The organism is Methylobacterium sp. WL12, from assembly GCF_008039475.1.
Lineage (GTDB): Bacteria > Pseudomonadota > Alphaproteobacteria > Rhizobiales > Beijerinckiaceae > Methylobacterium > Methylobacterium cerastii.
The window spans coordinates 1-43,981 of sequence record NZ_VRUW01000038.1 but is presented as its reverse complement, the minus strand read 5'-3'; the positions used below and the strand labels follow the sequence as shown (position 1 = coordinate 43,981).

The following is a 43,981-nucleotide window of genomic DNA, read 5'->3' as shown; positions in this document are numbered from 1 at the left end:
TCGCCAGTTCGATCCGGCCCGTCTCGGTCGTGACCGTCTTGCGGCCGTAGCCGTTACGGCTGTTGCCGGCGTCCTCGCCCGCCAGATGATGGTCCATCTCGGCGTTGAGCGCCCGCTCGGCCAGGGCTTTCTTCAGCCGATCAAGCAGGCCGTCAGCTTCAAACGCCGCCTTCGGATCGGCACCGGCCAGCAGCTGGTCCAGGATCGCGTCAGGGATGTGGGGTGCTTTGCGTCGTGCCATCGGAAACCTCCTTCGGGTCCACTATGGCCGCCTCCACACGAAATTCCTGACAGTCCCGGTCGGGCAGGTCCTTCCAGCGCCCACCGGCCCGGGTCATCCACAGGACGGCATCCATAAACAGCCGGTTGTCCGTGCGCGGACCACGCTTGCCCTTGCAGCCGCCAGGCATCAGCGGCGCCAACCGTGCCCACTGCGCGTCGCTCAGGACATCGGGATCAGGCGCGACAGTCAAAGGCGGCTCTCCAAAAGCAGCCTTGAATCACATCAACGCCCGTGCCGAAATCCCCAATCGTTGAATCCTCACCACACCCTAGAGCATCTTCTGTGATCTAGCGATCACAGAAGATGCTCTAGGGCTTCGGCGCCTGCGGGAAGCTGCGCTCGGCGGCGTCGCCGGCGGCCGCGAGCAGCGTCCGCGCAAAGGCGCGCGCCTCGGACCGGCTGAGGGCGAGGATGGCGGTGATGGGCTTGCCTCCGACGTCGGGCAGCCCGAGTTCTAGGCGCACCCCATCGCCGGCTGGCGCCGCCGACAGGCTCCAGCCGCGCTCGCTGGCCGGCCCCCGGCCCGGTCCTTGGTCCGGATCGCTCATCGTCGTTCATTCCCGTTCGGTCGCCCCCTGCATGACCGATCGCGCCTGCGGAGGCCAGGGCCGCCGTCCGCCTTTGTCGTCCGGACCAACGGTTGACGAAGGCGGCCGGGGATGATGTCTGCGCGGCCGACCGCGCCGTTTCCTGGGCGCCGCTTCCGAGGCCGAGAGACATGTCCGAGATCTGGTTCCGCACGGGCGAGGCGACCGTGCTCGCCGCCGAGGGGCAATACACCGACGCGATGCCCGAGGTTCTGATCGGCTCGACGCGCGGCCCCGTCGGCCAAGCCTTCGCCGGCATGATGGGCCAGGTGCAGGGCCACACGCGGATGTTCGTGGTGCGCGACCTCAATCAGCTCGTGCGCCCGGCCACGATGATGACCACCAAGGTCACGATCCACACGGCCGAGTATGCCGAGCTTCTCGGTGGCGTGGTTCAGGCGGCCACCGGGGACGCCATCGTGGATTGCATCATCGAAGGCATCCTGCCCAAGGACGGCCTCGACGAGCTGTGCATGATCATCATGATCTGGCTCGACGTCCGGTGCTCGGAGGACGAGAACCTCGACCGCAAGGACCTCTACCGCACCAACTACGAGGCGACGAAGCTTGCCATCGGCCGCGCGCTGCGCGGCGAGCCGACGGTCGAGGAGCTGATCGCCAACCGCAAGACGGTGAAGCACTACGCGCTGGAAGACATCATCGAGTACTGAGCAAAACGGGCGGTTCCGGCTCGCAGGGGGCGCCTCACCCCGGCGGGATGCGGCCGATCGAGCAGAGGGTGCGGATCGAGCCGGTGCTGTCGGTGTAGCAGCTCGCCGACCATCCGTTCTGCTGGATGAACGACTTGCGCCGCTCGGAGAGTGCGGTGGCGTGCGCCTTGGCGATGACGGCCTCGACCGTGCCGGCCGGCTCGCCGACGAGCAGTTCCGAGGCGATGGCGAGGTCGCGGAAGAAGGTCGCGGACGGCGTCGTCTCGCCGGAACTCGCCTGGACGATCGGCTCGGCCCGGCAGGTCAGGTCGAGCTTGATCGAGCCCGGCACCCTGATGTCGATGCTGGGGCCGGCGCGGCGCCCGACCTTGCCGCCGGTGGTGGCGGCGATCCTCTGAGCGAGGCCGTCGCATTCGTCCGCGCGGGCGGCGACGGGAATCAGCAGGAGGCAGGCGAGGGCGAAGCGGAGCATGGCCGCACCATACAAGTGGCCGATCCGCTGTCGAGGCTCGTGGCTGTCCAAGCTCCTGACTTTACAGGTTCGGCGTCCTGCTCAATGGAAGTCCCGGCTGCGATAGGTCCGGCGATCGACGGGGGCGCCGAAGTCGTTGGTCTCGGGCGGCAAGCGGACGCCGCCTTCGCGCAGCGCGCGCAGCTCCTCCGTCAGGTCGCGGAACCGCTCGGCGACGAGGTGGACGACGCCCTCGGCCCGCTGCACCCGGCCCTGCACCGCCAGGAAGCGTGCGTTCATCGCGGCGCGACGGTTGGCCTCGAACACCGTCTTCCAGACGATGACGTTGGCGATGCCGGTCTCGTCCTCGAGCGTCAGGAACACGACGCCCTTGGCGGTTCCGGGACGCTGGCGGGTCAGCACCAGCCCGGCCACGGTGACGCGGCCGTTCTGGGGAAAGCTCGGATCGTGGTGCTCGCGCGCCGGGATCGCGCCGATCCGGGCGAGTCGAGCCCGGAAGAACGCGACCGGATGGCCTTTGAGCGAGAGCCCGGTGGCGGAATAATCCTCCGCTACCTGCTCGGAGGCCGGCATGGCCGGCAGCGCCACGGCCGGCTCGTTGCGGAAGAGCCCGTCGTCGGCGTGGAAGGCGAAGAGCGGCAGCGGCGCCTCGAGCAGGTGCGCGCGCCGGCCCAGGCCCGCGTCCGGCGCGGCCTTGGCGAGGCGTCCGCCCTCCAGCGTCCGCACCATCCACAGGGCCGCCCGCCGGTCGAGGTCGAGGGAGCGGAAGGCGTCGGCCTCAGCCAGCCGTTCCAGGGCGTTTCGGGGTAGCGCCAGGGCCGCCTGCAAGCCCTCGATGCTGGCGTAGCCGTTGGCCCGCAACGCCACGAGCCGGCGCATCGCACCTTGCGGCAGCCCGGTGATCTGCCGCAGGCCGATCCGCACCGCGAGCCGCTTCGGCACCCCGGGAGGGGGCGCTTCCGAGGCCGGCTCCAGGGTGCAGTCCCAGTCGCTGGCGTTGACATCGGGTCCGCGCACCTCGACGCCGTGGGCGCGGGCGTCGCGCACGAGCTGCGCCGGCTGGTAGAAGCCCATCGGCTGCGCGTTGAGGATCGCGGCCAGGAACACGTCCGGGTGCCGGCATTTCAGCCAGGCCGAGGCGTAGACCAGGAGCGCGAAGCTCGCCGCGTGGCTCTCCGGGAAGCCGTAGGTCGAGAACCCGCGGATCTGCTTGAAGCAGCGCTCGGCGAAGTCCTGCGGATACCCCCGCCGCGTCATCCCGCCGATGAACTTCTCCTCGAACCCGCCGATCGTGCCGACATGCCGGAAGGTCGCCATGGCGCGCCGCAGGCCGTCGGCCTCGGCCGGGGTGAAGCCGGCCGCGGTGATCGCGATCTGCATGGCGTGCTCCTGGAACAGGGGCACGCCGAAGGTTCGCTTCAGCACGCCTTCGAGCTCGTCCCGGGGGCCGTGCGCCGGGTCGGGGGAGGGGTACTCCACCGGCTCGTTCCCGGAACGCCGCCGCAGGTAGGGGTGCACCATGTCCCCCTGGATCGGGCCGGGGCGGACGATCGCGACCTGCACTACGAGGTCGTAGAACGCCTTCGGCTTCAGCCGCGGCAGCATCGACATCTGCGCCCGGCTCTCGACTTGGAACACGCCGACGGAATCGGCCTTCGAGAGCATCGCGTAGACCTCCGGTTCCTCTTGCGGCAGGTCGGCGAGGGTCGGGTAGTCGTGGCCGTAGTCGCGGGCGAGGAATTCGAGGCCCCGGCGGATGCAGGTGAGCATGCCGAGCGCCAGCACGTCGACCTTCATCAGGCCGACCACATCGATGTCGTCCTTGTCCCATTCGATGAAGGTGCGGTCGGGCATCGCGGCGTTGCCGACCGGCACGGTCTCGTCGAGGCGCCCGCGGGTGAGCACGAAGCCGCCGACATGCTGCGACAGGTGCCGCGGGAAGCCGACCAGCGAGACCGCGAGGTCCACCGCCTGGCGGATCGCCGGGTTCTCCGGGTCGAGCCCCGCTTGAGCCACATGCTTGTCGGGTAGGTCCTTGCCCCAGGACCCCCACACGGTCTCGCCGAGCGCGGCGGTGAGGTCCTCGGTCAGCCCCAGCACCTTGCCGACCTCGCGGATCGCCGAGCGCGGGCGGTAGTGGATCACCGTCGAGCAGATCGCGGCGCGCTCGCGGCCGTACTTGCCGTAGAGGTATTGGATCACCTCCTCGCGGCGCTCGTGCTCGAAGTCGACGTCGATGTCGGGCGGCTCGTCGCGGTTCTCGGAGATGAAGCGGGCGAACAGCAGGCGGATCTGGGTCGGGTCGACCGCGGTGATGCCGAGGCAGTAGCAGACCACGGAGTTGGCGGCCGAGCCGCGCCCCTGGCACAGGATGCCGCGGTCGCGGGCGAATTCTACGATGTCGAACAGGGTGAGGAAGTAGCGCGCGTAATCCATCTTCCGGATGAGGTTCAGCTCGTCGTCGAGCGTCTTCGCGACCGCATCGGGAATGCCGTCAGGGAAACGCCAGCGGGCCCGGTCCCAGGCTTTCTCGGTCAGGTGCGCCTGCGCCGTCTTCCCCGGCGGAACCGGCTCGTCCGGGTATTCGTAGACCAGCTCGCCCAGCGAGAACGTGCAGGCCTCCACGATCTCGCGCGTCGCGGCCAGCGCCTCCGGGTGGTCGGCGAACAGCCGCGCCATCTCGGAGGGCGGCTTGAGGTGGCGTTCGGCGTTGGCTTCCAGGCGGTAGCCAGCCTCCACGAGGGTGCAGCCCTCGTGGATGCAGGCGATCACGTCCTGCAGAGGGCGCCGGTCGGGATGGTGGTAGAGCGCGTCGGACACCGCGACCATCGGTGCGCCGAGGCGGTCGCCGAGCTCGGCCAGGAGCCCGAGCCGGCGGCGTTCGTCGCCGCGGTGATGGTGGCTCGCGCCGAGCCAGACCCGGCCGGGGGCGGCGGCCGCCAGCGCCTCGACCCGGGCGGAGAAGCTTGCCGGCGGCACTGGCCGCCGGCCGGGGGGCATCGCGATGAAGACCTGGCCCTCGGCCGCATCCAGCATCTCGGCGAAGGAGAACCGGCACTCGCCCTTGCGCACCCGACGGTTGCCCGTGGACAGGAGCCGGCACAGGCGGCCGTAGCCGGCCCGGTCCATCGGGTAGGTCACCGCCTCGAACCCCTCCTCGGTGACGAGCCGCACGCCCGGCAGGAACGGGATATTCCAAATGTCCTCGGCGCCCGGGCGCGCCGGCTTCACCCGCGCCGCCGCGTAGGCGCGCACCACGCCGGCGAAGGTGTTGCGGTCGGCGATGCCGATGGCGTCGAGGCCGTAGGCGATCGCCTGCTCGACGTATTCCTGCGGATGCGAGGCGCCGCGCAGGAACGAGAAGTTCGTGGAGACGGCCAGTTCCGCGTAAGTCCCCCCCGTCACGCGAACAGCCCGTGCACGAACCATGCGGCCGGCCGCTCGGGAAGGTTCGGGCCGTCGCGGTAGAGCCAGAGCCGGCGGCCGGATTCGCACTCGACGACGTAGTAGTCGCGGGGGATGCCGGCCTCGCGCCACCATTCGGGTGCGATCCGCTCCGGCCCCTCGGCGTGGGCGATCCTGTGGAGGCGGGAGCGCCAGCGGAAGCGGCGGGGCGGCCCCTCCGGCACCAGGGCGATCACGTCCTCGGCAGCCTCGCCTCGGTCGAACAGCACCAGCGGGCGTGGCCCGATCCCGGCATCGGGATCGGGCCAGTGCAGGACGACGCGCTCGACACGCCAAGGTTCGGGGCGACAAGATTCCGTGCGCCAGGGCGCGATGCGGTCGGCGCGCTCGGGCACGTGGCTCGCGCGCGGCAACAGGCGGATCACCGGGCGGCCGAAGCGCTGGCGCAGGGCGTCGGCGAGGCCGGCGATGCGCGCGCCGGGGGGCACGGGTCCGGTGTCGAGGGCGGCCTGGCGGCCGGGCATCGGACCGGTGGCGGCCACGTCGAGGCGGACGGTCTCGAAGCCGAAGCCGGCATCGAGGCCCGAGCCGAGCCGTTCGAGCCGGAGCTGCAGCAGGCGGGCCACGTGGTCCGGGCAGCGGCTCGGCTCTGACAGGCCGAGGTCGAGGGCGCGCACCACGTCGTCGACCCGGTGCAGCGACAGGCGCACGCCGCGGGCGCCGAGGCCGTCCGCCTCCAGGCGCGGCGCGATCTCGGCCATCAGCCGCCGCGCCGTCGCGACGACGATCTCCTGGCTCCCGACCGGATCGAGGAAGCCGCGGGCGGCGCCGTAACGCACGGGTTCGGAGATTGGGCTAAGGGGCTCGGGGCGGCGGCCCGTCGCCTGGTCCAGGCGCAGGAGCAGGGCTTCGCCGAAACGGCGCGCCAGGGGCGGGCGGGGCGCGTCGAGGAGGGCGCCGATGCGGCGAAGCCCGAGCCGCTTCAGGGCGACGGCAACGGCGGGCTCGCAGCGCAGGGCTTCGACCGGAAGCGGCCTCAGGATCTGCTCGGTCTCGTCCGAGGGGACGCATGCCATCTCCTCGCGCCCGTGGCGAGCCAGGGCGAAGGCCGCGCCGGGGGTCTCCGCCACGGCGATCCGTGCCGGTATGCCGGCGCGGGCCAAGCGGGCGGCGAGGTCTGCGACCAGCTTGTCCGCGCCGCCCATGAGGTGGTCCGCCCCCGTGACGTCGAGGTAGAGGCCGTCGCAGGCCTCGGCCGGGCCGAAGGGCACGACGCTCGGCGTGTAGCGCTGCGCCCAGAGGCAGAGCCTGGCGAACGCCGCCGCGTCGGCCGCCGGGTCGGCCGGGTGGACGTGAAGCGGGGTGGAGAGGCGTGCGCGCACGCGGCCCAGCGGCTCGCCGCGCCGCAGGCCGAGCGCGGCGGCGGCCGGGTTCACGGCGGTGAGCCGCAGGCCGCCGGCTCCGGCGGCGGCGATCACCAGGGGCAGGCCGTCATCCGGCGTAGCCCCCGCACGCATCAGGCGCGCGACGGGCCAGTCCGTCAGGCAGATCGAAACGATGCGCGGCATGATCCCACTCCAGGAGCCAGTCGCCCGGCCGGCCGTTGCGGCAGCGGTCGAGCCGTGCGCGCCAACGGGGACGCAGGGTGCAGCCGAACCGGTCGCGCGCCGCGCCGCCGGCCGCGATCCGCCAGCGCGTCGCTGCGCCGTTCGGCAGGGCGGCCCGGAAAGGCCGCAGGATCAGCAGAAGGGGCGGCGAGGTGCCGAAGGAACCGGCGGCCAGTTGCAGGCGACGGCCCGGCTTCAGCGGAAGCCCATCCGCGACGAGCCCCGCCACCGCCGCGAGCTGCCCGGCCCGCAGCGTGTCCTCGAGGGCGCCGAACACGACGGCGTCCGCCTCGGCCTCGAGCAGCAGCAGGCGCCCTGGATCGAGCCCGAGGCCGACGAGGCCGTGGCCGTAGGGAATCGGATGGCCGGGGGCGACGACGAGGAGGGCATCCCCGGCCGCGCGCGCGAGATGGCGGGCGACCAGCGCCAGGACGAAGCCCAGGGCGGAGGCCTCGTCGCCCGAGCCCTCGGGGGCGACCTCGTGGAGGAGGCCGAGGCCGAGCCCACCCCCGGGAAGCCGCGCGTCGAGGTCGGCGACGCCGAAGGGGAGCACGCCGCCCGCATCGGACCGGCGCTCCGCGTCCAGGCGCACCCGCAACGCGGCGATCCGTTCCGCCGGGGAGGGCGCCCGTTCCTCCGGTTCGTCACGCGAGGGCTCCATCCCGATCCAGCTCCGACATGACGCCAGATAGGAACAAAACAAGAACATTTTCAAACGGTTTCGTAGCTCCACGAAATAGTCTCGCTTGCGCAGCGACTTGGCCTGTGGACGGTTGTGTACGAGGCGACGACCGCCGTCCCGAAACCCAGGGTTGACCCCGGCGGCGGCCAAGCGGCAATGTCCCGCCGCCGCGCGATCCGGCGGTAGGAATCGTCCGACCATGACCCTTCGTCTCGTGCGCGCCGCCACGTTGCTCGTCGGCTGTCTCGTCCTCGCCGGGGCCGCCGAGGCCCAGCAGCCGGCGGCGGTTCCGGGCGCCGAGACGAAGCCCGCGCCGGCCCCCCGCCCGCGGGCGCGGCGGCCTCAGGCGCCGTCACAGCCGATCATGGTCTACGACGCCCGCATCGAGGCCGGCGACCTGCGGATCTCGGGCTCGGTCCGCAAGGGCGGCGCCGTCGTGGTGATGGACGAGGACGTGTCGGTGATGGCCGATTCTCGCGGCCGCTTCCTCTTCCGTCTGCCCTACCGCCCGGGCAGCTGCGTCGTGTCCCTCAAGAGCGACGAGGACGAGCGCGAGGCGGTGATCGCCAACTGCGCCCCCGAGGGCCAGGCCGGCGCCAAGGGAGAGACCGGTGTGCGCGGCGAGCCTGGCCCGCAGGGCGTGGCGGGACTTCCCGGGCCGGCCGGCCCGGCAGGCGAGGCCGGGTCCAAGGGGGAGCCGGGTCTCAAGGGTGAAGCGGGTCCCAAAGGCGAGGCTGGCGCCAAAGGCGAAGCCGGTCCGAAGGGGGAACCTGGTTCGAAAGGGGAGGCCGGTCCGGCGGGGCCTGCCGCAGCCGCGCTGCCCGCCGCGGCTCCCGCGACACCGTTCCGGGCGGTGCGCAGCGAGACCTGCCCGGCCTCCGGCTGCGCGATCGCCTGCGCGAGCGGCGAGGTCTTCGTCTCGGCCTACTGCCTCAAGGCCGGCGCCCCGGTCTTCTCGCAAGGCGCCGACGGCACGGCGACCGCCTCTTGCCCGTCCGAGTCTACCGGCATGGTCGGATTCTGCGCCCGGATGTGACGATCGCCTGAGAAGGCGGCGGATCGTAGCTGTCGAATCCAAATGGTCGATCGCGTCTCCCCCATCCTCGTCATTCCGGGGTGCCGAAGGCGAGCCCGGAATCCAGAGCCGCAGGTCGCGCTCGATCCCGGCACCGTCGGCGGCTCTGGATCCCGGGGTCTGCTGCGCAGCCCCGGGATGACGGAGAGGGGCCAGAAACGGGAGTCGCTAGTCAGCCGCGGCCGGAGCGCACCCCGAGCCAGATCACATGGCGGGCGCCGCCCTTTCGACCGTTGGCGCGGGTGGAGACCTCTTCGACGCTCAGGCCGGCATCGTGCAGGCGGCGGCTGAAGCTGCGGTCGGGCCCTGCCGACCAGACCGAGAGGATGCCGCCCGGGCGCAGGGCGGCGCGGGCGGCGCCGAGGCCTGCCGCGTCGTAGAGCCTGTCGTTGGAGGCCCGTGTCAGGCCGTCCGGCCCGTTGTCGACGTCGAGCAGGATGGCGTCCCATGCAGCGGGCCGCTCGGCGATCGCGCGCGCCACGTCGATCTCTCGCAGGGACACGCGGGGATCGTCGAGGATGCCGGAAAACACGCCTGCGAGCGGCCCCCGCGCCCAGGCGGCCACCGCCGGCACGAGCTCGGCGACGGTCACCGCCGCCCCCGGAGGCAGCGTGCCCAGCGCCGCGCGCAGGGTGAAGCCCATGCCGAGCCCGCCGATCAGCACCTGCGGCGCCTTTCGCGATGCGATCCTGCCGCAGGCCAGCGTCGCCAGCGCCTCCTCGGAGCCGCTGAGGCGGCTGTTCATCAGCTCGTTCTGGCCAAGCATGATCGAGAACTCGGTGCCCCGCCGCCGCAGCCGCAGGGTGCCGCCGTCGCCGGGGATCGAGGCGGTATCGAGGTTCTCCCAGGGGATCATGCGGCGCTCGTGCCCCGATCTTCGGCGAGCCAGGCCGCCATCCCGGCCGCCGCCGCCCGGCCGCTGCTGATCGCGCCCTGGAGCAGGTAGCCGCCGGTGGGCGCCTCCCAGTCGAGCATTTCGCCCGCCACGAACAGGCCGGGCCGCTTGCGGACCATGAAGCCCGCGTCGAGCCCACTGAGGCCGACCCCGCCGGCGGTGGAGATCGCGCGCTCCATTGAGGCCATGGCGTGCAGGCGCAACGGCGCGGCCTTGATCAGCCCGGCGAGCGCATCCGGATCGGCCGGCAATGCGACGCCCGCCGACTCGCGCAAGACCCCCGCCGCGACTGGCGACAGGCCGGCCCCCTTGCGCAGGCGGGTGGCCATCGATTCGCCGGGCCGCGGGTCGGACAGCCGGTCGGCCAGCGCCCTCAACGTCAGGTCGGGGCGCAGGTCGAGCACGAGGCGGGCCGCGCCTTTACGCTCGATCATCGCGCGCAAGGCCCGCGACACCGCGTAGATCGCGCCGCCCTCGATCCCGTCTTCGGTGACCACCGCCTCGCCGCGCACGATCACGCCGTCGGCGGCAAGCCCGATCCGCTTCAGCGGCTGCCCGGCGAACCGCTCGCGGAAGTGCTCGGACCACGCCACCGCGAAGCCCGCGTTGGCCGGCCGCAGGGGCGCGACGGCCACGCCGAGGTTCTCCAGCATCGGCACCCAGGCCCCGTCCGAGCCGAGCCGGGGCCAGCTCGCGCCGCCCAGCGCCAGCAGCACCGCCTTCGGCCGCGTCCAGCTCTTCCCCTCCGGCGTCTCGAACACCAGGGTGCCGTCCTCGAACGCCGCGAGCCGGTGCCTTGTGTGGATGCGGACGCCAGAAGCCTCGAGACGGCGCAGCCACGCCCGCAGCAGCGGCGAGGCCTTGAACGCCTTCGGGAAGACCCGCCCGCTCGATCCGACGAAGGTCGGCTCGCCCAGATCCTCGCACCAGGCGCGCAGGGCATCGGGTGGGAACGCCTCGATCGCGCGGCCCAAGCTGCCCGACGGATGGTATCGGCGCAGGAAGTCCGGCGCGGGCTCGCTGTGGGTGAGGTTCAGCCCGCCGCGGCCGGCGAGCAGGAACTTGCGGCCGACCGACGGCATCCGCTCGTAGACCCCCACCGCGTGCCCGGCGGCCGACAGCACCTCGGCTGCCGCCAGCCCGGCAGGGCCGCCGCCAACGATCGCCACTGTCTCTTGGAGGGCGTCTTCTCGCGCCACGTCGTCCTCTCGAATGTCCATGGCAGCGGAAGGCGTCGGTTCGCCCGCGCTGTCAAGGCATGGCAGCGGCGCCCGAACCCGGTTTGGGCCGCCCTTGATTCGCCGCGTTCGCGTCTCTAACTGCGGCTCATCGGCTGCGGGCCCCTCTGGCGGGATGCTCTCTCAAGATGCTTCCGTGATGTCGGAGCCGATGCTTTCCTTGCAAAAGAAGCATCACGGTCCCGCGAATGGTCGATTTCCTATACGTCGAGTGGCTCGGCAAGCCGATCTGGATGTGGCTCGGGTTCCACGCCCTGGTCGCGGCCCTCCTCGCCTTCGACCTCGGCCTGCTCCACCGCGACAAGGAGCACGAGATCGGCGTGAAGGAGAGCCTGCTCCTCACCGCCTTCTACTTCAGCCTCGGCCTCGCCTTCGGCGGCTGGATCTGGTGGTATCTCGGCGCCCAGCCCGCCCAGGAATACGTCACCGGCCTCGTGGTCGAGAAGTCGCTGTCGATGGACAACGTCTTCGTCATCGCGGTCATCCTTTCGGCCCTCGGCATCCCGCTCGCCGCCCAGCACCGTGTGCTGGTCTGGGGCATCCTCGCCGCGGTGCTGCTGCGCGGGTTGATGATCGGGCTTGGCGCCGCGCTGGTGCACCAGGCTGCCTGGGTCCTGTCGCTGTTTGCCGCCTTCCTGATCTATGCCGGCCTGAAGATGCTGTTCTCCAAGGAGGAGGATGCCGGCGACCTTCAGGATCATGCCGCCGTGCGCTGGCTGCGGGCGAAGCTGCGCATCACGCCCGAGCTTCACGGCCAGCACTTCATGGTTCGCAAGGCTGATCCGCGGACAGGCAAGACCGCGCTTTGGCTCACCCCGCTGGCGCTCGCCCTGGTTCTGGTCAACGGCGCCGACGTGATCTTCGCGGTCGACAGCGTGCCGGCGATCTTCGCGATCACCACGGACACCTTCGTGGTCTACACGTCCAACATCTTCGCGATCCTGGGCCTGCGGGCGCTCTACTTCGCGCTCGCCGCGATGGTCGATCGCTTCGCCTACCTCAAGACCGCGCTCGCCTTTATCCTGATCTTCATCGGCACGAAGATCGTGGTCGCCGACACCTTCGGCCTGGTTGACGTGCCGCCGTGGGTGTCGCTCGCGGTCACGGTGGTGCTGCTCACCGTCGGCATCCTCTACAGCCTGTGGCGTACCCGCGGCGAGGTGCATGCCGACACGGCCACGGACGGGCGCGAGGCGGAGCTGCACGGCCGGGCTTGAGCCCCGCCAGCTAGCCGCCCCGGCGGTAGACCCCACTGAACGTGACGTTCATGCCGCCGTAGGCCCCGTTGCTCTCCGCGACGAGGTCCGGCGGCATCAGCCGCATCCGGACGCTGCAACGGCTCACCTCGTCCGGGCGGAAGCCGGGGATCACGGCCTTGTCGCCGTCGGTCCAGGCGATGTCCTGGCCGTCGGGAGCGAGTTCGGCCTCGAACGAACCCATGTTGATCGCCCCGCGCTTCACCCGTTCCGGGTCCTGGGTCCCGTAGGATGCCGTCCCCGATAGCACGAGGCGTTCGCCCTTGCGCCGTATCGTAACGGTCTGCTCCGGCCCGCTCATCCACGTGCCGATCCAGTCGTCGAGGCCGACCGTCGCGGGCGCGTCGTCGGCCAGCGCCCGCTCCGGCAACCAGCCGGATCGGATCTGGCCCGTCGCGCCGACATAGGACGCGCAGGCGAAGGCGCCGCTCGACGCGCCGCGGATCACGCCGTTGCCGGCGACGAGGAAGGCTTTCTCGCGACAGGTGGGCGCGAGGCTCGGGCAAGCCGGGTCCGCGTCGGCCGACCGGACGAACGCGACGCCCCCCTCCGCCACGACCCGTGCCCGCCGCAGCGTCCCGCCGAGATCGGGCAGGTCCGGGCAGATCGCGCTGGGCTTGGCCGCACCCGTCCGGGCATCCTGGGCGAACGCCGGAGTGGCGAGGGCGGCCAGCAGCACGAGGCCGGCCGGCACGGCGCTTGGGCGGTGATGGCGGGGCATGAGCCTCCTTCAGGTCGGACGCGACGCGATCAGGTCCCGGAGCGTCGTGATGGTGGAGGCGTCGGCGATGCCGTCCACGCGCGCCTGCCGGAAATGGCGCTGGAAGGCGGTGACGACCGCCCGCATGTGCGGATCGAACGTGCCCGTCACCGGCTGGTCATAGCCGTAGAGCGCGAGCATCGCCTGCAGCGCCTCGATCGGCTGCCCCGCATCGCCTTCGGCGAAGAAGCGACCGTCGCGCAGAGGCACCTCCGGCACGTGATGGCCGACGCCCTCGGCCGCGAGCCGGCGCCAGGGAAAGTTCTCGCCCGGATCCTCCTTGCGGTCGGGAGCGATGTCGGAATGGGCGAGCACCCGGTCCGCCGGGATCGCCCAGCGCACGACGATGTCGCGGGCGAGCGCGGTCACCGCCGCGACCTGCGCCTCAGGGTAGGGCGGCAGGCCGCCGACATGACCGGGATGGACGATCTCGATGCCGAGCGAGCGCGAGTTCACGTCGCGCTCGCCCTGCCAGGACGCCCGGCCGGCATGCCAGGCGCGGCGGCCCTCCGGCACCATCTGCAGGATCGTGCCGTCTTCCAGCACGACGTAATGGGCCGAGACCTCGGCGATCGGGTCGGCGAGCCGCTGCAGCGCGGCGGCCGCGCCGTCCATGCCGGTGTAGTGCAGGATCAGCATGTCCGGCCGCTTGCCAAGGCGCTCGCCATGGTTCGGCGAGGGCTGGATGCGGGTGGCTAGCGGGCTGTCCGGCGTCATGCCGCACCGCCTTCCAGACGGACGCCGCTTTCCGCGAGGATCCGGTCGTGGGCGGCGTTGATCGCGGCGAGGCGCTTGGTGGCGATCGCCACCGCCTCGGGCGGCAGGCCGCGGGCGATCGCGCGATCGGGATGGTTCTCGGCCACGAGCTGCCGGTGGCGGACCTTCACCGCGGCCGGGTCGGCGCCGTGCTCCAGCCCGAGGACGAGGTAGGGGTCGTCGGCCAGGCGCACGTGCCGGGCGGCAATGCGGCGGAACGCGATGTCGTCGAACCCGAAGATCTCGGCGACGGCGCGGAGATAGGCTTCCTCGGCCTGATGGATCGCCCCGTCGGCGGTGGCGATGTGGAACAGGCCGTCGAGGACGTCCTCCAGCAGGGACGGCTCGTCGTGGAAGGCGTTGGCGAGTTGGCGGGCATAGGCCTCGTAGCCGTTGGTCGTGCGCTTCGCGAGGTCGAACAGGCGGGTGACGCGGGCGCGCTCCGCCTCGCCGACTTGCACCACCTTGCCGAAGGCCTCGACCTCGGAGGGCGTGACCACGCCGTCGGACTTCGCCATCTTGGCGGCGAGCGCCACGAGGCCGGTGGTGAAGACCACGTCCCGCGGCATCGGGCCGAACAGCGCGCCCTCGCGGTCGACGAGATAGTGCCCGGCGAGCCCGCCCGCGAGCGCCCCGAGGGGGCCGCCGATCGCGAGGCCGATCCCGGCGCCGCCGAGCTTGCCCCAGATCCCCGAATTCATCGGGACCCGGCGGGGTTGTCTTGGAGATGCGGCACGGTCACCGGCTGGCCTTTTTGCGATGCCGGCGGACCTCGAAGCGTTCCGCCGACGACAGGCCGCCGGGGATACAGGCTCCGTCCGAAACGCGGAAGGGCCGGAGCGTTCGGCTCCGGCCCTCCTCCATCCTGCTTCAGTGCCGGGGCGGCGAAGCCTCAGCGGCAGTACACGTCGCCGTAGGCGTCGCGGTAGGTGCCGTAGGGGCAGCGCGGCGCCGTCGAGGCGCCGACGATGGCGCCACCCGCACCACCGATCGCGGCACCGGCCAGCGCGCCGCCGGCTCGGCCGGTGGCGGCTCCGCCGATCGCGGCGCCTGCCAGTGCGCCGAGGCCGGCGCCACCAAGCGCGCGGTCCTGCGGCGTGTTGCAGGCGCCGACCGAGAGGGCGAGGGTGCCGGCGAGGGCGGCGGCGATGAGCTTCTTCATGAGTTCCGAGACTCCCTTGTGCATCCGATCCGGCGTTTCGCCGTGGTGATGGTGCGGTCCGAGCTTAGCCTTATCCACCATGAAATGCACATGACACGGCCAAGGTTCCGCCGGGATGCGGGCAGTAGCCGAAAAGCCGAGCTTGTCTCCAGGGTGCGGCGCCCCGGTTCAAGACTCCGATCTGCTCCGGCTCGGGCCATCGACGCCGCGAAATGCCCTCGGCACGGCGCACGGCGCGGGTTAAGAGCCTGCGGAAGCGGGTTTCCGAAATCGGCGACCCCATCCGTCGCGACCATCGCCTGAGAGAGGGTGCCATGCCGAGAGCCACCACGATCGTCCGCCGGGCCGCGGTCCGCCCCGATGCGGTCGTCGACACGATCAGCCTCGACCATGCCGGGCGTCAGGCGCAGCGCGGGCACCTACACAGCGCCGGCGGCCTGCATATCGACCTGGCGCTGGCGAAGGCCGCCGCCCTCGAGGACGGAGACGCCCTGCGCCTCGACGACGGTCGCCTCGTCGCGGTGAAGGCCGCCCCGGAGGCGCTGCTCGAGGTTCGCGCCGAGAATCCAGCCCGCCTGATGCGCCTCGCCTGGCAGCTCGGCGGCAACCACGTCGCGGCCGAGATCGGCGCCGAAATCCTCCACGTCCCGGCGACGCCCGCCACGGCGGAGCTCGTCCGCGGCCAGGGCTGCACGGCGACCCCAGTCGATCGCGCCTTCCGCCCCGAGCGCATGGCCCACGATCACAGCACCTGCGGCCACGACCATTCGCACGACCATCACGATCATGCGGCACACGCGCATGACGACCACGGGCATGACGATCACTGGCACGACCAGCATGCCCACGATCACGCTCCTCACGTGCACGGCCCGGATTGCGGCCACGATCACTGAAGCGGCTGCGAGACGGAATCGGCGGCCGGCCTCAAGCGGCGACGAACCGGCCTGACGGCTGCGCGGGTTCCGCCTCGCCCTCGGCGAGCACCAGGATCGCGCGGCCTTGGAGCGGGACGACGGCGCTTGATGCGTAGCCGGGGGCGTCCGGCGGGACGGCGCCTGTCGCGGCGGTGCTGTCGAAGACCGGGTGCCACGGGCCGCCGACCACCGCTGCGAGGCGGAAGTCGCAAGGGCCTTGGTCGGCGTTGATCAGGATCAGGATACGGCCGCGGTCGAGGTCGTTGCCGATCTGCATCCCGAAGGCCCGCCGGCTCTCGTCGGCCCAGGCCTCGGAGTCCATCTCCGCACCGCAGGGCGACAGCCAGTGCACGTCGCGCAGGCTCCCCCCGGGCGCGACCGGCGCGCCGTCGAAGAACGCGCGTCGGCGCAGGGCCGGCCGCTCCCTGCGTAGGCGCGTCAGGTTGGAAACGAACGTGCCGAGGTCCGGGTCGGGATCGGTCGACCAGTCCATCCAGCTCGTCGCGTTGTCCTGGCAGTAGGCGTTGTTGTTGCCCGCTTGCGTCCGCGAGCGCTCGTCGCCCATCAGCAGCATTGGCACGCCCTGGGCCAGCATCACGGTGGCGAGCAGGTTGCGCACCTGCCGGGTGCGGACGGCACGGATCGCGGGATCGTCGGTCGGCCCTTCGACGCCGTAGTTGCGCGACACGTTGTGGCCGTGCCCGTCGCGGTTATCCTCGCCGTTCCCTGCGTTGTGCTTCTCCTCGTAGGCGACCACGTCGGCCAGCGTGTAGCCGTCATGGGTCGCAGCGAAGTTGATGCTGGCGAGCGGGGAGCGGCGAGAGGGCGCGAACACCTCGCGCGATCCGGTCAGCCCCTGCGTCAGCTTGGCGAGCTGGCCGGCGTCGCCCCGCCAGAAGCTGCGGGCGGCGTCGCGGAACTGGTCGTTCCACTCGCTCCAGCCGCGCGGATAGCCGCCGAGCCGGTAGCCGTCCTCGCCGAGGTCCCAGGGCTCGGCGATCATCTTGACCTGGGCGAGCACCGGGTCCTGCGCCACCGCCTGGAAGAACGCGGCCTGCGCCGAGAACGCGGAGGGCGACCGGCCGAGGCTGGTGGCGAGGTCGAAGCGGAAGCCGGCGATGCCGTAGGCCGTCGCCCAGTGCCGGAGCGAATCCAGCACCATCTGCATCACCCGCGGGTGGGCGACGTCGAGGGTGTTGCCGCAACCGGTGCAGTCGACGTCGCGGCGGGGGTTCGCCGGATCGAGCTTGTAGTAGCTCGCGTTGTCGATGCCGCGGAACGACAGGGTCGGGCCGGTATGGTCGGCCTCCGCGGTGTGGTTGTAGACCACGTCGAGGATCGTCTCGATGCCGGCGGCGTTCAGCTCGCGGATCGCCGCCTTGAGGCCGCCGAGCCCGCCGTCGCCGAGGTAGCGCGGATCGGGCGCGAAGTAGCCGAGTGGCGAGTAGCCCCAGAAGTTCACCAGCCCCTTCTCGACGAGGAAGCGGTCGTCGGCGAAGGCCTGGATCGGCAGCAGCTCGAGGGCGGTGACGCCGAGCTTCCACAGGTGCTCGACGATGGCCGGATGCGCCAGCGCCGCGTAGGTGCCGCGCTCGGCTTCCGGCACCGCCGGATGGGTCATCGTCAGCGCCTTGACGTGCGCCTCGTAGATCACCGTCTCGGACAGCGGCCTGCGGATCGGCTGCAGCGCGAGGTTCGGAACCTCGGGCGCGGTGACGACCGATTTCGGCATGTAGACCGCGCTGTCGCGCCGGTCGATCTGGTCCTCGCGCTGCAGGCCGCGGCGGTGGCCGTAGAGGGCGTCGTGCCAGCGGATGCGTCCGCGGATCTCACGGGCATAGGGGTCAAGGACGAGCTTCGACGGGTTGAAGCGGTGACCGCGCGCGGGCTCCCATGGGCCGTGAACGCGATAGCCGTAGAGCTGCCCCGGCAGGACGCCGCGCAGGTAGCCATGCCAGACGTCGTCGCTGCGGCAGGGAAGCCGGATCGTCCGGCTCTCGTGGCGCTCGCCCGGCTCGAACAGGCAGAGATCGACCGCGGTCGCGTGCTCGGAGAACAGGGCGAAGTTGACGCCGCGTCCGTCGAAGTGGGCGCCCAACGGCGTCGGCACGCCGTCGTCGACGGCGATCATACGAAAATCCGACATGCGATGGTCCCCCCGGCCCGGAGCCGGTGTGGACGCATCCGTGTTCCCGGATCAAGTCGCCGGGGCGAATGGGCTGTGCGGCGCGCCCGATCGTGACCCAAAGCTACTCGCCTCAAGCCTACTCCGCCGCCGCGGCCGTCGTCGGCGGCTCGCGCTCGACGGTGCGGAAGTTCTCGAGTTCCGAGAGGAAGTTTCGCGCCCACCAGTCGACGTCCTCGCGGGTCATGCGCTCGACCATCGGCTTCCAGCGCTCCAGCCGCTCGCTACGCGGCATGTAGAGAGCCGTCCGGATCGCTTCGGCGACCTCGAAGCGGTCGTAGGGGTTCACCATCAGCGCCTCGGGTAATTGTCGCGCCGCGCCGGCGAACTTGGACAGGACCAGCACGCCCGGATCGTCCTCGCTTTGGGCGACGACATATTCCTTGGCGACGAGGTTCATGCCGTCGCGCATCGGCGTGACGAGACCGACGCGGGCGGCGCGGTAGAGGCCCGCGAGCACCGGCCGAGGATAGGCCTTGGTCACGTACTGGATCGGCGTCCAGGCCGGGTCTCCGAGCGCGCCGTTGATCTCGCCGACCGTCTCGTTGACGGTGCGCGAGAGCTGCTCGTACTCGGGCACCTCGCTGCGCGATTTCGGCGTGATCTGGATGTAGGTGACGTTGCCGCGCTGGTCGGGGTTGGAGGCGAAGAAGCGCTCCACCGCCTCCATCCGCTCGGGCACGCCCTTGGAATAGTCGAGCCGGTCGACGCCGATCAGCAGCTTGCGCGTGCGCAGGCCGGCCATCGTCTCGCGGACCACCTTGTTCGAGCCGGCCTTCTCCGCCGCGTCCTTGAAGCCGGCGACGTCGATACCGATCGGGAAGCTGCGGATCCGGGTGCGCCGGCCGTCGACCATCAGCGAGCCGCCGCCGAGGGGGATCGCGCGGAGCGTGTCGATCAGGTTGCGCGACAGGTTCTGCACGTCCGGGTCGGTCTGCAGGCCGATCAGGTCGTAGTCGGCGATGGCGCGGAGCAGGTCGTTGCTGGCCGGCAGCGTGTTGAACACGTCGGCGGCCGGCCACGGGATGTGGTGGAAGTAGCCGATCGGGTTCGAGAGCCCGAGGCCGCGCAACTCAGCCGCCATCGGCAGCAGGTGGTAGTCGTGCACCCAGATGATGTCGTCGGGCTGGACGAGCTTGGCCAGCGCACGCGCGAAGATGCGGTTGACGCGGCAATACCCGGCATAATCCGAGCGCGAGAAGATACCGAGCCCGAGCCGGTAGTGCATGATCGGCCACAAGGCCCGGTTGGCGAAGCCGGCGTAGTATTCTTCGTGGTCCTGCGGCGAGAGGTCGACCACCGCGTACTGGACGCGGTCGCGGTCGATCAGCGTCGGCTCCTCTGAGGGCTCCTCGCTGATGTTGCCGCTCCACCCGAACCACAATCCCTCGTAGGCGGTGAAGGCCTCCTTCACGGCGACGGCGAGGCCGCCGGCGGCGACCGCCTTGCCGCCTTCTTCCGGAACCGCAACGCGGTTCGATACGATCACAAGGCGTGCCACTCAGGTGGGCTCCGGATCCTCAAGCGCGCCGGCGTGGAACGCGCAACGTCAACGTTTCTTGCCATCCGTGAACGCGCGAGAGTTCCCGGCGATCCGTAGGGTTAGCCAAGCGCGAATGACCGCTGCGGGTCAAGCGATCGTTTGCAGCCCTCAAGACGAAATCCGAGGCCTGTCCCGGCGCCCGTCCCCGCCGCGCGGGGCGTCGGAGACAGGCGCGAACCTTGGCCGAACACGCCTGAACGGCGCCTGACCCGTCGTTCGCGCGGCCGTCCCCGGAACCCGCGGACGCGGGCGATGTTACTCAGGCGAACATCGCCCTCCAAGACCCGTGTACGAAGGAGTCCCGCTCATGGCTGCGTCCGAGATCCCCCACCCCGATCCGGCCCACGCCGCCGCGAGCGAGCAGGCCGAATGGCGCGGCCTGAAGGGCGATGTCGAGGGGATCGCCGATGTCGCGGCCGAACGCGGCCGCGGACTGATGGATGCCGCCCGGCTCCAAGCCCAGACCTTCGTCGAGGGTCGCAAGAACGACGCGGCCCAATCGGTCCACGACCTCGCCAAGACCCTTCGAGATTCGAGCAAGGACTTCGAGGATCGCCCGAACATCAAGGCGTTCTTCGACAGCGCGGCCGACGGCTTGAGCCAGCTCGGCGGCTCGATCGAGTCGCGCAGCTTCGCCGACTTCTACGGAGAGGCCGAAGCCTTCGCCCGCCGCGCGCCGGTGGCGGTTGCGGTCGGGACCTTCGTGGCCGGCTTCATCGCCGCCCGCTTCATCAAGTCGTCGAGCCTGCCGCCGGAAGGCGACGCGCGCGACAGCTTCCGCGCTTGATCGGCACGTCCATGTCGAACGGATCGCACACCCCGCCTCCGGGCTCCTCCTCCGGCTCCCCCGCCGGCAGCATCCAGAGCCTCATCGGCGATGCCCTGCGTGAGACCAACGATCTCGCCCGCAAGGAAATCGCCTTGTTCCGCGCCGAGATGGCGAAGAACGTCCGCTCGCTCATCGTCGGCATCGTCTGCCTCATGGCCTCTGCGGTGTTCTCCGTCGTCGCCCTGCTGGTGCTGATCGGCGCTTTCGTGAAGTGGCTCGCCACCATCGTCGGCTCCGAGTGGCTGTCGGCCCTGATCGTCGGCGGCGTCCTCCTGGTGCTCGCGATCGGGATGGCGCTCTGGGGACGCAGCGCCTTGTCGTTCTCGACGCTCGCCCCCACCCGCACAGGCCGGCAGGTCCGCCAGGACGCCCGCGCCCTTTCCGAGAGAGTGTCCGGATGAGTTCGATGAATGAGATGGAGCGGGACATCGAGGCGAGCCGCGCGCGCCTCGATGAGACCATCGAACGCATTCAGGGCCGCCTCTCGGTTTCGAGCCTGGTCGACGAGATGCTCGGCAACGCCCGCCGCGCCCCCGCCGTCAGCGGTGCCTACGACGGAGCGCTCGAGGCTGTCCGCCGGAACCCCGTGCCGGTCCTGCTGATCGCGGCCGGCGTCGGCTGGTTGATGCATCGGATGTCCCAGGACGCCAACCGCCGACGGACGCACGCCTCCGCCGAGCGCGTGCCGGTCCTGAACGACGGCGCCGCCCGCGCCTACGATCCCGACCTGCCCACCCGCCAGCCGAAGCCGCCGCTGTTGGACGAGACCCGCGCCTGACGGGACGCCGCTTCGCACAGCGCGGGCCGACGCCCCGACCGACCCCTCGGATTGGCCCCTAGCGGGTTTTGCCAGCCGCGTAAGAGTTCTGAAGGATCACGCCATGAGCAACACGAGCCTGGGCGACACGAGCAAGTCGGCCGCCACCGACAACCATCTTCCCGACGACATCGCGCGGCGCGCCGCCGCGAAAGTCGAGGCCGGTTTGCATGCCGCCGGCCTGGATCCGGTCCACCTCGATCCGCATGCGAAGGCGGCCGACCATACCCTGTGGCCCGACCCCGCGGGGCTGCGCGACCCGATCGGCCGTCACGACGCCTCTCCGCACGATCACCAAGCCGGCCCTGGCCCGGATGTCGCCGGCAAGGTCGGCGACGTGGCCGACAAGGCCCGCGCTGCGGCAAGCGATGCCGCCGACCGCGCGGCGGACTTCGCCGACCGGACGCGGGATCGCGCTTCGGATCTCGCGGACGACGTGCGCGACCGCCTCGGCGGTGCTGCGGACGAGGCCCGCAATTGGGTCTCGGGCGTCCACCGCGACCACATGCGCAAGATCGACGACGTGGTGGTGCGGGGCAGCGACAAGCTCGAGCGCAGCCGCACGGCGGTGGAGCAGTTCGTCACCGAGAACCCGCTGTTGGTTGGCGTGGTGGGCGTCGCCGCTGGCCTGCTGCTCGGCGCGCTGCTGCCTCGGACCCGCCAGGAAGACCGCAACATCGGACCCTACGCCGACGAGGTCCGCGACCAGGGCCTGCGCTACGCACGCGAGTTCACCAACCGCGGCCGGGAGTTCGTTGAGACCGCCCTCGACCCGGACAACATCCAGACGGCGGCCCAGAAGGCCGGCCTCAAGGCCGAGCCCGAGCACCACGGCGACGACCGGACGGCCCACCGTCTCTGAAGCAAACCCATATGGGAACCGATCGGAGAGGCGGCGCCGCAAGCGCCGCCTTTCTTCGTTCTCGACCCTTTCGCCGAGAGCGGGTAGGGACGCGGCCATGAAGACCGCCGATTGCGACATCCTGATCGTTCCGGGCCTGGGCGGCTCGGAGGAAGGCCATTGGCAGGCGCGCTGGGCCAGCCGAATGTCCACCGCCCGCGTCGTCGAGCAGGATTCCTGGCATGCGCCGGAGCCCGACGCGTGGTGCGGCCGCGTCGTCGAGGCGGTCGCGGCGGCGACGCGCCCCGTCATCCTGATCGCGCACAGCCTCGGCGTCGTCGCCTGCGTCGAGGCGGTTCCGAAGCTGCCCCAGGGCCGCGTCGTCGGGGCGCTGTTCGTGGCGCTGCCGGACGTCGAGGAGACGCCGAACCTGCCCGATAGCGTGCGCGCCTTCGCACCGCTGCCGCGCGACCCGCTGCCGTTCCCCTCCCTGCTGGTGGCAAGCCGCACCGATCCCTATTGCCGATACGAGCGTGCCGAGGACTTCTCCTACGCCTGGGGCTCGGCCTTGGTGGATGCCGGCGAATCCGGCCACGTCAACGTCGCCAGCGGCCACGGGCCGTGGCCGGAGGGCCTGATGCGCCTCGCCGGCTTCATGAAGGACCTGTGAGCGCATCGCTCAGGCCGCAGGCGCCCGGTTAACCTCCCGTTTACCGAAGCCCGCGCTGATGGACCTCGGATCACGGGCGATCCGGCCCGCGGGAGATCGACGTGACGCGAAAAGAGCTTCTGACGCGACTGGAGGCCGTGCAGACGGCGCTGGGCGAGCGCGCCCACACCTCCTTCAACAGCTCGATCTTCGGCGACGCCGCGCTGCTCAAGCGCATCGAGGCGTTCGAGGCCCAACTCGTGGCCGTCGAGAAGCCGAAGGTCGCCGACTACACAGGCAACATGTTCACCCGCATCGCCAACCGCCGCAACGCCGAAGCGGTGCAGAAGCGGGCGCAGTCCTAACGTCTCCCGCTACTTTGGCTCCGGGTCGGCCGGGCGGAGAAGTTCGCCGGCGACGTCCGAGAGCCGGGGCGGCGCCTCGCGCACGAACGGCAGGGGCCGGCAGACCGCAAGTGCCGCGAGGCCGAAGCGGGCGGTCATCAGGCCGTTCAGCACGCCCTCGCCGAGCTTCGCCGACACCCGCGCCGCGATCCCCAAGCCGAGCACCTGCTGGATCATGCTCTCGCCGACCGCCATCCCGCCGGTGACGGTCAGGTGCGTGAGGGCCGCGCGTGCTAGACGCAAGAACCCGAGGAAGCCCGGGCGCCCGCCGTAGATCGCCGCGATCCGGCGCAGAAGCCGCACGGCGGAGAAGACCACGAACGCAACGTCCACGATCGCCCGCGGGCTCAGCGCGGTGACGCCCGAGACCTGCTTGGCGGCGGTGGCGATGGCGTTGCGCGCCTGCCGGTCGAGGGGGCTCAACAACTCGTGCTCGGCGAGGCCGATGCGGTCGTCCACGTCGAGGATCGCGTCCGCCGAGGCTTCCAGCCGCTGGCGGCCTGCCGCGAGCCCCACGCGTTCCGCATAGAACGCCGAGAGGTCGCGGACCACGCCTTGGGCCGCGCTGTGGTCGCGCGTGGCGATCGCCGTGACCGCGGCCTGGCGCAGGTGCTCGATCTTGCGCTCGCGCCAGAGCCCGCGCAGCTCACGCACCACGATCGCCAGGAGCGCGAGCCCGGCCAGCGCCAGGAGCGCCAGGGCGACGCCGCCGAGCCAGGGCGCGGCCTGGAACAGGTCGGCGATCAGCCGCTCGACCGAGAGCCCGACGCCGAGCGACACGAGCCCGCCCGCGGCCGAAAGCAGGAGGCCGCCCCAGGGGACGCCACGGGACTTCGCCATCGGCACCGGCACGCCGTCGGCCGCGTCCACGATCTCGACCGGGTCCTCGACGATGCGGACGCCGCCCGGCGCCGCCGGCATCGGCGCGAGGGCCTCGCTCGAGGCCGGCGAGTCGGCGGCGGGGATGCGGAAGGCGCGCGGGCGCTGGGTCGAACTCACGGCATCATCCTCAAGGTTGTCGCCCCGGCCATCACGTCAGCTTGTCGCCGATCAGGAACTGCATCGCCCGGTCGAGTCGGATCTGCGGCAGGTGACCGGGCCGCTCCAGCGCGTCGGGCTTGATCACCGGAGGGCGGAACCGGGGAAACCGCAGCGAGCCTGGCTCGACCGCGCCTTCCAGCACGGCCTCTGGCCGGACGGGGAGATGGCCGGGAAACACCGCGGCCTCGGCCGTACCGTCGAACAGCTCGTCGCCGACGGTCTCGCCGGCCTCGGGCGTGCCGGCAACGGCGCGCAGCACCGCGTCGCCGTCGTGGATCGTGGACTCGCGGGTGGCGCGGACCGAAGCCAACGCCACGGTGCCGACGCGGGCGCCGGCGGCCTCGGTCCGGCGCATGGCGCGCGAGACGAGCAGGCGCAGCAGCGCCTCCAGCCGGTCGTGGCTGGTCTGGTGCAGGTGGTCCGCCTTGGTCGCCGCGAACATGATCCGGTCGGCACGCGGCGCGAACAGCCGCGAGAGCAGCGTGTTGCGGCCGATGTTCAGGCTGAGCAGGACCGAATCCAGCGCCTCCTCCAACTCGGCGAGCGCCGCCGGCCCGGCGTCGACGGCCGCGAGCACGTCGACCAGCACGATCTGGCGATCGACGCGCTGGAAGTGGTCACGGAAGAACGGCACGACGACCTTGGCCTTGTAGGCCTCGAAGCGCCGTTCCATCAGCCCGGCCAGCGTCCTAGGTTCGATCGTCTCGGGCAGACTATCGAGCGGCGCGAAGGTCAGGGCCGGTGAGCCGGCGAGGTCGCCCGGCATCAGGAACCGGCCGGGGGGCGTCGTCGCCACCATCTCCGGCCCGGCGCGCAACGCCGCGAGGTAGGCGGTGAAGGCGGCGCTCGCCCGCTCGGCCACGACTTCGTCGAGGGGGCCCACCGAGTCGAGGCCCTTGAGCATCGTGAGCCAAGGCGCCGCCATCTCCCCGCGGCCGGCGCGCCGGGTTCCGGCGATCGTCGCCCGCGACCAGGCGGTGTAGCTCTGCTCCAGCAGCGCGAGGTCGAGCAGCCATTCGCCGGGATAGTCGACCACGTCGAGCATCAGAGTGCCTGGGCCGGAGCGCCAGCCGCCGGCGCGCTCGTACTCGATCGCAAGGCGGAACTGGCTGATCCGGTCGGTGGAGCGCGGCCACAGGCGGGCTTCGGTGAGGGCGGAATAGTGCTCCTCGTAGGGGAAGCGCGGAACGTCGTCGTCCGGCTGCGGCACGAGGCGGGCGCGGCGCAACCGGCCCTCCTGCGCCGGGGCGAAGGCGGGGAGCGCGTGGCTCTCGACGAGATGGTGGATCAACGCGGTGGTGAACACGGTCTTGCCCGAGCGGGCGAGCCCGGTGACGCCGAGCCGCAGGGTCGGCTGGATCAGGAAGTCGCTCGACGCCTCGGCGAAGGCCTTGACCGCGGAGCCGGCGCGAGCGGCGAAACTCTGGATGGGCAAGGGCGGACTCAGGTGGTTGGGAGACGCGGAAGGGCCAGCCGGTCGGCCGTCGCCGTTCAGGTGGCGCGGGGAGGGGAGCGCCGCAAGGTTTCGGCGCGGCGAGACTCCGTTCGCCAAACGCTACTTCGCCGCGTCGGCCGTCGCCGCCGTGACCGGCCCGAGCCGGGCGATGGCGGCCTCGATGAGGGGCGGCCCGGCATGCAGGGCGCCGAGCTCCACCGCCGACATCGCACGCATCACCGCCGCGAGGTTCGACAGCGGGCTCCCATCGGGCGAGAACAGCGCAAGGTCGTCCGTGGAGCGTAGGCCGACGCTCTTGGCGATGGCGGCGGCGTAGTTGCCGATGCGGACTTCGTCGCCGCCGCAGAGCGGCGCCGGCGCGCGCAGATCGCCCAGGGACAGGCCGGAGACGATCATCGGCAGCAGCGCGGATTCGGCCACCAGCCGATCCGGGGACGGCACCTTCCGGTCGAGGAGCGCGGACGGGTCGTCCGCACCGCGCACGACGCGAGCGGATACGGCCGCCGGCTTGTCCGAAAGCCCGGAGGCGATGTCCGCGACCGGCCGCGATGCGACGCGGGTCGCGATGGCAGGGCGTCGGGCGGGATGGCCGCTCATTCGTGCCAGGGGCGACCAGGGCTGCACCCGCAGGGCCGTCCGCCCGCCGCGGCGGGCACCTCCGGGCAGGTGGCGGGCGAGGTAGCGGGCGCGAAGCGTCCCGCCGATCCCGCGGGGTGCGAGGGGCGACGGCTTCGCGTTTTTCGCGATCGGCCCGAGCAATGGAAGGCCGCAACTCGCGGGCGCCCAGCGACGCACGATCGCCAGCGCGGTGCGGCGCCCGTAGTCGCGGTAGTAGCGCCGAAGCAGGCCGGCCGCGGCGTCGGCTCCGTCGGCCGCGGTGGCGAAGCCGGTATGCCCCTCGGCGTCGGCGCCGACTTCGCCCGTCCAGCGCGCACTTTTGATGCACCAGTAATTGTTGAGCTTTGCGCAGCGCGCGACGAAGGCCGGCTCGGTCGGCGCGACCCGCGCGACCAGGGCGAGCGAGACCGGCCGAAGCTCCGCCCCGGCCTGCGCCCGCCAGTTCGAGACCGCTCGCGCCACGTGCTGATAGTACGGTGCGCCTTCGGCCCCAGATGCGCGCAGCGTGACGACCTGCGCGCGAAGTGCAACGGCTGAATCCTCAGCCAGGGGTGGCAGGGTCGTCAGGAGGAGTATCGCGGCGAGGAGCACGGGCGTCCGTGGTGAGGGTTGCGAACCACGAGGAACGGCGCGGCCGCACGATCGGTTCAGTTCGCGCGCACGTGCCGACGATCGCCCGGAGGCGCGCGAGACTTACGGATTCAGGTGCTTCAACGCCGCCGCGTGCAGGCGCGGGTCGCCGGCCGCGACGATGCGGCCGCCCGCGGTCGCCGGGCCGCCGTCCCAAGCGGTGATGATGCCGCCGGCGCCCTCGACGATCGGGATCAGCGCCACGATGTCGTAAGGCTTCAGCCCGGCCTCGACGACGAGGTCGACCTGGCCCGAGGCCAACATGCAGTAGGCGTAGCAATCGGTGCCGTAGCGCGACATGCGCACGCGGCCCTCGATGGCGCGGAACCGCTCGGCCTCGTCGCCCTCGGTGAACAGGCGTGGGTCGGTGGTGGCGAGCATCGCCGCCGACAGCTCGGCGCAGCGGCGAGTGTGGAGCGTCCGTTCGCCGCGCGGCCCGCGCAGGCGCGCGCTGCGCCCGTCGCCGGTGAACCGCTCGCCGAGATAGGGCTGGTGCATGAGCCCGCGCACGGCGCCGCCGTTCCGGGTCAAACCGATCAGCGTGCCCCAGGTCGGGATGCCGGTGATGAAGGCGCGCGTCCCGTCGATGGGATCGAGCACCCAGACGTATTCCGCGTCGAGACGCTCCGAGCCGAATTCTTCTCCTAGGATGCCGTGCGCGGGAAAGCGGGCGCGGATCATGTTGCGCAGGACGAGCTCGGCCGCGCGGTCCGCTTCGGTCACCGGGTCGAACGGCGCCGTCCCGGCGGCCTTGTCCGTCAAGGCGACCTGCGCCCGGAAGAATGGCACGATCGCTTGGCCCGAGGCTTCGGCCAGGTCGTCCATGAACCGGCCGAGTTCGACGACGCTCATCGGCTTTTCCCCGCACGGTCCCGCAATCGCGGCAGGAAGGCGGGTTTCGCCGTGCGCCGTCAAGCCTGCGCCGTCAGGCCTCGGCCGCGACGCGCAGGATCGGCCGCTCCGGCTTGGTGCCGACATGCGCGAGCACCGTGTCGACCGCGCTTCCCAGGGACGAAACGTGTTCGGCCGCCGGGATGCTGCCGCGGCCGGCGGAGTCGTCGTCCGCCTGCCATAACCCGACGACGACCGGAACGTCCGGCATTCGACGCTGGAGGCGATCGACGAGGCGCCGCAGATGCGCCGGCTCGCCACTGATCGCCAACGAGACGATGCAGACGATCCGCGCCGCACCGGGATCGAAGTCCGCGATCTTCGCGCGCGACACCTCGCCGAACGAAACGATGCGCGTCCCGAGCCCGCGCTTGGCCAACAGCTGCGCCAGGATCGTGGCCGCCGGCGTGTCGATGAAGCCGCGCCCGGCGACGCAGAGCACCGCCCCGTCCTGCGACCAGGCCGGCGGGATCGCGTCGGGGTCCGGCGTCGCCGCCGCCGGGGCATCGCCCGTCGGCTTGAACTCGGAAGCGGCGGGCGTCGGCACCCGGTCGTCCCGCTCGGCGAGCGCGTCGACGAGCTCGCTGACGGAGGCGCGGATGTCGGACTTCTGGTCGAGGGTGAGCACGCCGCGGGCGGCGTCGCGGGCGGCGAGTTCGAGGCCCTTCAGCACCACGTCGTCGTAGTAGGCCGACAGCGAGCAGGTCTGCAGGATCAGCTCGGCGTGCTCCTGCGCCTCCTCCGGATCGTCGGCGAGGATGCGCTGGTAGAAGTTCTCCACCGGCGTCAGCGCCGCCCGGTTGCCGAACAACACGTCGAGGAACTCGAGCTTGTCGATGTGCCGGCCGAGCACGACGAGGCAGACGGTCAACGGCGTCGAGAGCAGAAGCCCGACCGGTCCCCACAGCCAGGTCCAGAACAGGGCCGAGATCAGCACCGCGAAGGGCGAGAGCCCAGTGGAATGGCCGTAGAGCATCGGCTCGACGATCTGGCCGGTGAGCGGCTCCAGCACGATGAACAGGATCGCGGTGGCGATCACCATGTTCCAGCCGGGGTCGACCGCGGCGGCGAGGGCCAGCGGGAGTAGGGCGGACAGGAAGGCGCCGATATACGGCACGAACCGCATGACCGCCGAGACGATGCCCCAGAGCACGGGGTTCGGCACGCCGATGAGGTAGAGCCCGATGCCGACGACGAGCCCGAAGGCGGTGTTGAGGGCCAGTTGCACCACGAAGTAGCGGCTGAGGCGCCGCGCGGCGTCATCCATCGCGACGGTGGTGCGGTGCAGGTCGCTGGAACCGGCGAGCCGGATCATCCGGTCGCGTAGATCCTCGCGCTGCATCAGGACGAACAGCAGCACGACGAACACGATGCCGGTGGTGGCCAGGGGCTGCATCACCGGGGAGAGCAGGGTGCTCGCGGTCTCGAGCGGACCCGGTTGCGCCCGCCGCATCTCGACCAGGACCGGATCCGCCTGCGGCCGCGCGGGCTTCGCCTCCGGGTTCGGCTCGGGCTTAGCCTCCGGCTTTTTTTCGGGCTTGGCCTCGGCGTCCGGCTTCTGCGCCTTGTCGCCGTTGCCGGCGTCGTGCAGCGCGCGGCCGATGTTGGCGACGTAGGCGGCGAGATGCGCAGCCGGGCTGTCGCGCAGGCCCTCGACCTTGCGTTCGATGGTCGAGCGATAGCGCGGTACGTCGCCGGCGAGGCCCGCCACCTGCACGCCGATCAGGGTGGCCAGGGCGGCGACGACGCCGAGGGTGAACACCACCGCGGCGCCCACCGCGACGACCCGTGGCAGGTGCCAGCGCCGAAGCAGCGCCACCAGCGGGCCGAGCACGAACGAGAGCAGCACGGCGATGGCGATCGGGATGAAGATCTCGCGCCCGAAATACAGGCCGGCGATGATGGTCGCGCTGACGAGGACCGGCGAGACCAGGGCCGTCTTCGGGGTCTCGGCCGCGGCGATCCGGGTCGGGGACGGCGCTTCGAGGGGAGGGTCTTCAGTCTTCGTCGCCATGCCGCCACCGGAACCGTACGCTTACGCTCGCACCGGTTGTGCTGTCGCCGATGCGAACGAGGAACGACACGGACCAGCGAAACGATCCCTCGCGGGCCGTGCCGTTTTCACGGAACCGTGATCGGTCAGGCCTGCGCGACGCCGGCGCGGGTGACGTCGGCTGCGTCGCCGAGCGTTTCGAGCGACCAGCACAGGGCCATCACCCGCCGGGCCTGCGCCTCGGGCAGCACGCCGTCTGCGAGGTCGGTGAACTTGCGCTCCAGCGCCGCGTCGGTCATCGGCCGCTCGACGCTGCCGATCGCGTGCTCGATGCGGCGGTGCAGGGTGCGGCCGTCCTTCAGCGTCACGGTCATGTCGACCTGCGCCGCCGCGATTCCAGGCGTCACCACCGGCACGACCCTCTCGCGGAGCGCGACGACCACGGGGTCGCGCACCGCACGGTCGCTGAACTGCTTCTCGCCGGCTGCCCCCTCGACCAGGGCCACGGCGACGGCGTGGAAGATGCTGAACTTGCCCTCCAACCCGGATTGCGGTGCCGTCTTGCCGGTGAGCTCGAGCACCAGCGGATGCACCTTGAGGTCGACGCGGGCGATCTGATCGGGCTTCAGGTGCTGCTCGTCGCGCAGTTGGATCGCGGCGTCGATCGCCGGGTGCATGACGATACCGCAGGCGAACGGCTTGTAGGTGTTGAGCAGGCTCTCGAAACGAGTGCCGAGCTCCTCCGTGATCTCGCGATAATCCTGCTTGGTCGAGACGGTGTTGGCCCAGCCGCGCTTGGCCTCGATCATCCCGTCCGACGACGTGAAGCCTTTCGCCGCCAGAATCGCCGCGAACAGGCCGTTGGCGGCGGCGCGGCCGGGATTGAAGCTCTTGTTCATCGAGCCGAACGATTCGCGCAGGCCCACCGGCTGCGAGGCGGCCAGCCCCAGCGCGAACACCATCTGCTGCTCGGTGAGCCCCATCAGCTTGCCGGCGGCGGCCGCCGCCCCGAAGACGCCGGCGGTGCCGGTGATGTGCCAGCCGACGTCATAGTGGTTCGGATAGACCGCGTTGCCGATCCGGCACTCGGTCTCGATCCCGAGCACCAGCGCATTGAGGAAGTCCCGCCCCGAAACCGGATGCATCTCGGCATAGGCGAGGATCGCCGAGGCGACCGGGCCGGCCGGGTGGATCACGGTCTTCAGGTGCGTGTCGTCGTAGTCGAAGATGTGGCTCGACACGCCGTTCAGGAACGCGGCGTTCATGATGTCGAAGCGCTCGGTGCGGCCGAACAGGCCGGCCTGCGGCGGCCCGGAGAACGGCGCCAGCGCCGACACCGCGACGTCCAGCGTCTCGTGGTGCGAGCCGCCGATGGCGACGCCGACCCAGTTGAGGAAGGTCCGCGTCGCCTCGCGGCGAACGGTCTCGGGCAGATCCTCGAACCGGGCGTTCACGACGTAGCGCGCCAGGGTATGGGTCACGCCTTTCGCCTCCGGCTTGGGCGCTGCCGCATCCTGCGGCTTGCCCGACTCCTGCGCGTGACCCAATTCCGGCGCGGCGAGCGCGAGGCCCGCGGCGGCGATCAGCGCGCGTCGATCGATCTTCGACATGGTGCCTCCGTCCCTACTGAGCCGGCCACATCGCTTGCGTTTGTTCGGACGCGGCGACCGGGCTGTGGGCGATCAGCTAGCGCAGGCGCGGATCGAGCCGAGGGCAAAAAGGTTTCAACCGCTCGTTGCTGACAGACGCCGGGGGGACGATGCGTCCGATCCCTGATCACGGCATCCGACCCGCCGCCTCATCCTGAATTGCCCGCGTCAGCGGGCCTTGAAGGAGCCTTCCAGGGATCATGCGGATCCTGGAGGTATCCTTCGAGGCGCCCGCTTCACGGCCGCACCTTAAAATGAGGTGTGTTGGGGGGAGGTCTGGCGGCGTCGCTTTCCGGTCAGACCACGACCGCCATCGCGTCCTGCTCGCCGACGCCGAAGACCCGCTTGTAGCGGGCGATGGCGTCGGCCGGCCCCTGTGCCTTGGTCGGGTTGTCGGAGATCTTCACCGTCGGGCGCCCGTCCGCATGCGTGACCTTGCAGACGATCGAAACCGGATCGAGCCGCCCGTCCGGCACCAGTCCGCGAAAGTCGTTGGTGAGCAGGGTGCCCCAGCCGTAACCGATCCGCAGCCGCCCGTGGAAATGGGCATGGATCCGCTCGATCGTGTCGATGTCGAGCCCGTCTGAGAAGATCGCGAGCTTTTCGCGCGGGTCGGCGCCGCGCGAGCGCCAGAACGCGATCGCCTCCTCGCCGCCCGCGATCGGGTCCTTCGAGTCGATGCGGATGCCGGTCCAGTCGGTCAGCCAGTCGGGCGCGCCGGCGAGGAAGCCGGTGGTGCCGTAGGTGTCGGGCAGCACGACGAGGAGGTTGCCCTCGTAATCCTCCTGCCAGTCGCGCAGCACGTCGTAGGGGGCACGCGCCAGCGCCGCGTCGTCCTCGGCGAGGGCCGCGTAGACCATCGGCAGCTCGTGCGCGTTGGTGCCCACGGCCTCGACCTCGCGGCGTAGCGCGATCAGGCAGTTCGAGGTGCCGAGGAAGCGCTTCGATCCCAGGCCCTCGTCCATCGCCTGCACGCACCAATCCTGCCACAGGAAGCCGTGCCGGCGGCGGGTCCCGAAATCGGCGATCGACAGGTCCGGAAGCTTGCGCAAACGCTCGATCTTCTCCCAGACCCGCGTCATCGCCCGCGCATACAGCACCTGCAAGTCGAGCTTGCCGAGGTTGCGCAGCACCGCGCGCGAGCGCAGCTCGTTGAGGATGGCGAGCGCCGGAACCTCCCACATCGTGGTCTCGACCCAGGGACCGTGAAAGGTCAGCTCGTACTGCCCGTCGCGCGCCTCGAGATGGTATTCGGGCAGTTGGAAGCCCTCGAACCACGCGATGAAGTCGGCCGACAGAATGCGGCGGCGTCCGTAGAAGGCGTTCCCGCGCAGCCAGGTCGCCTCGCCGCGGGAGAGACGCAGGGACCGGGCGTGGTCGAGCTGCTCGCGGAGCGCGCCGGCATCGACCTCGTCGGCGATACGGATGCGGGTGGTGCGGTTGCTGATGCCGAAGGTCACCGCCACGTCGCGGTGCCGCCGCAGGATCGTCTGCGCCATCAGCAGCTTGTAGAAATCGGTGTCGAGCAGCGACCGCACGATCGGGTCGATACCGAAATTGTGGTTGTGCACCCGCCGCGCGAGATCGAGCATGTGGGGGGAAGCCTTAGGGTCGGACGACACGAAGCCTGGAGGGCGCACGACCGACGCACCGGTGTCAACGGAGGTCGCCGCTCAGCGCATCGAAAAGGCGGCGCGCCCGGTGGGAGCACGCCGCCTCCGATGGCTCAGATGCGATCCGAGTAGATCAAGTCAGATCGCTCAGGCCAGGTCGACCTTCTTGGTCTCGGTCTTCGGGCTCTCGCCGGTGAGCGTGGCCTTCACGTAGCCGAACAGGTGCAGCATCTTGCTGTTGGGGCTGTCCCAGTACTCGCCCTGCTCGGGGTGGATGCGGAGCAGCGCGACCTCGGGGTCGTCCTTGCCGTTCGGGAACCAGGTCTTCAGGCTCTCGGTCCACTTGGCGTCGACGATCGCCTGGTCGCTGACGATCTCGGCCTTCCCGGCGATCGAGACGTAGGTCTGGCTCGACGGGTCGGAGTACGACAGGTTGATCTGGTTGTCCCGGCTGATCTCGGCGGTCTTGGGCGAGTGCAGCTTGGTGAAGAACCACAGGTCGCCGTTCTCGTCGATGTCGTTGTTCCACATCGGACGGCTGTTGAGCGTGCCGTCGGAGTCGGCGGTGGTCATCATCGCCACCTTCACGTCCTTCACCAGCTCGAACAGCTTCTTCGCGCCCTCGTGGTCGCGGTGGTTGCCCTGATGCATCGCAGTCGTCTCTCCAGATGGTGACGGCGCGTCGGCTCTCCCTGCCGCCCGCACCGGCGGTCGTGTCACAACGGATGACGCATCGGTTGGTTCGATCGCCTGCGCACAGGGGCCGCACGGCGTCGTGCCTGCTGCGGCTGGCGTTTCCGGCCCGGCTGTTTACATGGGCCGGAACCATCCCTTTCGAGATCTCGAGCCGCCGGACCCGGCGAAGGAGCCAGACCGTGGCGATCACCCGAGACGACGTACTGCTTGCCCTGCAGGCCGTGACCATCGATGCCGCCGGAACCACGCTGCCGGCTTCCGGCCGGCTCTCGCAGGTGGTGGTCGACCCGACCAACCGCGTGATGTTCTCGATCCTCATCGACGCGAGCGAGGCCGCCCGCTTCGAGCCGATCCGCCGATCGGCCGAGGGCAAGGTCCTGTCGATGCCCGGCGTGTCCGGCGTGTTCGCCAGCCTCACGTCCGAGCGCGGGCCCGGCATGCCGGAGCAGAGCAAGGCGGCGCCGGTCCCGGTCACCGCCGCTCCGCCGCGGCCAGGCGCGCCTCCCGGCCAGGGTCCGGCCCTGCCGGGGGTTCGCCACATCGTGGCCGTGGCCTCGGGCAAGGGCGGCGTCGGCAAGTCCACCACCGCCTGCAACATCGCGCTTGCCCTGAAGGCGCAGGGCCTGAAGGTCGGCCTGCTCGACGCCGACATCTACGGGCCTTCGGTGCCGAAGCTGTTCGGCCTTTCCGGCAAGCCGAAGGTGGTCGACAACCGCAGCATGGAGCCGATGGAAGGCTACGGCCTTAAGGTGATGTCGATCGGCTTCCTGATCGAGCCGGAGACGGCGATGATCTGGCGCGGCCCGATGGTGCAGTCGGCGCTGACGCAGATGCTGCGCGACGTGCTCTGGGGCGAGCTCGACGTGCTGATCGTCGACATGCCGCCGGGCACCGGCGACGCGCAGCTCACCATGGCGCAGGCGACGCCGCTGTCGGGCGCCGTCATCGTCTCGACGCCGCAGGACCTCGCGCTGATCGATGCGCGCCGCGGCGTGACCATGTTCAAGAAGGTCGCGGTGCCGATCCTCGGCGTGATCGAGAACATGGCGACCTTCGTGTGCCCGAACTGCAACCATGAATCGCACATCTTCGGACATGGCGGCGCGCGGATCGAGGCGCAGCGCCTCGGCGTGCCGTTCCTCGGCGAGGTGCCGCTGAACATGACGATCCGCGAATCGTCGGATGCCGGCCAGCCGGTCGTCGCGGTCGCGCCCGACGGACCGCAGGCCAGGGTCTACCGCGAGATCGCCGCCAAGCTCTGGGACAACCTCAACGCCGCGCCGGCCGGCCGGGCCGCGCCGAAGATCGTGTTCGAGTAGCCCCGTGATGCCGCCGGTCCTGGGCCTGATCCTGGCCGGCGGCCTCGCCCGGCGCATGGGCGGCGGCGACAAGGTTTTGCTCCCGCTCGCCGGGCGGACCCTGCTGGAACGCGTGACCGAACGGCTCGCGCCGCAATGCGCGTCTGGAGTGGCCCTCAGTGCCAACGGCGATCCGACGCGGTTCACGGGCTTTCCGGGACCAATCCTGCCGGACGGCGTCCCCGGCCATCCCGGGCCGCTCGCCGGCATCCTGGCCGGGCTCGACCACGCCGCCGCGTTCCATCCCAACGTCGAATACGTCGCCAGCGTCTCGGGCGACGCGCCGTTCCTGCCGCACGACCTGATCGCCCGCCTCGCCGCCGCCCGGGACAAGGCCGCGATCGTGCTCGCCGCCTCTGGCGAGCGGCAACACTACACCGTCGCCCTTTGGCCCTTGCGTCTGCGGGAAGACCTCCGCGCCGCCCACGTCGAACGCGGAGAGCGCCGCGTCGGCGGCTTCATCGAGCGCCACGGTGCGACGGTGGTGCGATGGCCGGTCTCGCGGTTCGACCCGTTCCACAACGTCAACACACCGGACGACCTGAGCGCGGCGGCGTCACTGTGCGAAGAGATTGAGGAGGCAGCCGGCTGAGGCGGCGGCGAAACTCGCAGAGCCGCCCATAGAAGGTCAAGGGCGGAAGACTCGTTTCAGCGGATGGGAAGAGATGGTGCCCAGGGACGGAGTCGAACCGCCGACACTGCGATTTTCAGTCGCATGCTCTACCAACTGAGCTACCTGGGCCTTCGCCGGACCGCTTGGCGGCCTCGACTGGAGCGGGGGTATAGTCAGTGCCCCCCGACCTGTCCAGCCTGATCCCGCAAGCTAGACCGATGATTTTTTGGCTATTCGGATTCGGGTTTCCGGGCGGGCGGCAGGTCGCCGTCGTCCTCGTCCTCCGAGGCCGGGATGACGTAGCGGTCGCTCAGCCAGCGCCCGAGGTCGATGTCCGAGCAGCGCTCCGAGCAGAACGGCTTCAGCTTCGGGTCGGCGGGCTTTCCGCAGATCGGGCAGGAGGGAAGCTTCGCGGGCGCACTCATGCCATCGCGCTCCAGCCGGCGCGCACCGGGAAGCCCTCGCCGTCCAGGAGCGCCATCGTCTCGTAGAGCGGCAGGCCGACGACGGCCGAATGCGAGCCGACGAGCTTGACCACGAAGGCGCCGGCCAAGCCCTGGATTGCGTAGCCGCCGGCCTTGCCGCGCCATTCGCCGGAGGCGAGATAGCCGCTCATCTCGCGCTGCGACAGCCGCTTGAACCGCACCCGGCTCTCGACGATCCGCTCGCGTCGCGCCCCCTTCGGCGAGAGCAGGCACACGGCCGTGAACACCCGGTGCTGCCGGCCGGAGAGCAGGCGCAGGCAGTCGGCGGCCTCGTCGGGCACCTCGGCCTTCGGCAGCACGCGCCGGCCCACCGCCACCACCGTGTCGGCGGAGAGGACCCAGCTCTTGGCGCCGTGTGCGTGCAGGTGCAAAGCGCCCTGCGCGGCGGCGAGCTTCGCCCGCGCGAGGCGCCGGGCGAGCTCGCGCGGCGATTCGGATTTCAGCGGGGTCTCGTCCACGTCGGCGGGGAGCAGCGCGTCCGGCTCGATGCCGATCTGCTGCAACAGGGCGAGCCGGCGCGGCGAGGCGGAGGCGAGGATCAGCCGCGCGGGGTTGTCCGCGGGCGCGGCCTGGGGGGAAGGGGCGTCCATGGATCTCGGATCAATCCTCGGCCGGCGCCACCCAATCAGGCGGACGCCGCAGGCATCGCGGGTACGTGTCCAGGGGTGATAGTGGAACGCCGACGCCATGGGAACGGAGGGGACGGAGGGAGACCGTCTGCGGAGGGCAAAGGCACAGCGCAAGACTGCGCCGACGGCTCTGGGCACCACCGCCGGATCCAGCCTCGTCGCAACGTCGAACCCGTGGACAACGCCGGCGGCTCTGCTATGCTCCAGCCGCGCTGCCGAAACGCGGTCCGGCGCGGGCGTAGTTCAGTGGTAGAACGTCAGCTTCCCAAGCTGAATATACGGGTTCGATTCCCGTCGCCCGCTCCAATGCTTTTCCCTAGCCCGCACAATCGTTTGAGGAGTTATCCTCGCGCTGCCGGCCGGGTCGTTTACCCCCTAGGGATACAACAGGGATACAACGCCGGCCCCTCTGCGCCGTTGTATCCGGCGCTCGTATCCCGGCCCTTTCCGCACAGAAAAAGGCCCCCCTCAGATCTGATGAGGCCCCTGCTGGTCGTCGATCCCGCCGTGGTGACGGCTACTCATCGGGCTTCCAGAGTTCGCGCAGCTCGGCGGCCCGGCGCTCCAGTTCCGAGGCCAGCTGCGGTCCCATGACCCGGAGGGCTGGAGCGACGGCGTCCGGGACGGGACGCGTGCCGGCCAGCCAGTGGTTGAGCTGCTGCGGGTCGTACCGGCGCCCGGCCGCGCGGCTCAGGGCCGCGCAGAACGGCGACTGCCACCGATCGCCGAATCCCAGCCGACCCGTCCGGATCACCGCGTCCCGGTCCCGGCGTTGGTCATCGGTGAGGTGGGAGGTGTCGACTTCCTCGGGGATCAGGGCGGGGCGCTTCATCAGGATTCCTCCGGGGCTAGGCAGCTGTGTCGAACAGGGGGAGCGGGGTCGGAGCCTTCCTAACGCGGGCGGTCGCATGCGCGAGGTTAGCCTCGACCAGGGCCTTCGCCAGCAGCGGGACGACGCTGTTCCCGCACATGCGGACCTGCGCCGTACGGGTCAGCCGAACAGGCGAGCCGACGGGCCCGCGATCGGGATCCGGACATGCGCCAGGAGGCCGGCCGGCTCCATGGCGGCGTCGGGATAGGCCATGGTCAGGACGAGCGTGCCGTCCCGATTCTCGACCTGAAACAGCGTCGAGTCCCGGCACTCGATGTAGGGGATGTCGGACATGCTGGACATGATGCAGCCTCCTCAGATCAGGGTGCCGAGGGCGTCGGCGTCGTCGCCGGGCAGCGGGATTATGGCGGGCCGATTCACCGTGGCGTCGTGCAGGCCACAGTTCAGGGCATGGCCCCAAATCGTGAGCCGTTCCCGCGTGAGTTGCAGGCGGTGATGCGCGTCGCGCACGACGTCTGCAGCCGCATCGAGGCGCTTCCCGACGTAGCCGTCCTCGATGTGACCGCTCGCAGCCCAAGAGGCTGGGATGAGAAAGTCCGGATCCGCATCCAGGATCGACCGGACGTAGACCGCGATCGCCTTGTCAGCGGCCTCGCGCGCCTTCCTGTCCGCCGTCGCAGCGCACTTCGCCCGACGGGCCTCAAGGGCGTACCGGGCCGCCTGCTCCTCGGGGGGCAGGCCGCGGATCCGGATCACGCGCCGGTTCCGGCCTTTGCCCTCTCCGGCGAACATCTGCTCATGCGACAGGAGCCTCCACCCCCGGTGCCCGGCGGGACCCGGCTCCTCAACTACGAGGCGCAAGTGGAGCCACGTCCTAACTACCCTTCCCGCATCCAGCCATGGCGTGGCGTGTGAGATTGTGTAGCGATAGACCCCCGGCTTGTATCGCTCGGTACGGGCGGCAAGGTCGCGCTTAACAATCGATTGCATGTTCAGCCAATGATCGCCAGCGTAGAGAGCGATCACACTAAGGTTTATACTTTCCGCCGCGTTATTGATGTCTCGATGATCGATGGGTGCGCGGAGCCCCACTTCGAAGTGAGTGTCATAATGACGCGTCTTCTCAGGCAACTTGACAGTGCCGAGGCTGAACATGTCGAGGCCGCTGCTCATGCTGCTCTCCGGGGCTGGGGGAAAAGGGTGCGCGGCCTGGTCGGCTGCACGCAGATGCGGCGGTGCCCGGGGCACCAGCTGCTGTCGGGCGCCGTCGCATGCCCGCAGCTGAGCGTGGGCAGGACGCGGGGATCGCCGCAGATGAATCTGCACTGGCCGTCCCGTGCCTGCAGCAGCGGCACGTCGAGCGAGAGCGGCATCTTGTCGGCGTACGCCACCGGCACCGGCCGCGCGGCGATCGCAGGAGCGCCCGCAATCCGAGGCGGCTGATACAGCCGGGGGGCGGCCGGGCGGGAGGCAGCCCCCGTTGCTCTCGGATTCGAGCCTTGTAGCGGCGGTCGCGCTCGCGCTCCCGCTCGCGTACCCTCTCCAACTCGTCGGCGCTCAGCTCGGAGCGCGAGCGAGGCTGACGGCCGCGCGAGACGTTGTTGCCGGTCGGCCCTTTGAAGGACTTGCCCGACCGGCTCATCCGGCAGATCACGGAGTTGTGCGTGACCTCGCTGTCGAACTCTTGACTAAGGATAGCCGCGATTTCGCGGCTCGATTTAGTGCCGGGCTTCCATAGGGCCCGGTAACGCGCGATCTGCTCCTCCGACCACCTCATGCGCCGGCCCCCTCGATCACCAGGGCGCTGCGCACGCCGACGGCGCGGAGGAAGGACCTGCCGGGGGCCTTGCGGCCCGACAGGATGCTGCTGAGGTCGTTGGCGTTGAGGCCGTGCGCGAGGGCGAAAACGCGCTGGGATCCCGCTTCATCGACGCCCCGGCGCAGCAGCGCGACGACGTCGATCTCGGTAACGACGCGAGCTGGAGCGCTCGCGCAAACAGGTGCGCTCGAAGAGGCCACGATGTCCTCCGCAGTATTCAGTGTTGAACGGCCTCGGTGAGCCGGTAATGTCGAGATAAAGCCAGCTACGCAGACTCGCAAGATGGCGATCCGAACTTTCGAATCAAATGTTGGAACAATAGGATTTTTACAAGGTCCAAAGTGGAAATTTTTGTACAGCTTGCTAGGAAAACCGGCTTTTAATGACCGGTTTCGGCTCATATCCGACCGATTTACACCCAGGACTTTTCCACACCTTGTCCGATTTGCACCCAAGCAGGCCTCCTTGGGTGCAAATCGGTCAGACCGCCTCGTAGTGACTTTCAGACCTACACATAGAATCCGTAGACGAGGGCCGTCGGCCCCGATGGGACGGGAGGATGTGATGCGCTTTGTATTGGCTCTACTGAGGGCGTTGCTGGCGGTCTTGCTGGCACCGCTGCGGCTGCTCGGCTTCGGCGGGCAGCCGACGACGCCCGCATCGATCGCAGCGGCGGCCATGGAGGCTGAGGCCGGCGAGGGCGATCCCGACGAGGCGGCAAGCCATCCCCTCGGCGAGCTTGTGAGGCTGTGGGCAATCCGGCGCCGCTACGGGGCGCAGCCCGGGGGCGCGGCGCTCGCGCCCCTGCCGCCCCTCGTGGATGCCTGGCTCGGCCAGCTGGATCGGGGGCAACTCGCGCTGGTCGCGATGACGCCGCCGTCGATGCTCGAACGGCACATCGCGGCGGGGCCGGACGGTCAGCTGAAATCCAGCCTCGGCCTGGTCGTCCCGCAGCCGGATGTCCCGGCCCTCCCGGCGAACGACGATGCCCCCGCGCGGCCGGACCGGCGGGGTGAACCTTCGCTGGACGAGGTGCTGTCAGATCTGGGCTACACCCCGAAGCTCCGCTACCGCGGCTGACTTTTCAGCCGGGACGAGACGACCGACCCGCCGGGGGCTGACCCCGGCGGGTTTTCTTATGCGCGGCGCGCGGTGCGGAGGATCACCGCAAGGGCGCCCTTGGCCCGATCGGCGCGCGCGTTGGCGGCGGCCAGCTCGTGCGCCAGGACGGCCGATTCCTGCCGGGCCCGCGCGATCTCGGACTTGGCGGCCGCCAGGGCCCGGCGCGTCCGGACCAGCTCGTCACCGAGGTCCGAGACAGCCTCGATGTCCGTGGCGCGCCGCTCGGCCATGTCGGCGGCGAAATCCCGGACGGCCATGTCCATGAGGCCGAAAGCCTGAGCACCGCGGCTGCCGACGTCGTACATCACGCGCGCTGCGATCGTCATGGCATCTCTCCTGGCGGGCTGATCTCTTCCCACCATTCCGCGCCTGGGCGGGTCTGCCCGTCAAGAATCCGCAACAGCCATCCACAATTTTCGGTTATCAGAGAGTTTCAGGGTTGTGCCTTGCCTTGTGCGCCCGTTTCAGGCCGACGTGCGCCCTATCTATCGTGTCACCATCCGACCCTATACCAGCCCCTTCATCCGGGTTCGCCATCATCGAGACGGGCCACCTGTTTAGGCACGATGGATACCCTGCCGTTACTTCCGTCAAGGGAAACGACTTTCTCGGCATGCGCGATATGCGGGGGTTGCCCGTTGCAGGGCGGCAGGAGACCGTCCCGGGATACTCCAGATCGGCCTCACCCTCGACGTGGCGACCTACGACCGGGACGTCGACCTCGCGATCCGCGAGGTGGTCCTGCCGCAAGTCGCGGGATTCCTGAACCTGCTCGCTGAGGCCGCACAGAACGCGGTTTAGGAGGCGATGCGGTCAGGGCTGGACCGCCCGACGTTCTTCACGCTGCAGGGCGTTAAGGTCCTCCCGGCCCGGACCCGGGGCGCAGGATGGACGCCGTGGTCTTCATCGCGGACCTACAGGCCGGCTACCTCGACCTGCTCGTGACGCCGGGCACCCGCTAGGCCGGGGATCCCGGCACGACTCGCCTCGGCCCCCTTGTGCCCGGACCCGCCACCCCGCGGGACCGGTTCGGCAACCTGCCACGGGGCTACGTCGCGGAGGTAACGCGACAGCCGAATGTCGCGTGGGTCCATTTGCGGCCCGGCGCGCCGCCGGTGCTGATCAGGAGGCTCCCGAACAACCGCCTGGAAGTCCTCGCCGCCATCGCCACCGAGACGCACCACGACACCGTGCGGCTGCCTTCCTTCGACATCGTCACAAAGGCCGTTGATAAGGCTGCTCGCGACATCGCGTGACGTCCCGACACCCTCAACGCAGCGTGGTGATGGCGATGTTGAGAGCAAGGCGAAGTTTACTGGGGCATGGTGGCTCTCGCATTTGCAGAGGCTCGGGCTGCGACATGACCGACCAGGAGGCCTACGACCACTGGATAACCCGGATCCCGCCGGAGGATGTCTGGTGCATTGGCCCGGCCAACACCAGCAAACAGGGGGCGCTCGGCTGACCTTCGCGCCGGGCGCACGCACGGCTTGGCAGACCCATCCGCTCGGGCAGACGCTGATCGTCACGGCCGGTCTCGGCTGGGTCCAGCGCGAGGGCGGCGCGGTCAAGGAGATCCGGCCGGGCGACGTCGTCTGGTTCGAGGCCGGCGAGCGGCATTGGCACGGCGCCACTACGACGACCGGCATAAGCCACATCGCCATCCAGGAAAAACGCGACGGCAGCCCCGTCGACAGGATAGAGCACGTCACCGACGCGCAGTACCGGGCCTGATCGCCCCGCGCCGGTAACCCTCACCTCACGGAAGCACCACCATGAGGACGCGCACATTGGGCACGGGCGGCCCCGAAGTATCGGACATCGGTCTCGGTTGCATGGGCCTGAGCTACGGCTACGGCCCCGCCACGGAGACGCGGGAGGTGGTCGCGCTAATCCGCGCCTCCTTCGAGCAGGGGGTCACCTTCTTCGACACCGCCGACGCGTACGGCCCGTTCGTGAACGAGGAGGTGCTCGGCGAGGCGCTCGCCCCTATCCGCGATAGGGTCGTCATCGCCACCAAGTTCGGCTTCCCCGGGGGCGACGTGCAGAAGGGCCTGGACAGCCGCCCGGAGAACATCCGCGCTGTGGCCGACGCCTCGCTAAGGCGGCTCGGGACCGACCGGATCGACCTGTTCTACCAGCACCGGGTCGATCCGGACGTGCCGGTCGAGGACGTCGCCGGCACAGTCCGCGACCCGATCCGCGAGGGCAAGGTCAAGCATTTCGGCATGTCGGAGGCCGGTGCGCAATCGCTCCGCCGGGCCCATGCGGTTCAGCCGGTCGCGGCGCTGCAGAGCGAGTATTCCCTGTGGTGGCGCGAGCCGGAGGCCGAGGTGCTTCCGACCTGCGAGGAGCTCGGGATCGGCTTCGTCCCGTTCAGTCCGCTCGGTCAGGACGTGGGCGTGACCGCTGCCGGCGTCGGTGCGGGCCCATATCCGGCCTTGAAGTCCTTGTGCCCGGCGAGGGCCTCCGGCCTGTAGGGCCCCCGGCCGGCGCACTGCATGACCTCGGACAGGGCGAAGCGCTCCCGGACGCTCTGGTGGACCAAGGCCTCCTCGGGGACGTCGCGGATCTTCACGGGCCAGCCGAGCAAGCCGAGGCGACGGGCCAGCCAACCCGGGAAGATGCCTGCGATGGTGTCGCGCATGTTGGCGACCTCGCAGTGCTGCATCCCGTTCGCAGCTGGATGAAGGTGCAGCCGGCTGGTACCAGGCTTGTCCAGACCCATGCCGTCGACCAGCAGTGGGTCCGGGATGCGGGTGGCCTGCCCGACCATCCATTCCAGGGCGATGTCAGAGAGCCGGCTCTCGGCCTCGGGGTAGCTCCCGTTGATGTCCGAGTGATTTCCCGCGAACCACATCTGGATCAGCGGGTCGGGCTCGCCCACGACCTTTTCGCGGACGACGCCCTTGCCGCCCCAACCCACCCGGGGGAAATCCCTCCGGGTCTCGTCGATGGACAGGGCGTGGCGGGCGAAGCCGACCTGGCCGCTCAGGAGCCGGTCGTAGTTCGCCGAGCGCCACTGGGCGACGTGGAACCGCGTCTTGCCGTCGACGGGCGAGCCGACGATGAACTTCACCGCCGTCGGCAGCCAGCGCCACAGGACGAAGGCCGCCGACAACGACGCGACGGATGCGAACGGCTTCCAGAAACCGGTCCCGAACGCGAGGTCGAGCAGCACGGCCGGCACGGCGACGAGGAGTGCCGCCAGAACGGTCAGGCCACCGGCGATGCCCCACCGCAGCGGCCCGACCGATCCGAGCGAGGCGACGGTGTCGAACACCCCGATGAAGTGCGGGGCGACGTTGGCGCGGTCGTCGCCGGAGCCGTAGGTGCGCCGAAACCGCCTAGCCAGCTCGAAGCGTTCCGCCTCGTAGCGGGCGCGTGGGTACCCGGCCCCGTATTCGTAGACTCCCATCACCGCCTCGTTGGCGATGTCGCGGGTCGTCTTTCGGAACCTGGGAAGGTAGCTCCCTGGAGGCGGGGCGTCGGCCGGCGGGGT

Annotated in this window: 45 protein-coding genes, 2 tRNA genes and 2 pseudogenes; 17 read left to right on the top strand and 32 right to left on the bottom strand. The window is 70.5% G+C overall.

What is annotated here, in order from left to right; translation table 11 throughout:
• From FV226_RS15410 to FV226_RS15400, 3 genes and pseudogenes are all read right to left on the bottom strand, one after another.
• The coding region (locus FV226_RS15410; RefSeq protein WP_187278767.1) for a transposase at positions 1 to 241 on the bottom strand (241 nt) is incomplete at its 3' end.
• Positions 242 to 296: 55 nt separating this feature from the next.
• Positions 297 to 473: pseudogene (locus FV226_RS28970) on the bottom strand (transposase); the annotation flags it as partial.
• Positions 474 to 591: 118 nt separating this feature from the next.
• Positions 592 to 831, bottom strand: a complete 240-nt coding sequence (locus FV226_RS15400; protein ID WP_147754418.1) for a hypothetical protein — start codon at positions 829 to 831, stop codon at positions 592 to 594.
• Between the two features lie 170 nt (positions 832 to 1,001).
• On the opposite strand from FV226_RS15400, the gene FV226_RS15395 reads away from it, so the two are divergent.
• Complete coding sequence (locus FV226_RS15395; RefSeq protein WP_147754419.1) at positions 1,002 to 1,541, top strand: formaldehyde-activating enzyme; 540 nt, start codon at positions 1,002 to 1,004, stop codon at positions 1,539 to 1,541.
• A gap of 34 nt (positions 1,542 to 1,575) precedes the next feature.
• Here the strand turns inward: FV226_RS15395 and FV226_RS15390 are convergent, their stop codons facing one another.
• The 4 genes from FV226_RS15390 to FV226_RS15375 form a co-directional block, all read right to left on the bottom strand.
• Positions 1,576 to 2,013, bottom strand: a complete 438-nt coding sequence (locus tag FV226_RS15390; protein WP_147754420.1) for a hypothetical protein — start codon at positions 2,011 to 2,013, stop codon at positions 1,576 to 1,578.
• A gap of 81 nt (positions 2,014 to 2,094) precedes the next feature.
• Positions 2,095 to 5,442, bottom strand: coding sequence for an error-prone DNA polymerase (locus tag FV226_RS15385; RefSeq protein WP_147763593.1), 3,348 nt, complete (start codon positions 5,440 to 5,442; stop codon positions 2,095 to 2,097).
• Positions 5,415 to 6,986, bottom strand: coding sequence for a DNA polymerase Y family protein (locus tag FV226_RS15380; RefSeq protein ID WP_147763592.1), 1,572 nt, complete (start codon positions 6,984 to 6,986; stop codon positions 5,415 to 5,417). Before FV226_RS15380 ends, FV226_RS15385 begins: the two co-directional genes overlap by 28 nt.
• Entirely contained in the window at positions 6,910 to 7,686 is a 777-nt protein-coding gene (locus tag FV226_RS15375; RefSeq protein WP_246686169.1) for an ImuA protein, read from the bottom strand. The genes FV226_RS15380 and FV226_RS15375 overlap by 77 nt, the downstream gene beginning before the upstream one ends.
• Before the next feature lie 220 nt (positions 7,687 to 7,906).
• Between FV226_RS15375 and FV226_RS15370 the strand changes: the two genes are divergently transcribed.
• The gene (locus FV226_RS15370) at positions 7,907 to 8,743 is read left to right on the top strand and encodes a collagen-like protein (protein ID WP_147763591.1); all 837 of its coding nucleotides are present in this window, start codon (positions 7,907 to 7,909) and stop codon (positions 8,741 to 8,743) included.
• A gap of 211 nt (positions 8,744 to 8,954) precedes the next feature.
• On the opposite strand, the gene FV226_RS15365 is transcribed toward FV226_RS15370, so the two are convergent.
• Entirely contained in the window at positions 8,955 to 9,638 is a 684-nt protein-coding gene (locus tag FV226_RS15365; RefSeq protein ID WP_147763590.1) for a spermidine synthase, read from the bottom strand.
• Entirely contained in the window at positions 9,635 to 10,876 is a 1,242-nt protein-coding gene (locus FV226_RS15360; protein WP_246691612.1) for a TIGR03862 family flavoprotein, read from the bottom strand. Before FV226_RS15360 ends, FV226_RS15365 begins: the two co-directional genes overlap by 4 nt.
• 227 nt (positions 10,877 to 11,103) lie before the next feature.
• On the opposite strand from FV226_RS15360, the gene FV226_RS15355 reads away from it, so the two are divergent.
• Positions 11,104 to 12,132: a TerC family protein gene (locus FV226_RS15355; protein ID WP_147763588.1), complete on the top strand. Its 1,029-nt coding sequence runs from the start codon at positions 11,104 to 11,106 to the stop codon at positions 12,130 to 12,132.
• A gap of 10 nt (positions 12,133 to 12,142) precedes the next feature.
• On the opposite strand, the gene FV226_RS15350 is transcribed toward FV226_RS15355, so the two are convergent.
• The 4 genes from FV226_RS15350 to FV226_RS15335 all read right to left on the bottom strand — a co-directional run bounded on the left by FV226_RS15350 (position 12,143) and on the right by FV226_RS15335 (position 14,849).
• A complete protein-coding gene (locus FV226_RS15350; protein ID WP_147763587.1) occupies positions 12,143 to 12,892 on the bottom strand; it encodes a hypothetical protein in 750 nt (249 codons plus the stop codon).
• A gap of 9 nt (positions 12,893 to 12,901) precedes the next feature.
• Positions 12,902 to 13,648 (bottom strand): N-acetylmuramoyl-L-alanine amidase, encoded by a 747-nt coding sequence (locus FV226_RS15345; protein WP_147763586.1) that lies wholly within the window; start codon positions 13,646 to 13,648, stop codon positions 12,902 to 12,904.
• Positions 13,645 to 14,388, bottom strand: coding sequence for a molecular chaperone DjiA (locus FV226_RS15340; RefSeq protein ID WP_147763585.1), 744 nt, complete (start codon positions 14,386 to 14,388; stop codon positions 13,645 to 13,647). The genes FV226_RS15345 and FV226_RS15340 overlap by 4 nt, the downstream gene beginning before the upstream one ends.
• A 191-nt stretch (positions 14,389 to 14,579) precedes the next feature.
• Entirely contained in the window at positions 14,580 to 14,849 is a 270-nt protein-coding gene (locus tag FV226_RS15335) for a hypothetical protein (RefSeq protein ID WP_147763584.1), read from the bottom strand.
• 314 nt (positions 14,850 to 15,163) lie between these two features.
• Between FV226_RS15335 and FV226_RS15330 the strand changes: the two genes are divergently transcribed.
• Positions 15,164 to 15,745 carry an urease accessory protein UreE gene (locus FV226_RS15330; protein WP_147763583.1) on the top strand — a complete coding sequence of 194 codons (582 nt, stop codon included), beginning with the start codon at positions 15,164 to 15,166 and terminating at the stop codon, positions 15,743 to 15,745.
• Positions 15,746 to 15,776: 31 nt separating this feature from the next.
• On the opposite strand, the gene glgX is transcribed toward FV226_RS15330, so the two are convergent.
• Together glgX and FV226_RS15320 are read right to left on the bottom strand one after the other, a co-directional pair.
• Positions 15,777 to 17,897, bottom strand: coding sequence for a glycogen debranching protein GlgX (gene glgX / locus FV226_RS15325; RefSeq protein WP_147763597.1), 2,121 nt, complete (start codon positions 17,895 to 17,897; stop codon positions 15,777 to 15,779).
• Between the two features lie 133 nt (positions 17,898 to 18,030).
• A complete protein-coding gene (locus FV226_RS15320) occupies positions 18,031 to 19,452 on the bottom strand; it encodes a trehalose-6-phosphate synthase (RefSeq protein WP_147763582.1) in 1,422 nt (473 codons plus the stop codon).
• A 349-nt stretch (positions 19,453 to 19,801) separates the two neighbouring features.
• Here FV226_RS15320 and FV226_RS15315 point away from each other — a divergent pair, with 349 nt between their 5' ends.
• The 6 genes from FV226_RS15315 (at position 19,802) to FV226_RS15290 (ending at position 22,995) form a co-directional block, all read left to right on the top strand.
• The gene (locus FV226_RS15315) at positions 19,802 to 20,281 is read left to right on the top strand and encodes a hypothetical protein (RefSeq protein WP_147752191.1); all 480 of its coding nucleotides are present in this window, start codon (positions 19,802 to 19,804) and stop codon (positions 20,279 to 20,281) included.
• 11 nt (positions 20,282 to 20,292) lie between these two features.
• Positions 20,293 to 20,724, top strand: coding sequence for a phage holin family protein (locus FV226_RS15310; RefSeq protein ID WP_147763581.1), 432 nt, complete (start codon positions 20,293 to 20,295; stop codon positions 20,722 to 20,724).
• A 5-nt stretch (positions 20,725 to 20,729) separates the two neighbouring features.
• Positions 20,730 to 21,101, top strand: coding sequence for a DUF3618 domain-containing protein (locus FV226_RS15305; RefSeq protein WP_147763596.1), 372 nt, complete (start codon positions 20,730 to 20,732; stop codon positions 21,099 to 21,101).
• 103 nt (positions 21,102 to 21,204) lie between these two features.
• Positions 21,205 to 22,002 carry a hypothetical protein gene (locus tag FV226_RS15300; RefSeq protein WP_147763580.1) on the top strand — a complete coding sequence of 266 codons (798 nt, stop codon included), beginning with the start codon at positions 21,205 to 21,207 and terminating at the stop codon, positions 22,000 to 22,002.
• A 97-nt stretch (positions 22,003 to 22,099) separates the two neighbouring features.
• The gene (locus FV226_RS15295; protein WP_147763579.1) at positions 22,100 to 22,651 is read left to right on the top strand and encodes an alpha/beta hydrolase; all 552 of its coding nucleotides are present in this window, start codon (positions 22,100 to 22,102) and stop codon (positions 22,649 to 22,651) included.
• 101 nt (positions 22,652 to 22,752) lie between these two features.
• Positions 22,753 to 22,995 (top strand): hypothetical protein, encoded by a 243-nt coding sequence (locus FV226_RS15290; RefSeq protein WP_147752187.1) that lies wholly within the window; start codon positions 22,753 to 22,755, stop codon positions 22,993 to 22,995.
• A 9-nt stretch (positions 22,996 to 23,004) separates the two neighbouring features.
• Here FV226_RS15290 and FV226_RS15285 read toward each other — a convergent pair whose 3' ends face one another.
• The 8 genes from FV226_RS15285 to FV226_RS15250 all read right to left on the bottom strand — a co-directional run bounded on the left by FV226_RS15285 (position 23,005) and on the right by FV226_RS15250 (position 33,576).
• The gene (locus FV226_RS15285) at positions 23,005 to 24,033 is read right to left on the bottom strand and encodes a TIGR01620 family protein (protein WP_147763578.1); all 1,029 of its coding nucleotides are present in this window, start codon (positions 24,031 to 24,033) and stop codon (positions 23,005 to 23,007) included.
• A 31-nt stretch (positions 24,034 to 24,064) separates the two neighbouring features.
• Positions 24,065 to 25,510: a YcjX family protein gene (locus FV226_RS15280; RefSeq protein ID WP_147763577.1), complete on the bottom strand. Its 1,446-nt coding sequence runs from the start codon at positions 25,508 to 25,510 to the stop codon at positions 24,065 to 24,067.
• 120 nt (positions 25,511 to 25,630) lie between these two features.
• Positions 25,631 to 26,740 (bottom strand): hypothetical protein, encoded by a 1,110-nt coding sequence (locus FV226_RS15275; RefSeq protein ID WP_147763576.1) that lies wholly within the window; start codon positions 26,738 to 26,740, stop codon positions 25,631 to 25,633.
• Between the two features lie 102 nt (positions 26,741 to 26,842).
• Positions 26,843 to 27,631 (bottom strand): histidinol-phosphatase, encoded by a 789-nt coding sequence (gene hisN / locus FV226_RS15270; RefSeq protein ID WP_147763575.1) that lies wholly within the window; start codon positions 27,629 to 27,631, stop codon positions 26,843 to 26,845.
• A gap of 73 nt (positions 27,632 to 27,704) precedes the next feature.
• Positions 27,705 to 29,684, bottom strand: a complete 1,980-nt coding sequence (locus FV226_RS15265) for an AI-2E family transporter (protein ID WP_147763574.1) — start codon at positions 29,682 to 29,684, stop codon at positions 27,705 to 27,707.
• A 125-nt stretch (positions 29,685 to 29,809) separates the two neighbouring features.
• Complete coding sequence (locus FV226_RS15260) at positions 29,810 to 31,273, bottom strand: MmgE/PrpD family protein (protein ID WP_147763573.1); 1,464 nt, start codon at positions 31,271 to 31,273, stop codon at positions 29,810 to 29,812.
• 335 nt (positions 31,274 to 31,608) lie between these two features.
• On the bottom strand, positions 31,609 to 32,904 hold the full coding sequence (locus FV226_RS15255; protein WP_147763572.1) for a nicotinate phosphoribosyltransferase: 1,296 nt from the start codon (positions 32,902 to 32,904) through the stop codon (positions 31,609 to 31,611).
• Positions 32,905 to 33,072: 168 nt separating this feature from the next.
• Positions 33,073 to 33,576: a pyridoxamine 5'-phosphate oxidase family protein gene (locus FV226_RS15250; RefSeq protein WP_147752179.1), complete on the bottom strand. Its 504-nt coding sequence runs from the start codon at positions 33,574 to 33,576 to the stop codon at positions 33,073 to 33,075.
• A gap of 224 nt (positions 33,577 to 33,800) precedes the next feature.
• On the opposite strand from FV226_RS15250, the gene FV226_RS15245 reads away from it, so the two are divergent.
• Together FV226_RS15245 and mobA are read left to right on the top strand one after the other, a co-directional pair.
• A complete protein-coding gene (locus FV226_RS15245) occupies positions 33,801 to 34,940 on the top strand; it encodes an Mrp/NBP35 family ATP-binding protein (protein ID WP_147763571.1) in 1,140 nt (379 codons plus the stop codon).
• Between the two features lie 7 nt (positions 34,941 to 34,947).
• Positions 34,948 to 35,571 carry a molybdenum cofactor guanylyltransferase MobA gene (gene mobA / locus FV226_RS15240; RefSeq protein ID WP_147752177.1) on the top strand — a complete coding sequence of 208 codons (624 nt, stop codon included), beginning with the start codon at positions 34,948 to 34,950 and terminating at the stop codon, positions 35,569 to 35,571.
• A gap of 74 nt (positions 35,572 to 35,645) precedes the next feature.
• Here the strand turns inward: mobA and FV226_RS15235 are convergent.
• From FV226_RS15235 to FV226_RS15225, 3 genes are all read right to left on the bottom strand, one after another.
• Positions 35,646 to 35,721, bottom strand: a tRNA-Phe gene (locus FV226_RS15235).
• Positions 35,722 to 35,822: 101 nt separating this feature from the next.
• Positions 35,823 to 36,017 carry a DNA gyrase inhibitor YacG gene (yacG, locus tag FV226_RS15230; RefSeq protein ID WP_147752176.1) on the bottom strand — a complete coding sequence of 65 codons (195 nt, stop codon included), beginning with the start codon at positions 36,015 to 36,017 and terminating at the stop codon, positions 35,823 to 35,825.
• Entirely contained in the window at positions 36,014 to 36,667 is a 654-nt protein-coding gene (locus FV226_RS15225) for a Maf-like protein (RefSeq protein ID WP_147763570.1), read from the bottom strand. Before FV226_RS15225 ends, yacG begins: the two co-directional genes overlap by 4 nt.
• A gap of 271 nt (positions 36,668 to 36,938) precedes the next feature.
• Here FV226_RS15225 and FV226_RS15220 point away from each other — a divergent pair.
• Positions 36,939 to 37,012 (top strand) — tRNA-Gly (locus tag FV226_RS15220).
• A 211-nt stretch (positions 37,013 to 37,223) separates the two neighbouring features.
• On the opposite strand, the gene FV226_RS15215 is transcribed toward FV226_RS15220, so the two are convergent.
• The 4 genes from FV226_RS15215 to FV226_RS15200 form a co-directional block, all read right to left on the bottom strand.
• Entirely contained in the window at positions 37,224 to 37,538 is a 315-nt protein-coding gene (locus FV226_RS15215; RefSeq protein WP_147763569.1) for a hypothetical protein, read from the bottom strand.
• Positions 37,539 to 37,697: 159 nt separating this feature from the next.
• On the bottom strand, positions 37,698 to 37,880 hold the full coding sequence (locus tag FV226_RS28030) for a hypothetical protein (RefSeq protein ID WP_187278766.1): 183 nt from the start codon (positions 37,878 to 37,880) through the stop codon (positions 37,698 to 37,700).
• Positions 37,881 to 37,892: 12 nt separating this feature from the next.
• On the bottom strand, positions 37,893 to 38,711 hold the full coding sequence (locus FV226_RS15205; RefSeq protein WP_147763568.1) for a hypothetical protein: 819 nt from the start codon (positions 38,709 to 38,711) through the stop codon (positions 37,893 to 37,895).
• Positions 38,712 to 39,311: 600 nt separating this feature from the next.
• The gene (locus FV226_RS15200; protein ID WP_147763567.1) at positions 39,312 to 39,557 is read right to left on the bottom strand and encodes a hypothetical protein; all 246 of its coding nucleotides are present in this window, start codon (positions 39,555 to 39,557) and stop codon (positions 39,312 to 39,314) included.
• Positions 39,558 to 39,921: 364 nt separating this feature from the next.
• Between FV226_RS15200 and FV226_RS15195 the strand changes: the two genes are divergently transcribed.
• On the top strand, positions 39,922 to 40,437 hold the full coding sequence (locus FV226_RS15195; protein ID WP_147763566.1) for a hypothetical protein: 516 nt from the start codon (positions 39,922 to 39,924) through the stop codon (positions 40,435 to 40,437).
• Positions 40,438 to 40,493: 56 nt separating this feature from the next.
• On the opposite strand, the gene FV226_RS15190 is transcribed toward FV226_RS15195, so the two are convergent.
• A complete protein-coding gene (locus FV226_RS15190) occupies positions 40,494 to 40,805 on the bottom strand; it encodes a hypothetical protein (RefSeq protein ID WP_147763565.1) in 312 nt (103 codons plus the stop codon).
• 672 nt (positions 40,806 to 41,477) lie between these two features.
• On the opposite strand from FV226_RS15190, the gene FV226_RS28025 reads away from it, so the two are divergent.
• The 3 genes and pseudogenes from FV226_RS28025 to FV226_RS15180 all read left to right on the top strand — a co-directional run.
• Positions 41,478 to 41,735: a hypothetical protein gene (locus tag FV226_RS28025; RefSeq protein WP_187278765.1), complete on the top strand. Its 258-nt coding sequence runs from the start codon at positions 41,478 to 41,480 to the stop codon at positions 41,733 to 41,735.
• 163 nt (positions 41,736 to 41,898) lie between these two features.
• A complete protein-coding gene (locus tag FV226_RS15185; RefSeq protein WP_246691611.1) occupies positions 41,899 to 42,213 on the top strand; it encodes a cupin domain-containing protein in 315 nt (104 codons plus the stop codon).
• A 41-nt stretch (positions 42,214 to 42,254) separates the two neighbouring features.
• Positions 42,255 to 42,872 (top strand): annotated as a pseudogene (locus tag FV226_RS15180) (aldo/keto reductase); the annotation flags it as partial.
• On the opposite strand, the gene FV226_RS15175 reads toward FV226_RS15180, so the two are convergent.
• A partial coding sequence (locus tag FV226_RS15175) for a DUF2235 domain-containing protein (protein WP_147763563.1) occupies positions 42,869 to 43,981 on the bottom strand: 1,113 nt, incomplete at its 5' end. The pseudogene FV226_RS15180 and the gene FV226_RS15175 sit on opposite strands and share 4 nt — an antisense overlap.

What these genes read in the sequence shown, in the direction of transcription:
- FV226_RS15400 (WP_147754418.1), bottom strand. Translation starts at nt 831, where the DNA reads ATGAGCGATCCGGACCAAGGACCGGGCCGGGGGCCGGCCAGCGAGCGC.
- FV226_RS15250 (WP_147752179.1), bottom strand. Translation starts at nt 33,576, where the DNA reads ATGCATCAGGGCAACCACCGCGACCACGAGGGCGCGAAGAAGCTGTTC.
- FV226_RS15215 (WP_147763569.1), bottom strand. Translation starts at nt 37,538, where the DNA reads ATGAAGCGCCCCGCCCTGATCCCCGAGGAAGTCGACACCTCCCACCTC.
- FV226_RS15205 (WP_147763568.1), bottom strand. Translation starts at nt 38,711, where the DNA reads ATGAGCAGCGGCCTCGACATGTTCAGCCTCGGCACTGTCAAGTTGCCT.
- FV226_RS15330 (WP_147763583.1), top strand. Translation starts at nt 15,164, where the DNA reads ATGCCGAGAGCCACCACGATCGTCCGCCGGGCCGCGGTCCGCCCCGAT.
- FV226_RS15255 (WP_147763572.1), bottom strand. Translation starts at nt 32,904, where the DNA reads ATGCTCGATCTCGCGCGGCGGGTGCACAACCACAATTTCGGTATCGAC.
- FV226_RS15350 (WP_147763587.1), bottom strand. Translation starts at nt 12,892, where the DNA reads ATGCCCCGCCATCACCGCCCAAGCGCCGTGCCGGCCGGCCTCGTGCTG.
- FV226_RS15355 (WP_147763588.1), top strand. Translation starts at nt 11,104, where the DNA reads ATGGTCGATTTCCTATACGTCGAGTGGCTCGGCAAGCCGATCTGGATG.
- FV226_RS15265 (WP_147763574.1), bottom strand. Translation starts at nt 29,684, where the DNA reads ATGGCGACGAAGACTGAAGACCCTCCCCTCGAAGCGCCGTCCCCGACC.
- mobA (WP_147752177.1), top strand. Translation starts at nt 34,948, where the DNA reads ATGCCGCCGGTCCTGGGCCTGATCCTGGCCGGCGGCCTCGCCCGGCGC.
- yacG (WP_147752176.1), bottom strand. Translation starts at nt 36,017, where the DNA reads ATGAGTGCGCCCGCGAAGCTTCCCTCCTGCCCGATCTGCGGAAAGCCC.
- FV226_RS15310 (WP_147763581.1), top strand. Translation starts at nt 20,293, where the DNA reads ATGTCGAACGGATCGCACACCCCGCCTCCGGGCTCCTCCTCCGGCTCC.
- FV226_RS28030 (WP_187278766.1), bottom strand. Translation starts at nt 37,880, where the DNA reads ATGTCCAGCATGTCCGACATCCCCTACATCGAGTGCCGGGACTCGACG.
- FV226_RS15190 (WP_147763565.1), bottom strand. Translation starts at nt 40,805, where the DNA reads ATGACGATCGCAGCGCGCGTGATGTACGACGTCGGCAGCCGCGGTGCT.
- FV226_RS15375 (WP_246686169.1), bottom strand. Translation starts at nt 7,686, where the DNA reads ATGGAGCCCTCGCGTGACGAACCGGAGGAACGGGCGCCCTCCCCGGCG.
- FV226_RS15260 (WP_147763573.1), bottom strand. Translation starts at nt 31,273, where the DNA reads ATGTCGAAGATCGATCGACGCGCGCTGATCGCCGCCGCGGGCCTCGCG.
- FV226_RS15295 (WP_147763579.1), top strand. Translation starts at nt 22,100, where the DNA reads ATGAAGACCGCCGATTGCGACATCCTGATCGTTCCGGGCCTGGGCGGC.
- FV226_RS15345 (WP_147763586.1), bottom strand. Translation starts at nt 13,648, where the DNA reads ATGACGCCGGACAGCCCGCTAGCCACCCGCATCCAGCCCTCGCCGAAC.
- FV226_RS15335 (WP_147763584.1), bottom strand. Translation starts at nt 14,849, where the DNA reads ATGAAGAAGCTCATCGCCGCCGCCCTCGCCGGCACCCTCGCCCTCTCG.
- FV226_RS15390 (WP_147754420.1), bottom strand. Translation starts at nt 2,013, where the DNA reads ATGCTCCGCTTCGCCCTCGCCTGCCTCCTGCTGATTCCCGTCGCCGCC.
- FV226_RS15370 (WP_147763591.1), top strand. Translation starts at nt 7,907, where the DNA reads ATGACCCTTCGTCTCGTGCGCGCCGCCACGTTGCTCGTCGGCTGTCTC.
- FV226_RS15385 (WP_147763593.1), bottom strand. Translation starts at nt 5,442, where the DNA reads ATGGTTCGTGCACGGGCTGTTCGCGTGACGGGGGGGACTTACGCGGAA.
- FV226_RS15305 (WP_147763596.1), top strand. Translation starts at nt 20,730, where the DNA reads ATGAATGAGATGGAGCGGGACATCGAGGCGAGCCGCGCGCGCCTCGAT.
- hisN (WP_147763575.1), bottom strand. Translation starts at nt 27,631, where the DNA reads ATGAGCGTCGTCGAACTCGGCCGGTTCATGGACGACCTGGCCGAAGCC.
- FV226_RS15195 (WP_147763566.1), top strand. Translation starts at nt 39,922, where the DNA reads ATGCGCTTTGTATTGGCTCTACTGAGGGCGTTGCTGGCGGTCTTGCTG.
- FV226_RS15380 (WP_147763592.1), bottom strand. Translation starts at nt 6,986, where the DNA reads ATGCCGCGCATCGTTTCGATCTGCCTGACGGACTGGCCCGTCGCGCGC.
- FV226_RS15300 (WP_147763580.1), top strand. Translation starts at nt 21,205, where the DNA reads ATGAGCAACACGAGCCTGGGCGACACGAGCAAGTCGGCCGCCACCGAC.
- FV226_RS15315 (WP_147752191.1), top strand. Translation starts at nt 19,802, where the DNA reads ATGGCTGCGTCCGAGATCCCCCACCCCGATCCGGCCCACGCCGCCGCG.
- FV226_RS15365 (WP_147763590.1), bottom strand. Translation starts at nt 9,638, where the DNA reads ATGATCCCCTGGGAGAACCTCGATACCGCCTCGATCCCCGGCGACGGC.
- glgX (WP_147763597.1), bottom strand. Translation starts at nt 17,897, where the DNA reads ATGATCGCCGTCGACGACGGCGTGCCGACGCCGTTGGGCGCCCACTTC.
- FV226_RS15395 (WP_147754419.1), top strand. Translation starts at nt 1,002, where the DNA reads ATGTCCGAGATCTGGTTCCGCACGGGCGAGGCGACCGTGCTCGCCGCC.
- FV226_RS15340 (WP_147763585.1), bottom strand. Translation starts at nt 14,388, where the DNA reads ATGAATTCGGGGATCTGGGGCAAGCTCGGCGGCGCCGGGATCGGCCTC.
- FV226_RS15225 (WP_147763570.1), bottom strand. Translation starts at nt 36,667, where the DNA reads ATGGACGCCCCTTCCCCCCAGGCCGCGCCCGCGGACAACCCCGCGCGG.